The sequence below is a fragment of the Bacillus cereus group sp. N6 genome (genome assembly GCF_016483705.1).
Taxonomy (GTDB): domain Bacteria; phylum Bacillota; class Bacilli; order Bacillales; family Bacillaceae_G; genus Bacillus_A; species Bacillus_A wiedmannii.
In genome coordinates, this window is sequence record NZ_JAEHBI010000028.1 from 1 (window position 1) to 57,671 (window position 57,671).

A 57,671-nucleotide genomic window follows, 5' to 3' on the forward strand; every position below is an offset into this window, starting at 1 on the left:
GCTAGGAGGAGCGCAGTGTAGGAGTACTACTCGAGCACCGGACTAGCATACGTAACGATGAGATGCGACAGTTATCTAAACCGGACTTTTTAAACAACCTCTCAAAAAAAGTCTAGACGGCTATAGTATAACCATCTAGACTTTATTCTTACTTTTCTTCTTTTAAGCTTAATTTTAAGTTTAACTCTTCAAGCTGTGCTTCTGCTACTGGGCTTGGAGCTTCTGTTAATAAGCAGCTTGCGCTTGCTGTTTTCGGAAATGCAATTGTATCACGAAGGTTCGTACGGCCTGCAAGTAACATAACAAGACGGTCTAAACCTAATGCGATACCACCGTGTGGTGGAGTACCGTATTCGAATGCTTCTAATAAGAATCCGAATTGCTCTTGTGCTTCTTCTTGTGAGAATCCAAGTGCTTTGAACATTTTTTCTTGTACGTCACGCTCGTAAATACGAAGTGATCCACCGCCAAGCTCATAACCATTTAATACAAGGTCATATGCTTGTGCACGTGCTTTTTCTGGTGCCGTTTCTAATAACTCAACATCTTCACGGAATGGCATTGTGAATGGGTGGTGAGCTGCGAAGTAACGATCTGCATCTTCATCGTACTCAAGAAGTGGCCAATCCGTTACCCATAGGAAGTTAAATTTACTTTCGTCAATTAACTCAAGCTCTTTACCTAGACGTAAACGAAGTGCACCTAAGCTATCTGCAACAACGCTCTTCTTATCTGCTACGAATAGTAATAAGTCGCCAGCAGTAGCTTCTAATGTAGCCATTAACGCGTTTGCTTCTTCTTCACCGAAGAATTTCGCAATCGGTCCTTTTAAGCCGTCCTCTTCCACTTTAAGCCAAGCTAGACCTTTTGCACCGTATACTTTTACGAATTCAGTTAATGCATCGATATCTTTACGAGAGTATTTGCTCGCAGCACCTTTTGCATTAATTGCTTTTACTTGTCCGCCGCTTTCTACAGCACTTGTAAATACTTTAAAACCACAACCTACTGCAAATTCAGATAGGTCTGTTAGTTCCATTTCAAAGCGTGTATCTGGCTTATCAGAACCGTAACGAGCCATTGCATCAGCATATTTCATACGAGGGAATGGTGCACTCACTTCTACACCTTTTGCATCCTTCATAACTTTCGTCATCATGCGCTCCATCATATCTAAAATTTCATCTTGTGTTAAGAATGAAGCTTCGATATCGATTTGCGTGAATTCTGGTTGACGGTCTGCACGTAAATCTTCGTCACGGAAACAACGTGCTACTTGATAGTAACGCTCAAATCCGCCGACCATAAGAAGCTGTTTAAATAATTGTGGAGACTGTGGTAACGCATAGAATTCACCATCATGTACACGACTTGGTACTAAATAGTCACGAGCTCCTTCTGGTGTACTCTTCGTTAAAATTGGTGTTTCCACTTCTAAGAACTCTTCTGTGTCTAAGAAGTTACGAATTGTTTTCGTTACGTCGTGACGCATTTTGAATGTGTTAAACATTGCAGGACGACGTAAGTCTAAATAACGATATTTTAAACGCACATCTTCTGATGCATCTGTATCATCAGCAATAATGATTGGCGTTGTTTTTGCTGCATTTAATACGTTTACTTTCGTTGCTTGTACTTCAATACGACCCGTTGCCATATTGTCATTAATTGCGCCTTCACCACGCTCAACAACTGTACCTTCTACGTGCAATACGTATTCACTACGAATAGTTTCTGCTATTTCTAACGCTTCTTTTGATGTTTCTGGGTTAAATACAACTTGCACGATACCTGTACGGTCACGTAAGTCGATAAAGATTAATCCACCTAAATCACGGCGTTTTTGTACCCAACCTTTTAATTGAACTGTTTGTCCAACTGCTTCTACTGTTACTTTTCCACATGCATGTGTTCTTTCAGCCACTGTAAGTTCCCCCTATATTAATTTCTCTGCTACGTATGAAGCAAATACATCTAATGCTACTTCTTCTTGTTCCCCTGTTGCCATATCTTTTAAGTTAATGATGCCTTTATCTAGCTCATCTTCCCCTAATACAGCTACAAATTTCGCCTTTAGACGATCTGCTGATTTAAATTGTGCTTTCATTTTACGGTCTAAATAATCTTTTTCAACTGATAATCCAGCTTTACGAAGATCAAACGCAACTTTCGCAGCATGGTCTTTCGCTTTTTCACCAAGCGCTACAACGTAGCAATCAATACTATGTTCAATTGGTAATTCGATGTTTTCAGCTTTTAGCGCCATAATTAAACGTTCGATACTCATCGCAAAACCGATACCTGGCATTTCTGGTCCACCGATTTCTTGTACAAGCCCGTTATAACGTCCACCACCGCTTAATGTAGTGATAGCACCGAAACCTTCTGCCTCACTCATAATTTCAAAAACAGTGTGTTGGTAGTAGTCTAAACCACGTACTAAGTTCGGATCTTTTTCAAATGGAACATCCATCATCGTTAATAGTTCTTGAACTTTGTCGTAGTATACTGCTGAATCTTCGTTTAAGTATTCTGTAATAGATGGTGCTGTTCCCATTAATTCATGGTTACGGTCCTTCTTACAATCTAAAATACGAAGAGGATTCTTTTCTAAACGAGATTGGCAGTCAGAACAGAACTCACCGATACGTGGCTCGAAGTGTGCGATTAACGCATCACGGTGCGCTTGACGGCTCGCCGCATCACCTAAGCTGTTTAATACAACTTTAATATTTTTTAAGCCCATGCCGCGGTAAAACTCTACAGCAAGTGCAATTACTTCTGCATCAATCGCAGGATCGTTACTACCGATTGCTTCAATACCGAATTGTACGAATTGACGATAGCGACCTGCTTGTGGTCTTTCGTAACGGAACATTTGACCAATATAGTATAATTTCGTTGGTTGTGTTGCATCACCGAACATTTTGTTTTCAACGTAAGAACGTACAACAGGTGCAGTACCTTCTGGACGTAATGTTAAACTGCGCTCTCCACGATCTTGGAATGAGTACATTTCTTTTTGTACGATATCTGTCGTATCACCAACACCACGTAAAAATAGCTCAGTGTGTTCAAAAATTGGTGTACGAATTTCTTTATAGTTGTAACGACGGCAAATTTCGCGTGCTTGCCCTTCGATATACTGCCATAACTCAACGCTACCTGGAAGAATATCTTGCGTTCCGCGTGGGATTTGAATAGACATATTCAGTTCCTCCTCAAATTGTTTTAATCTTAATAAAAATAAAAAAACTCCCGCCTCTACTGTTTGAACAGTAGGGACGAGAGTATTATACCCGTGGTGCCACCCTAATTGAAGCACGTATGCTTCCACTTTTTTAATAACGCTTAAATGTGCGTTCATCCCTACTAAGCATATATGCCGTTCAAGTTGAAACCTCTAGAGTGTCATTCAATCAGTCATCATGCAGAAATGTTTTCAGCCTAAGACATTTCTTCTCTTTCCATGTGTGTCTCATTTACTCTTCTCTATCAACGGTTATATTCATATGTAAATATAAAATTACTATACGTTTGTTGAGTAGGATTGTCAAGTACTCTAAGAGCGTTCAATCTGCTTCTTTAGACGCTTTACATCTTGAAGAGAAATCCCAAACTCAGAAGCAAGTTCCATTGAAGTATTGTTTTGCTCTTTTGAAATAAAATCATGAAAATTTACGTTAAACAGTTGATTTGCACCATTTGTAACAGAATGCCCTTTTTCGTTCATACGCATACGTATATCCCTCACATTCAATATAGATGTTTTACTTTTTATTGTTCCATATTGATGAAAGAGTTATACATAACTGAAACAGCTATTAATTCCAAATAAAGTAAAACTTTAATGAATAAGGGTTTTGTCCATCGCCACTCATTATTAGCCCTCACTAATCAGGCTTCGACGGGCAGTGGATCTCCCACAAATAGCGAGATAAATGAACAAAACATACAACAATGTATAAAAAAGAAGGGATTATATAATCCCCTCTTTTTTAAGCAACACTATTTACTATCCACAATTAAGGTCACCGGACCATCATTGATTAAAGAAACATCCATCATTGCTCCGAACTTCCCTGTTTCTACATGCAATCCTTGCTTACGAACTTCCTCATTAAAGAAATCATATAAACGCTCTGCATAATCAGGTTTGGCAGCATCCATAAAGTTGGGACGTCTTCCCTTGCGACAATCTCCGTATAATGTGAATTGCGAAATTGATAGAACTTGTCCTTCTACATCAAGTACAGAATGGTTCATCTTTCCACTCTCATCTTCAAAAATACGTAAGTTCGCAATTTTTTCTGCAATGTAAGTTGCATCTTTTTCTGTATCTTCATGCGTAATGCCAACTAGTAATGTTAAACCGAACGGAATTTGTCCTACGATCTCACCGTCTACTGTGACAGACGCTTCTTTTGATCGTTGTAAAACAACTCTCATCTTTTCTACACTCCCTATTAATGCATCATGCGTCGTACTGCATAAATTTCTGGAACACGTTTAATGCGTTCTACTACTTTTTTCAAGTGCTGTAAGTTACGAATAGAGATTGACATATTAATTGTCGCCATCTTATTACGGTCACTTCTACCAGAAACTGCCGAAATATACGTTTTCGTCTCTGTAACAGCTTGTAATACTTCATTTAATAAGCCACGGCGATCGTAACCTGAAATTTCAATATCAACGTTATACTCAATTTCTTTTTCAGGACTACCTTCCCACTCTACTTCCAATAAACGTTCTATAGCTTCTTCTGTATGAACATTTACACAATCACGGCGGTGAATCGATACACCTCGGCCTTTCGTAATATACCCAACGATATCATCACCTGGTACTGGGTTACAGCATTTTGATAAACGAATTAATAAATTATCCGCACCACTTACTTTAACGCCAGAATCCCATTTTCGAATTTTCATCGGTTTACGAACTTCTTTAACTTCAACGATTTCTTCTTCTTCACGTTGCTTACGGAATTTGTCCGTTAGTCGCGTAACAATTTGCGACGCTGTAATCCCGCTATATCCAACTGCTGCAAACATATCTTCTTCATTTGCAAAATTGAACTTCTCGGCAACACGTTTTAAATTGTCAGGAGCTAACACTTCTTTCATCTCATACTCTAGGCTACGCACTTCTTTTTCAACAAGTTCACGGCCTTTTTCAATATTTTCATCTCTACGTTGCTTCTTAAAGAATTGACGTATTTTGTTTTTCGCATGAGATGTTTGAGCAAGTTTCACCCAGTCTTGACTTGGCCCATACGAATGTTTCGATGTTAAAATTTCAATGATGTCACCAGTTTTTAATTTATAATCAAGCGTCACCATTTTGCCGTTTACTTTTGCACCAATTGTTTTATTTCCAATCTCCGAATGGACACGATACGAAAAGTCAATCGGAACAGATCCAAGTGGCAATTCCATTACGTCGCCTTTCGGTGTAAAGACGAATACCATGTCAGAGAATAAATCAATTTTTAATGACTCCATAAACTCTTCTGCATTAGAAGCTTCATTTTGCCATTCTAATATTTGACGGAACCATGTAAGTTTCTTCTCTAATGTACCTGTTGTTTCTGCTGTTTTTCCTTCTTTATACGCCCAGTGCGCCGCGATCCCGAATTCTGCAATCTCATGCATTTCTTTCGTACGAATTTGCACTTCAAGCGGATCACCTTTCGGCCCAATTACAGTCGTATGAAGAGATTGATATAGATTTGCTTTCGGCATCGCAATATAATCTTTAAAACGACCTGGCATCGGCTTCCAGCACGTATGAATAATTCCAAGTACCGCATAACAATCTTTAATACTATTTACAACGACACGTACAGCTAATAAATCGTAAATTTCATTGAACTGTTTATTTTGCAGTGCCATTTTACGATAAATACTGTAAATATGCTTTGGTCTTCCAGAAATCTCAGGTTGAATTGCAACTTCTTTTAATTTCTCACGAATACCAGTCATTACTTCGTCTAAATATTCTTCACGCTCTGCACGTTTACGCTTCATTAAATTTACAATACGATAGTATTGCTGTGGATTTAAATAGCGAAGTGACGTATCCTCTAGCTCCCATTTAATAGTACTAATTCCGAGTCTATGTGCTAAAGGTGCAAAGATTTCTAACGTTTCATTTGCAATGCGACGCTGCTTCTCTTGAGGCAAATGTTTCAATGTACGCATGTTATGAAGACGATCAGCTAGTTTAATTAAAATAACTCGAATATCTTGAGCCATTGCAATAAACATTTTGCGATGGTTTTCTGCTTGTTGTTGCTCATGAGATTTATATTTAATCTTTCCGAGCTTTGTTACACCATCGACAAGCATAGCAATTTCTTTATTAAATTCCCGTTCAATATCTTCTAATGTAATTTCTGTATCTTCCACTACATCATGTAAGAAACCTGCTGATACTGTAGCTGGATCCATGTGTAAATCAACTAAAATACCTGCAACTTGAATTGGATGAATAATGTACGGTTCACCCGATTTTCTGTATTGTTCGCTATGCGCATCACGTGCATATTCATAGGCACGTGCCACTAGCTCAATATCTTCATCTGCTAAATATTGACTTGCTTTCTCGAGTACCTGTTCAGCTGTTAGTACCTGCTCATTTGCCATCGAATCACCTTTTATTGAAAATTGACTTTATCTTAATTAAGTAGAATAAATTATATTCTATCATTATAACCTAATGATTGTGAATTGTGAAAAGGAAAAGATTTTACTGACATTTTACCTTATTTTTTTGTGCAATTATACAAAAGTACCCGCTCCTCTCCAAGAGATTCACGGGTACTTTTTATCACCGTAGTTTTACCTATATAGTGATTAGTATTTTTCTAATACTAATACATCGTAACCATCTAACATTTTACGACCATCTAAGTAAGTAAGCTCTACTAAGAATGCAATTCCTGCTACAACTCCGCCAAGTTCTTCAACTAGCTTAATTGTCGCTTCAATTGTTCCACCTGTAGCTAATAGATCATCTGTAATTAATACGCGTTGACCTGGCTTAATTGCATCTTTATGGATTGTTAAAACATCTTTACCATATTCTTTACCGTAATCAACTGTAATTACTTCACGTGGTAATTTCCCTAATTTACGAACTGGTGCAAAACCTACTTCTAACGCATAAGAAACTGGGCAACCGATAATAAAGCCACGTGCTTCTGGCCCTACTACAACGTCAATGTCTCTTTTCTTTGCATACTCAACGATTGCATCTGTTGCTGCTTTGTATGCTTTACCATCGTTCATTAACGGTGTAATGTCTTTAAATACAATACCTTCTTTTGGATAATCCGGTACAATTGCGATATGTTGCTTGAAATCCATATTTCTGAATCCTCCTCAGATCTAAAAGGTTTGTAAATACAAATCCTTTACCCTAACTGTTCTACTTCTTTATGATTACGAATCGTTTCAAACCATGTATATAGTTGCTGATATGTGCTATAAACCAATTCTTTTTCTAATTGTAAGTGGTTCATTTTCTCACGATATGTGTTCGATTCAATTAAATCACGCTTTTGTTTTTTGTCTGCCATAAAAATGACGCCATCTTTTATTGTAACAAATTCTAACTCAAAAAACACCTGTGTCATGAAATTTACTGTATCTTTTGACCAACCTTTATGTCGACATAGTTGTTCTCCATATTGTCTTAAAGAAAATGGTGCTTTTTGGCTCAAGAAAGAATAGTACCATTTAAAATGTTCCCTCGTTGGAACAGTACTAAATAAATGATTATTCTCTTGATAAAATAGCGTATAAATTCGCGACGGGAACCCCACTTTAAATAAATCTCGTAATTCATCTGTTCCTTTTGGCAAATCAAGTAACACGATGTATTGATCGTCTAAATGAGTTACTTCTGATGCATGCATCATATGCTCTTTAAAGTCTTCTAAAGAAAATTTATTCAATACCTCTTCAGAAAAATACACCATCGTTATTTTTTCTTTCGGAAGTTCTGATACATTCGCTTCTACGTTACGCATACTACGCCAATCAAATAATTGCCACGCCTCTACAGCAATATCTTGTACCATTAATTGCGGCTTCTTAAAATTATTCCATTCATTGATAGATGCTTCTCCTATTACAGATACCTTTGCAACTGGAGAAATTTCTTTCGCATACGCACCAAATCCAAATCCGATTGTATCCAGTGTCGCTTGTCCATCGCGAAGAGCCATTTTCAAATGAGAGCCATCTGATCCGATTGCACGAATACTTTCTAACTCTGCATCCTTCACTGCAATACGCGGTTTTGGATTTCCAACACCAAATGGCGCTAACTTTTGCATGTCTTCAATTGCTGCCAGTGTTACATCCTCCACTTTACAAAAGACATCAACAGCTGTAATTGGAATAAAATCTTCTTCTGTTAAAATTACCTCTGCTTGTTCATTTAAGCGGCGGCGCAATTCATCTACATCATTCATATGTAGCGTCATTCCCGCTGCCATCGGATGCCCTCCGAAGTGTGGCAATAACTCTCTACAATCTGACAAGTTTGCAAACAAATCAAATCCTGCAATACTACGTGCTGAACCTTTTGCTGTTTCTTTTACAGGATCAATGCATAATACAATCGTTGGACGATAAAAACGTTCCACTAATTTAGATGCGACAATTCCAATTACACCTGGATTCCAGCCTTCTTTTGCCAGTACTAGTACTTTATTGTCTTCTGGGGGGAAATTATTTTCCACTTCAGCGATAGCTTCTTCTGTAATTTGCTTTACAATATCTTTTCGCAGTTTATTCAGCTCATCAATTTCTTCAGCTAGCTCTTTCGCTTCTTCTGGATCATCTGATAATAAAAGATGTACAGCCGGCGTAGCATCTTCTAAACGGCCAACTGCATTAATACGCGGTGCGAGTGAGAATCCAATGCTCTCTTCTGTAATTTCACTTTGCGAAACGTTAGCAACTTTAAATAGCGCCTTTAGTCCGATATTTTTCGTCATGCGCATATGTTTTAAACCGCGCTTCACTAGCAATCTATTCTCACCATGAAGTGACACTAAATCGGCTACTGTACCAATTACTGCAATTTCTAATAAATGTTCTGGTACACGACCTAGTAGTGCATGTGCAACTTTAAATGCAACACCTACACCAGCTAAATAGTGAAACGGATATACACCGCCATCTAATTTCGGATGAATAATCGCAAGTGCTTCTGGCAATTCTGGTGGTGGCTCATGGTGATCTGTAATAATAAGATCTATTCCAAGCTCCTTCGCTACCTTCGCTTCATGTACTGCTGCGATACCAGTATCGACAGTAATAATTAGTGAGAATCCTGCGCTATGCGCCCAACGAAATGCTTCTTCGTTTGGTCCATAACCTTCTGTGAAACGGTTTGGGATATAAAATTCTACATTTGCACCTAATTCTTGCAAAGCAAGATATAACACAGTCGTACTACTTACTCCGTCCGCATCGTAGTCACCAAATATTAATATTTGCTCTCCATTTTGAATCGCCTTATTGACACGTTCTACCGTTCTATCCATTCCTTCTAATAAAAATGGATCATGAAATTCTTGATTTTCTGTATTTAAAAAATCTAAAATCTTATCTTCTGTATCTAGTCCTCTACCGAGGAATAACGAAACGACAAGTGGTGATAATTTTAATTTACTTGCTAATTCACTCACTCGCTCGTCATTATATTCTTTTTCTTTCCAACGCGTCTTCGGTTGTAACACGAAATCACCCCTTAACCTGTTCATTATACAAGACAGATTAAGGGGTGACAATATAATGCAAACTACGCTGCAATATCTATATACTAAAATGTTAATAATGTTTAATTTGGAGAATACGGATTTATATGTACAAACACATTTTGTACGTTATCTTGTTCCATAAGCGTTTCTTTCACATGCTTTCCAATGCGGTGCCCTTCTTCTACAGTAATGTATGGATCTACAGAAACTTTAATATCGACAATAACGTAATGACCATGCTCCCTTGCATATAAAGAACCGATTTTTTTCACACCGTCTATTTGAAGTACTGCTTCTCTAAGCGGAACAACATCTTCCTCATGAAGAACATGATCAAGCGTTGCATGAATTGCTTCTGCCCCAATACTCCATGCCATTTTTGCAACAAGAAGTGAAACAAATAATCCTGCAATTGGATCGGCATATACAAGCCAATCTAACCCGAACTTACCACCAATAATCGCTGCACAAATACCGATTAAAGCTGCAATTGAAGAAAATACATCCGAACGATGTTCATATGCATTTGCAATAATTGCATCACTATTTACCCTCTTCCCTAATCGGAATTTATATTGAAACATTCCTTCTTTCACGATAATTGAAAGAACAACAGCAAAAATCGTAATTCCCTTCGGTGGTTCTAATTCCTGCGAAAAAGCTTTTATAGACGAAATCGCTATCTCGATTCCCACAATAAATAATAATACTGCAACAATAATTGCTGAAATCGATTCCGCTTTACCATGACCGTACGGATGATCTTCATCGGGCGGTTGCTTCGCTGCTCGCAATCCAAACAATACAGCTAGCGAACCAATTACATCTGATGCAGAATGCACGGCATCCGCTAATAGCGCTTTACTGTTCCCAATATAACCAATTACCGCCTTTACAATCGCTAATATAATATTACCAACGATCCCGACAATAGCACCAAACTCAGCCTGTTTAAAACGTTCATCTTTTTCCATAATTAAAATCCCTTCTTTTCTTAACCTATCTTTTTATTGTAACAAAAACAGTGATAACAACACCGGTTTTTTCCATATCCCTTCTATTAAAAAGTTGCTATCTTATTGTATCCACAAACGAAAAAAGAGATGCCTCATAAAGAGACATCATCTTTTTTATACTTGCGGTTCAGATTCTACTTTCTCAACCTTTTTCTTATTTTTTCCCTTTTTCAAACGACGGTTTTCAAGCATTAACCAAATTTGAGAAGCAACGAAAACAGAAGAGTACGTACCTACAACTAATCCAACAAGTAACGCAAACGAGAAGTTACGTAATGACTCACTACCGAAGATAAGTAACGCAATTACTGGGAATAACACTGTTAATACGGTGTTAATTGAACGACCAAGCGTTTGGCGAATACTTGCATTTACGATTTCTTCTAAGTCTTTTATATCGCGAACTCGTTTTTTCTGTTTGTATAATTCACGGTTTCTATCAAATGTAACAATCGAGTCATTAATAGAATAACCGATGATTGTTAATACCGCAGCGATAAACGTTAAGTCTACCTCTAATTGGAAAATACTAAATATAACAATCATAACGAACGCATCATGTAATAATGCAAGCACTGCAGATAATGCGTACGTAAATCGGAATCGAATACTTACGTATAAAATGATAACCGCAGAAGCAATTAATACTGCGATAAATGCATTTCGTGCAATCTCTTTACCGATTGTCGGTGAAACTGTACTTACGTTTGGATCTGTACCGTATTTATCATGGAAGAATGTTTTTGTTTTCGCAATTTCATCTTTTGATAGAACACCTAAAGTACGAACGGCGAAACCTTTATTGTCATCTCCAGTAGGTACAATATTTTCTTCCTTCACATCAATGTTCAATTCTTTAAAATCTTTATGAACATCTGATACAGTAACTGATTGTTTTGATTGCAAGTCGATACGTGTACCACTCGCAAAATCAATACCAAGATTCAATTTGAAAATTGGTAAAATAATTGCACCTGCAATTACAACTACAATCGAGAAAACAAGGAATTTATGACCGATATTTACGAAGTTAATACGATCAAATCTTGTCGGTGGATGTACTACACCTTTTGTTAATGGAATAATATCCTTTTGTTTCACACCAAAGTATGCTGGTTTTTTATCGAAGTAACGGCTCTTTACAAGTAATCCTAGTAAGAAACGAGTACCGAATACGTTCGTAACGAAACCAACTAAAATACTTACGATTAAACTTGTTGCGAATCCTTTTACAGAGCTATTACCATAAACAAATAACACACCAGCTGCTGCAAGTGTCGTAATGTTCGCATCTAGAATTGTTGCTAATGAACGATGGTTACCCGCACGAAATGCTGACATCATTGACTTACCAATTTTCAGCTCTTCTTTCAGTCTCTCGTACGTAATAATATTCGCATCAACTGCGATACCTACCCCGAGCACTAACGCCGCAATACCTGGCAACGTAAGAACTGCATGCATCCAGTTAAAGACAAGTAATGTAACGAAAATGTATAAACCTAACATAATAACCGCTACAATTCCTGGTAAACGGTAGAATACAAGCATAAATAAGAAAATAAGAGCGATACCAATCGCACTAGCGAAAATTGTTTGCTCTAACGCTTGTTGACCAAACTTCGCTCCAACAGATGTTGAATACATTTCTTTTAAATCAACAGGAAGTGCACCTGCATTTAATAAAGATGAAAGTTGTTTCGCACTTTCAACTGTGAAGTTTCCACCTACGATAGATACTTCAGCTTGGTTAAATACTTGGTCTACTGTTGCTGCTGATAAGAACTTTGGATTCGGTTTTGCAGATTCTGCTTTGTACGAATCTTTTCCTTCTTCAAAATCAAGCCAAATTACCATTAAATTCGTTGGTGGTGGCATTTTTGAAATTTTTTCAGTTACTTCACGGAATTTTTCAGCGCTCTTTAGTGTAAGACCTACGCTCGCACGGCCTTGGTCATCAAATGTTTGCTTCGCTCCGCCGCCTTTTAAATCCGTTCCGTCCATAAGAAGGTTGTCATCTACATCACGGAATGTTAATTTCGCTTGTGTTGATAACATTTCACGTGCTTTTTGCTGATCTTGTACACCAGCAAGCTGTACGCGAATTCGATCTTGCCCTTCGATTTGAATGTTCGGCTCACTTACACCGAGAACATTGACACGATTTTCAAGAGCGCCTACTGTACTTACAAGTACGTCTCGATCGATTTTATCACCTTTTTTGGCTGGTTTTACTTCATATAGAATTTCAAAACCACCGCGAAGGTCTAGTCCTAGACTAATTCCTTTTGCTATGTCTTTTCCTGCCGCACCAATTACTCCACCGATTAATAAAACGATGAGGAAAAAGGCGGCAATTCTCGTACCACGCTTTGCCATATGTACCCTCTTTCTGCTACTAACACTTTAAATAAATCTCTTACGATTTACTTTTACACGTGTGCATACGCCTAGTTAGTAGACTTCCTTTCTATAATTTTGCTAGTTCATCACTAGCTGTGTCGGTAAGTTTTTCACAATACCTACACTTTCATTATTTATTTTTTCTCTTCACTACCCCCTTTATATATAATCTTAGACATAATTATTTCCTCATTATCAATACCTATCATTATACTGCAAAAGGAAGAACAAACCAATTGCAGTCGGTTATTTATTTTCATATTCATCAAATGACCAAAGTGGCGCTTGATATGCTTCAACAGTTAAATAATTCATATATTCATTAGTACTTACTCTTAATACATCATTTACTAATTCATATAATCTAACATCACCGTTTATTTTTTTCCACTTCTTCACTTTAAGAAACTTCCAAATATCATCATCTGTTACTCGGTCATAACCGAACATGTGAAACTCTTCTACTTTGCTTTCTAAAACGACTTGTAACTGTCCGCGGTATGATTCTACCAAAGCCTCTTTTTCTAACATACATAAACATCTCCTTCTTATTTCAGCACGAAAAGTCGCTTTTAATCCCGCTCTAATGGACAGCAATAACTACTTTCAAGAGCACTCTCATACTTCACTCTCTTAAATGCTTGTCATTCTTGTCTCATACGTGCATATAAATTATTGTAAATCATTCCACTGATTTTGAGAAGGTAGGAGAAGACCATGACGAGACAAAGCTTTTTAAAAGGCGCATTTATTTTAATAATAGCCGGATTTATTACCAAAATCCTTGGATTTATTAACCGGATTGTAATGGCACGTATTTTAGGGGAAGAAGGTGTTGGCCTTTATATGATGGCCGTTCCTACATTCATTCTAGCAATTACATTAACACAAATCGGCCTTCCTGTCGCAATCGCAAAATTTGTAGCAGAAGCGGAAGCTGTGAACGATAAACAAAGAGTTAAAAAAATATTAACAGTATCATTAGCTGTTACATCCGTTATTAGTATCATTTTAACAATTGGAATTATGCTCCTCACACCTATTTTAGCAAAAACATTATTAACTGATGAACGAACGTACTATCCATTAATGGCCATTTTACCTGTCGTTCCTGTTATTGCTGTTTCTTCTGTTTTACGCGGTTATTTCCAAGGGAAACAAAATATGAAACCTAGCGCTTATGCTCAAGTTATAGAACAAGTTGTCCGCATTACAATTATCGCTATATGCATTCAGTTATTTTTACCTTACGGTGTAGAATATGCTGCAGCTGGCGCTATGTTATCAGCCGTTCTCGGTGAAGTTGCATCGTTATTATTTTTACTCACTTTATTCCAGCGCGAAAAACATTTATCTATACGCTCTGGATTTTTCACTACTGTAAAGGAGAGCAAGGGTACATTTTATTCTCTTATGGATATTGCCCTTCCAACTACAGGAAGTCGTTTAATCGGTTCCGTTTCATATTTTTTTGAACCTATCGTTGTTATGCAAAGCTTAGCGATTGCCGGAGTTGCTGCCTCTGTCGCAACCCAGCAATACGGTATATTAAACGGTTATGCATTCCCACTTCTATCACTGCCAGCCTTTATTACATACGCTCTTTCTACAGCACTCGTTCCATCTATTAGTGAAGCGATGGCTAAAAGACAGCATAAATTAGTGGAACACCGCCTCCAACAAGCTCTGCGGATCTCATTAATTACTGGTGGGTGGTCAGTCGTTATATTATACGTATTCGCTTCTCCTATTTTAACTCTTATGTATGGATCGGATAGTGCAACAGCGTTTATCCAGCTTCTTGCACCTTGCTTTTTATTTCATTACTTTCAAAGTCCACTTACCTCTGTTTTACAAGCTTTAAACTTAGCAAGAGCTGCAATGATGAATACATTTATTGGCGCCATCGTGAAATTAATCGTTATTTTTGTACTAGCTTCAAGGCCAGATTTTCAAATGATGGGGGTTGCCCTTGCAATTGCAGCAAATATAGTGACGGTAACATTCCTTCATTACGCTACTGTTTTAAAGAAAATTACATTTACCATTTACGCAAAAGACTACATTTTCGGCGGACTTGCTATCGGTATTGCAGGCGCTTTCGGTTTTTACCTTCATAAATATATAATTTTCTCTCATTCACTCGGCGTACAAACATTATGGGAAATCACTTTAACAACAATCGTTTATATTATCCTCCTCTTCACTTTCAAACTCATTCGAAAAGAAGAGTTAAGTCGACTTCCAATCATTCGAAAACTTTCATTTTTGAAGTAAACGGGCTTACTATTTCATATAGTAAGCCTCTAGTTTTCTTTCAAATCAACAAAAAATTGTCCGTTTTGAAAGCTGCAGTATAAAATTTGTGTGATATCGTTATAACCTAAGTTTTTTAATTTTCCAATGAGCCATTCGTCTGTATGTTCAATCATTTGTAAATGATTCAATTGAATTTCTCCATCAATAATAAGAGGAAGAGTAAACTGCAATGTATCCTGTTTACCTTTTTGTTTTTGAAAGACAGATAACTTCCCAGATGGTTCTAAAATAGCGTATTCTACATCTCGGATATCTCCAACTCCTTGCTCCCTTAATTGCATCAATAAATCATCTATATTATAACGCTGCTTTCTCATCTTCTTTTCATCAATTTTCCCCGCATTTACAAGAATAGCCGGCTCACCTTCTATTAAATGCCGAAATCGTTGAAACTTTAATGAAATGACTGACAAAATAATCTGTATACACATAAGAAAAGTCATCGGAACTAATTGGTGCCAAAGTGATTTATCGGTATTTTCAATTGCGACTACAGCCATTTCCCCAAGCATAATGAATACGACTAAATCTAATACACTTAACTCTCCAATTTCACGTTTACCCATAAGACGAAAAATAATTAATATGATGATATACAAAAGCATCGTCCGGCCAATGATTGATACCCATTCCATTTCTACATCTCCTTTTTTACGTATAGACTCCCCTATAAAAAATAAACTAGTCTAACTTGGGCAAAAAGAAAATATGCTTGTATTAAAAAGGGGGAATGTATAAATGGATGGAACGAAAAAATTATCAACCGCAATCGGCTTTGGTATCATTACCTTATTAATTTTTGCATCAATTATTAGCATGGTTATGGCTCTTTTATTAAAGTTTACAGATATGACTGAAGAGACATTAGCCGTTACTATTTTTATACTAGCTCTTTTATCTATGCTTATATCCGGATTTACTGCCGGCAAAAAAGCACAAGGGAAAGGTTGGCTAGTAGGTTTCACAACAGGTCTTACATTCGCTATACTTGTTTTTCTAGTTAACTATTTAGGCTTCTCTCAAACTTTATCGAACTCCCAGTTACTTTATCAATTAGCATTAATGGGCGCGAGTACACTCGGTGGTATTTTCGGGGTAAATATGTCAAAACAAAACAACTAAAAAAAGCCCTGCACATTTCATGCAGGGCCTTTCTCATTAGTTTTTCACAACTTCACGAATCGCATTACGATCGAAAGTTAAGTGTGAACCACCAGATTTAATAACGATTTTCGTCTCATCTACTGATTCGATTGTACCGTGTAAACCACCGATTGTTACGATAGCATCACCTTTTGCTAACTCATTTTGCATTTGAGCAACTGCTTTTTGACGCTTTTGTTGCGGGCGAATTAATAAGAAATAGAAAATCGCAAACATCGCAACGATCATAACAATCTGCATCATACCTGCATTCATCTTGTGTTCCTCCTTTTAAATTATGTATTAGAAGTTTTTAGCATTCGGTTTATTAAAGCCATACTGTTCAAAGAATTCTTCGCGGAAATCGCCAAGACGGTCTTCACGAATAGCTTGTCTCACCTGCTCCATTAAGTTTAACAGAAAATGAAGGTTGTGATAAGACGTTAAACGAATTCCAAACGTTTCATCACATTTCATTAAGTGACGAATGTACGCACGAGAGTAATTTTTACATGTATAGCAATCACAATTTGGATCAAGCGGACCGAAGTCTCTTGCAAATTTCGCATTTTTTACAACTAGACGGCCTTCACTTGTCATACATGTACCATTTCGAGCGATACGAGTTGGAAGTACGCAGTCAAACATATCAATACCACGAATTGCACCATCGATTAACGAGTCAGGAGAACCTACTCCCATTAAGTAACGTGGCTTATTATCTGGAAGAAGTGGTGTTGTAAACTCAAGTACACGGTTCATAATATCTTTCGGTTCACCTACAGATAAACCACCTACAGCGTAACCAGGGAAGTCCATTGAAACAAGGTCTTTTGCACTTTGACGACGAAGCTCTTCGAACTCTCCGCCTTGTACAATACCGAATAAACCTTGATCTTGTGGACGTTCATGCGCTTTTAAACAACGTTCTGCCCAGCGGCTTGTACGTTCTACAGATTTCTTCATATATTCAAAAGTAGCCGGGAAAGGTGGACACTCATCAAATGCCATCATAATATCCGATCCTAATGCATTTTGAATTTCCATCGCTTTTTCTGGTGATAAGAATAATTTATCTCCATTTAAGTGGTTACGGAAGTGAACGCCTTCCTCTTCAATACGACGGAAGTCACTTAAACTGAATACTTGGAAACCACCAGAGTCCGTTAAGATCGCACGATCCCAGTTCATAAATTTATGTAAACCACCTGCTTCACGAATAATTTCGTGACCTGGGCGTAGCCATAAATGATACGTATTACTTAAAATAATGCCAGAATCCATTGCTTTTAATTCTTCTGGTGACATTGTCTTAACTGTTGCAAGTGTACCAACTGGCATAAATGTTGGTGTATCAAATGAACCGTGCGGCGTATGTACACGTCCTAAACGGGCACCTGTTTGTTTACAAGTTTTAATAAATTCATAACGAATTGCTGTCATAATTTACTCCTTTTATTTGTTTCCCATTTTAGCGTGAGATGCAACGAACATTGCATCACCGAAGCTAAAGAAACGATATTTTTCTTTTACTGCTTCATTATAAGCATGAAGTACATTATCTCTATTTGCAAATGCACTTACAAGCATAATTAATGTTGATTTCGGTAAATGGAAGTTTGTAATTAAACCATCAATTGCTTTAAATTCATAACCTGGGTACATAAAAATGTCTGTCCATCCAGAAGCAGCACAAAGCTTACCGTTATGATCTGTCGCAATTGTTTCTAACGTACGAGTTGAAGTCGTACCTACCGTAATAATACGTCCACCATTCTCTTTCACACGATTTAATAACGCAGCTGTCTCTTCAGACATATGGTAATATTCTGCGTGCATATGGTGTTCTTCAATCGTATCTGCAGAAACTGGTCTAAATGTTCCAAGTCCTACGTGAAGTGTAATGAAAGCTAACCCGACGCCTTTTTGTTTTAACTTCTCCAGTAACTCTTCTGTAAAGTGAAGTCCCGCAGTCGGCGCTGCTGCTGAACCGATTTCTTTCGCATATACTGTTTGATAGCGATCGCGATCTTCTAGCGTCTCTTTAATATATGGAGGAAGTGGCATTTCCCCAAGTTCATCTAAAATTTCATAGAAGATGCCGTCATATGAAAATTCAAGATGACGTCCACCTTGATCTGCAGTTCCTATGCAAGTTGCTTTTAATTTCCCTTCGCCAAAAGAGATAACAGTTCCTTCTTTTACACGTTTCGCTGGCTTAACAAGCGTTTCCCACTTATCGCCTTCTTCTTGTTTTAGAAGAAGTACTTCAATGTGCGCGCCTGTATCTTCTTTCACACCGTGCAAACGAGCAGGCATAACTTTCGTTTCATTTAAAACTAAGCAATCCCCCTCATGTAAGTAAGAAAGAATGTCTGTAAAATGTTTATGCTCAATATCGCCTGTTTCACGATCTAACACCATTAATCTTGATGTTTCACGATCTTCTAATGGGATTTGTGCAATAAGTTCTTCTGGTAAATGAAAATCAAACAGATTAATATCCATAACTATATCCACCTATTTCTTATTTAAATCGATTTATTATATACATAATAAAAGATAATACAATACTTAACACAATACATGTAATGATAGGAAAATAAAAGGTAACGTTACCTTTTTTCACAAAAATATCGCCTGGAAGCCTTCCTATGAACTTCCAAGCTAATCCAACAACAATGAGCAAAATACCAGCTGTAATAAGCAGCTTTGGCATCTCCGTCATACTTTTGGCATCTCCATTCCGAAATGCTCATATGCAAGCGGCGTTACGATTCGGCCTCTTGGCGTTCGTTGTAAAAAGCCAATTTGTAATAAATATGGCTCATATACATCTTCAATCGTATGAGATTCTTCTCCAATCGTTGCCGAAACCGTTTCTAACCCGACTGGGCCACCACGGAATTTCTCAATAATACCAAGCAGTAATTTATGATCGATATGATCTAGACCTAATTTATCTACTTGCAGTAGTTCTAACGCCATTTGTGTAATTTCCATCGTAACCGTTCCGTTACCACGAACTTGTGCGAAATCTCGTACACGTCGTAATAAACGATTCGCAATACGAGGTGTACCACGAGCACGTCTTGCAATTTCTAGTGCGGCTAACGAATCAATTTCAACTTCGAATACTTCTGCTGTACGTTCAACAATCTCAGAAAGCTGATCTACTGTGTAATACTCTAATCTTGAAAGTACACCGAAACGGTCACGAAGCGGCGCTGATAATGCCCCCGCACGGGTCGTTGCTCCAACTAATGTAAATGGCGGTAAATCTAAACGTACAGACCGTGCTGATGGCCCTTTTCCAATTACGATATCAAGGCAAAAATCTTCCATCGCAGGATATAACACTTCTTCAATTGACCTATGCAAACGATGAATTTCATCAATAAATAATACATCACCCGGCTGAAGTGCTGTTAATACAGCTGCTAAATCTCCCGGCCTTTCAATTGCTGGACCTGAAGTTGTTCTAACATTTACGCACATTTCATTGGCAATAATATTGGCAAGCGTCGTTTTACCAAGTCCTGGTGGTCCATATAGAAGCACATGATCTAACGTTTCTTCACGCATTTTCGCTGCTTCAATAAACACTTCTAAATTATGTTTCGCTTTATCTTGGCCAATATACTGACGGAGCGTCTGTGGCCGTAATGAATATTCTAAATCCGAATCTTCATATGCAGATTCCCCTGAAAGGAGACGTTCGTCCATTATACTCACCTCTTACCATTTAGTAAAAGACTAAGTGCCTTTTTAATATACTGATCCGTCGTTAATGATTCTTTTAATAACTCTGGTACAACGCGAGAAACTTCTCGTTCTGCGTATCCAAGTGCGCGCAGAGCTTCCAGCGCCTCATCAAGCTCAACTGATGAACCTTTCTTCTCATCAAAACGTTCTGTGTCTGAGAATAAATCAACAAATGCATCTGGCACGACATCAGCTAGTTTTCCTTTTAAATCTAAAATCATTTGGCGTGCTGTTTTCTTTCCGACGCCCGGGAACTTCACTAAAAACTTCTCGTCTTCGTGTTCAATCGCTTGAACGACCTGTCCTGTTTGACCAGACGCTAAAATTGCAAGAGCGCCTTTTGGTCCAATACCAGACACACCTAACAACTTTGTAAATAATAAACGCTCTTCACGTGTTTTAAACCCGTAAAGTGCCATAATATCTTCTCTCACATAATGATATGTATAGACACGGATTTCTTGCTTATTTCTTTGAAATACATACGGATTTGGTGTGAAAATTTGATAACCAATTCCATTATGGTCAATTACGACATATTCCGGTCCTACATACTCCACGTAACCTGTAACATATTCAAACAAAATACGATCTCTCCCTCTTAAATCATGTATTCCATTTTAACATATTTAATGATAGAAAAGCGAGACTACCCCAACAAATGTTCCCTATTTGAAACTTCTGTTATTTTCCATTGACAGAAAGTATGAAGCACCTTAATATACAGAAGTCGATAATGATTATCAATATTAATTAAAGGGGTTACATCAGGATGAAACAGAAGCTATTTATTTTATTTACTATTATGCTAGTTGTTCTTTCTATCGTTGGCTGTTCTTCTCAAAAAGAAGAATCGAAAGCGAAAGAACAACTGAAAACAAAAGTTGTAAAACACACTAAAGGGGAGGCTACAATTCCAGTAAATCCAAAGAGAATTGTTGACCTGTCTGGATCAACAGAAGAATTATTACTTCTTGGACACAAACCTGTTGGTACAGCAAACACATATAAAGATAAAATCCAAAATCATTTAACAGAAAAATTAGACGGAGTAAAAGCAGTAGGGTGGTACTGGGCACCTAAAGTTGATCTAGAAGCTGTTACTGCATTAAAACCAGACTTAATTATTTTAAATAATCGTCAATTGAAGATCTATGATCAATTAGAAAAGGTTGCACCAACAGTTGTTTTAGAAACAAACTTAGAAGACTGGCGCGGTAAGTTTAAAGAAGTAGGTAAACTATTTGACGAAGAAAAGAAAGCAGACAAATGGATTGCAGACTACGATAAAAAAGCAGACTCTTTATCTAAAAAAATTAAAGAAAAAACAAAAGATGAGAACTTTATGTTCGTCGCAGTTACACCACAAAACTTCCGTGTATACGGTAGCTTCGGATACGGTGACATCATCTTTAATGACTTAAAACTTCCAGCAACAAAAGGTACAGATTTAAAACAAACGATGGCACAAGTATCGTTAGAAGGTCTTGTTGCATTCCAACCTGATCAAATGTTTATTGTAAACTTTGGCGGCGAAGCTGATAAAGTTTACGAAGACTACAAAAACAGTGCCGTTTGGAAAGACAATAAAGCAGTTAAAAACAATCACGTATATGAAGTATCAAATGAACTCTTCAATACGAAAGCTTTCAATCCAATCGGAAAAGATATGCTAATTGATGAAATCGCAAAACAAATTTTAGATAAAAACAAGTAAAAAAAGCAGCTCACCATGAGCTGCTTTTTTTCTTATTTTGCACTGCGTATTGCTTCATTTTTTCAATCGTCTTCACAAAACCTTCTTTTGATTTAATACGAATACCACGCTTCAACTTCGCACGCTCATAGCTCTCAAGCTTTTTCATATCAATTTGAAAGAAGGAATGAATCGCATTATCACTTTTCGGTACACCTTTGAAAATTTGTAATATCCCTTCCTCTGACACACCAAAATAACCGCTCGTCTTTAATAACGGAGAAATATCATCAACTTTCTTTTGTAATACAATTTGTACATCATCACGATCAACGAGCTGCCATTCTTTATACTGCTGTAAAAACTTTTCTAAGTCCGCTACTTTTTCTGTAAAGATTTCCTCACTTACTTCTCCATCAACATACATTCGCTCTAATAAAATTGTAACTTCAGGCTCTTTTTCTGTTACTTCTGGTACTGGCCCTTCCGCCTTCACATTCGTTTCATAAACGAAACAAAACATCATAACGAAAGCTTGCATCGTAATCAGTATCCATTTCATTTCCGTTCACCTCTTTTAGGCAAGATCAAACTTTCATTAGTAGTTTTTCCGGAAATGGAGGTTTTATCCATATAAATGACCATATTACATTTCTCTCGAAAATAAAAAAATGCAGATAAAGTTTTATCTTTATCTGCATTAGCATTTGTTTTTATATAAAATGAAAGACGCCTGCAAAGCAGGCGTCTTGATGCGTTTACGGCGAGAGACCAGGCGACCACATTCGCGTGTTTAGCACTTAAGCATATCTCTCGTCTTACGTAAATTAGCTCATCGCTTTGCTAATATAACATTAATAAAGTATAAGTGCAACATATTTATAAAAATATTTTATTTCCTCTTTTACTCAAACGAACTTCGTGTAAATTATAAATTGATAAATGCAATATATATGTTACAATTAATATAATAGCGAAATCATAATAAACAGGAGATGGATATTGTGAAAAAAATAAAGGATGAACGTCTCATTCTGAAAACATTAAAAAACATACGTATTGCCTTTCTTTTTCAATCGCTTGGTATAATTGGCATTTTAGGATATATCGGATTCACTGAAGGAATGGATCAAGCTACGAAATCTCCATTATGGTTATTATTTATCCTTACAAGTATCGTACTTAGTTATTTACAGTTAAGCGTTTCTATCGATGTAGAAGAAGGCGAAAAGGATATAAAGTTAACTCCTTATTACAAAATTATTTTACGCTCTCTTATTGCAGGAACTATTATAGCCATTATTTATATCATTTTCAGTCCAGAAAGACCTCTCTTTGAGGCTATTCTAACAGGTAGTATTTTCTTTATATGCTTTTTAATTTCTTATTCCATTAGTTATTTCATTAAAAAACGTCGTTTACACGACAACGATGAATAAAGAGGAAGGGCTACCCCTTCCTCTTTTGTTTTGCTATCGCATAGTACCAGTTAAACCGTAACGAATGTCTCGGAACATATTCCCTATATCACGATTAAAATCGTTTGTAACTGTACCATTACGTAGGCGTGTACTCATTGCATCGACACGAGTAAACATATCATTTCTTACAGAAACATATACGTTTCTGTTTCCAACTTCATTTGAAACCGCTTGACGAATTTCGTTCGCCATCGCCGTTTCATTTGTCACTGTATTACGTGGTTTTACTGCAATCGCTACATCGTTTCCATATACAACTGTAGACACGCGGTCTACGTTATTCATACGTTTCACACGATTCGTTATTCTTTCAGCTGTTTTACCATCATTGTTAATGTATGAATTGTTCATTGTAATATTACGAGTTGGATGCGGATTAGCAATTTGTCCGTTGTAATTTACATCGCGGTAATAATTGTTATATCCTGTATCGTTACGACCATTTCTATATGTTACATAATCTGTATAGCGATCATTACGCGCTACATTATCACGATACTGGTGTGTATCATTATAAGATGTATGCTTATAGTTGTAGTTACGTCCATCCATTGCATTGTTATCTTTTGGTGTACCACATGCAGCTAATGCACTGGTAACTAACAAAGAAGCAGCAATCACTTTTACTTTCGTATTCAATACAAAAACCCCCTCTGTTAGAATGAACTTCTCTTCTGAAAAGCTCCCTCTTATGATGAGTAACAGAGAAGGTTTTTACACTGTTAATATTTCACTGGGGATTTTCTAACATTTGATGTAAATCTTCCATTTTCAGAACGACTCTACATACAAAAAAGGCGGGAATAATCCCGCCTTTTTTAAACTTCCTCTTCGTCCTCTTCTTCTGAAACCGGCTCCCCAAATACATTTGGTGGATCTGGTTGATAATACATCGTTCCTGGCTGTGGCGCATATGCCGATTGAGTTGGTTGATAATATAAAGGATTCGCGTATTGTGGTCCTCCAGGTTGCGGACTATATAGCCTACTCTCTCCTCCGCATCCACAATCTTCCTCTCCTTGCACGAGCGGTGGCATATTATTATCCATTGGCATCATATTTAGATTTGGCATAGACGTATATTGCGGTCCAAACGGTGCCCCTTGCTGATATGGCATTTGATATGGATTTTGTTGTTGATAATACGGATTTGGCGGCATCATAGGCTGTTGGTATGGTATTTGATATGGCATCATATTCGGTGGTTGATTATTATCCATTATCGGCATCATATTCGGCATTTGATTGTTATCCATGATTGGCATCATATTTGGCATTTGATTGTTATCCATGATTGGCATCATGTTTGGCATTTGATTGTTATCCATGATTGGCATCATATTTGGCATTTGATTGTTATCCATGATTGGCATCATATTTGGCATTTGATTGTTATCCATTATCGGCATCATATTTGGCATTTGATTGTTATCCATTATCGGCATCATATTCGGCATTTGATTATTATCCATGATTGGCATCATATTTGGCATTTGATTATTATCCATATTCGGCATTTGGTTGTTATCCATGATTGGCATCATATTCGACATTTGATTATTATCCATTATCGGCATCATATTCGGCATTTGATTGTTATCCATGATCGGCATGATGTTTGGTATTGGGTTATTATCCATGATTGGCATTATATTTGGTGGTTGATTATTATCCAACATTGGCATGATGTTTGGCATTTGAATATTTGGCGGTATTACTTGTGGAATAACTACATTCTCTTTCGTTACATTTGGTGACACGATATTCCCTACATTTTCTTTCTTCACTTGCGGTGACACGATATTTCCTACATTTTCTTTCTTTACTTGCGGTGACACGATATTCCCTACATTTTCTTTCTTCACTTGCGGTGACACGATATTCCCTACATTTTCTTTCTTTACTTGTGGTGACACGATATTTCCTATGTTTTCTTTCTTTACTTGCGGTGACACGATATTTCCTATGTTTTCTTTCTTTACTTGTGGTGACACGATATTTCCTACATTTTCTTTCTTTACTTGCGGTGACACGATATTATCTTTTTTCGTTTGCGGAGAAATGATGTTATTAGGTTTCATTTTAGTAATTTGAGGAGCAATTAACTCACTTCCTTTTTTAATTACATCTGAAATTTTATATTCTTTTTTTGCTTTTATTGGTGGTTGCGGCGGCTGTGGTAATACATTTACCGAAAACTTTGTGTTTTCTTTTTCTGCTGGTTTTTGTTTTTCTATAACAGTTGGTTTTTGAATAACAGACGGTTTTTCAACTGGTTTTTCTATTTGAATTGGCTTTTCTTTTTGCACCTCTTTTTGTGGCTTTACCTGCACTTCTTTTTGCGGTTTCACTTGCATTTCCTTCTGTGGTTTTACCTGTACCTCTTTTTGTGGTTTCACTTGCATTTCCTTCTGTGGTTTTACTTGCACTTCTTTTTGTGTTTGTTGCATAGCAGGTTGCTGTGTAATCGGCGCTGATTGATACGTAACTTCTTCCTCATCCTCTATTCCAAGCGGAGTTGGCGTTGCTGCAAATTCTTTTTGTTGCACTTCTTTTACGTATTGTTTTGGAGGTGATGAACCTGCTCCAGCATGTTGTTTCACGTGAACGCTGTTTGATGGTACTTTAATTTTCATACCTGGCATGATTAAATCTGGATTACTAAGTTGTGTATTTGTATTTTTCAACGTATCAAAATCTACTCCGTACTTTTTCGCAATTTTCCAAAGGGTATCCCCTTTTTGCACGATATGAATTTTCAAATTTTCCCCCTCCTGTATAACTTATCTATAAGTAACAAATCTCATGAAGTAACCCTTTCTAAATAACGCTAACTTCTTTTCACTTGTATCACTTCTTCGATTTTCAATATGATTAGAAGTGGAATAAGCATAAGAAAATCACAATGATTTCTTCAAAACAATGTATGCCCATTTTGTTCTTGTTATGATTATATGCATGAAAAAAAGCAACAGAAATACCGTTGCTTTACACACGCTCTAACATACGATTTAATGCAAGAACCGCTTCTTCAGTCACTTGTTTATCTACGCTAATAACGTTAATTTCTTCTCCTCTTTCTACCGTTTCAAGCACCCATAATAAGTGCGGCAGATCAATTCGATTCATCGTTAAACACGGACACATAAATGGATTAAGTGAAACAATCTCTTTATCTGGATGTTGCTGAATAATTCGGTTCACTAAATTCATCTCTGTACCAATTGCCCATTTACTTCCAGGTGGCGCTGCTTCAATCATATCAATAATATATTTCGTTGATCCTGCGTAATCCGAAGCATCAACGACCTCATAGCAACATTCTGGATGTACAATAATATTCATATCCGGATGATTTTTCCGTACGTTCTCAATGTTTTTCACTGTAAAGTTTTGATGAACCGAACAATGCCCTTTCCATAAAATCACTTGAATTTCTTCTATATCTCCATCGTACTCTAATGAATCTGTATGTGGGTCCCATACTGCCATTTTATCTAATGGGATACCTAAATCGTAAGCTGTATTTCTTCCTAAATGTTGATCCGGTAAAAAGACAAGACGCTCTTTTTGTGTAAACGCCCAAGACACCATTTGTTTTGCATTAGAAGAAGTTACTGTTGCTCCGCCATTACGACCACAAAACGCTTTAATTGCAGCTGTAGAGTTAACATATGTTAACGGAATCATCGTATCTCCAAATAATTTTGCGAGCTCTTTCCATGCCCTTTCTGTTTGTTCAATATCTGCCATATCTGCCATCGAACAACCTGCACGCATATCTGGCAAAATAACGATTTGATCATCTGTCGTTAACATATCTGCTGTTTCTGCCATAAAGTGTACACCGCAAAATACAATATATTTCGCTTCTTTATTGCTCGCTGCAACTTGTGCAAGCTGAAGTGAATCTCCTGCTGCATCAGAAAATTGTACCACTTCATCTTTTTGGTAATGATGTCCTGGAATAAATAGTGTTTTCCCCATTTTCACTTTAATTTCACGAACACGCTTTTCCATTTCTTCTGTTGTCATCGTGTAATAACGCTCTGGTAACATCGTTTCAATCGGTTGCACTTTTTCTAAAATACTCATATTCCTTTCTCCCCCTCTAAGCCACTTTCCTTACGCCTCAATATTGAAACTAATATCAAGTGCTTTCACTGAATGTGTTAACGCTCCAAGTGAAATATAATCGACCCCTGTTTTTCCATATTTCGATAAATCTTCAATTGTAATGCCTCCTGATGCTTCCGTAACGATGGCACTTGGTACAATCTTTGAAAACTCCCGGATCTCATCTGGCGTACGGTTATCAAACATAATAATATCTGCACCAGCAGCTACAGCCTCTCTCACTTGCTCCTCCGTTTCTGTTTCCACTTCTACTTTCACCATATGTCCTAATTTTTCTTTCACCGATGTAACAGCTTTCGTAATAGAACCAGCAAAAGCAATATGATTGTCTTTAATCATGACACCGTCATATAAACCGAAACGGTGATTAAATCCGCCTCCGCACACGACTGCATACTTATCAAACATGCGTAGCCCTGGCATCGTTTTTCGCGTATCGCAAATACGTGTATGGCCGCTAGCTAAAGCAAGAACAGCTTTATGTGTCATCGTAGCTATCCCGCTCATACGCTGGATAACGTTTAATATAACGCGCTCTGCCGTCAATAACGAAGCAATTGGTCCTTGCGCAGTTGCTATTATTTCGCCCTTTTCTACAAGATCTCCATCTTTTTTATGAAGCTCCACTTCAATTCTTTCATCAATTAATTTAAATCCTTCTTCAATTACTAAACGCCCCGCAAAGACACCTGTATCCTTCGCAAGAAACGTTCCTTTTGAAAGTAAATTGTCTGGAAAAATAAGCTGAGATGTTACATCTCTTTCTCCTATATCTTCTAGAAAAAATCGATTTAATGCTTCTTTCACTTTTATCGTGTTCATAGAGCCCCTCTTCCCTTCATCACACAAGTTGTAGTTTTCTTTTCACTCGAACGATCTCTTTTTTTACGCTATTTCTATCTGGATAGTCACTTCGATAATGGCCACCAATACTTTCTTCTCTTTGCAAAGCTGACACGACTATAAGCTCACAGGCTGTTAACATATTAATAAGCGTTATCTCTTCATTTGTAAGAGCATCATGTTGTAATATCATATTTCGAACACCGTACTTACTAAGCCATCTCTTTGCATAAGATAAACTTTTCTCTGTTCGCACAATCCCAACATATTTCATCATGCATTCTTGTATTTCTTCTTTCGCCGGCAAATGATTCAGAACGATAAACTTCTTTTCCTTCCCAGCCACGTTGTTCCAGCTTTCTTTTGTCGCTTTCGTTAAAATATGTTTTCCTATTCTTTTTCCAAACACAAGACCTTCTAATAATGAATTACTTGCTAATCTATTTGCTCCATGAACACCATTACAAGCTACTTCACCGACCGCATATAAATTTGGAATGGACGTCTCCCCATCACAGTTCGTTTTCACGCCGCCCATATGAAAATGAGCACCGGGTACGACTGGAATGCGTTTTTCATTTATATCGACACCATTCTTTTCACACAATGATGATACAGTCGGAAAACGTCCTTCGAAATTTTGAATAGACTCGATATTTACATACACTTGTTCACCCGCCAAAAGCTGCTCATGAATCGCTCTTGCTACTACATCACGTGGTGCGAGATCGTGATCAGGGTGTATATTCATCATAAAACGCTGCCCTTTTCCATTCATAAGGACAGCTCCTTCACCACGGACAGCTTCAGAGACGAGGCCGCAGCATCGCCCGTTCGCGTATAACATTGTTGGATGAAACTGTACAAACTCTAAATCTACGAGCTCCCCGCCTGCGCGGTACACCATCGCAAGTCCATCACCCGTAATTGTCTTATCGTTAGAAGTAAAGGCGTATAAACCGCCAATCCCACCTGTTGCTAACACCGTATAATCTGCAACGTAACGCTTCAACTTCCCTTCACTAGTTCTTGTTAAAACTCCAACACATTTATCATTTTCTATAATAAAATCGAGCACCATTTCCTGTTCCACTACCGTAACGTGCGGAGCTACTTCTTGAATGAAATGCTCTAATAAATTCTTTCCTGTTGCATCGCCACCTGCATGTAAAATACGACGCTTTCGATGTGCGCCTTCTTTTCCAAGATGAGGACCCGTTTCATCTCCATCAAATTTCATTCCATTTTCAATGAGATTATTCATTTCTTTCGGTCCTTCCTCGACTAAATAACGGACCACATCTTCATTGTTATAATGACATCCTGCTACTAACGTATCTTCAAAATGATCATTTGGATTGTCATATGTAGCAACTGCTGCGGCAATTCCACCTTGCGCTAAATATGTATTATTATTACGATTTGTTTCCTTTGTGATAATAATCACATTCTTTTCGTGACAAATCTCTTTCGCAACACGAAGTGCCGCAACGCCACTTCCAATAATTAAGACATCTGCACTTGGCATAATTGTTGCCTCCTACTTTACACTTTTCAACTGTCTTGACACCTATATTTACATAGTTTTAAAATAATGACAAGAGTTTTTTTATAATTCTTATTTTCACTACCATTTAAAAAATACAAGAAATGTAACTCTTACTAGGGAGAGGAACTTACATGATGATATATCTTGACTATGCAGCTACTACACCTATGAGTGAAGAAGCATTACACACATATATGAAAGCAGCATCGCAATACTTCGGAAATGAACAAAGTTTACATGATATTGGAGGAACAGCCTCTTCTTTATTACAAGTTTGCCGAAAAACATTTGCTGAAATGATTGGCGGAAAGGAACAAGGGGCATTCTTCACAAGCGGTGGCTCGGAATCCAACTACCTTGCGATTCAATCCCTTCTCAATGCTCGAAATAAGAAGCACATTATTACGACACCTATGGAACACGCATCCATTCGAAGTTATTTTCAATCCTTACAATCAGAAGGGTATACCATTACTGAAATACCTGTTGATGAAGACGGGCTAATTCATTTAGAAGATTTAGAAACAGCTATTACAGAAAATACTGTTCTAGCAAGCATACAGCATGGAAACTCTGAAATCGGAACCGTTCAAAACATCACAGAGATCGGGGCACTTTTAAAAAAATATAACGTTTTATTTCATTCAGATTGTGTACAAACATTTGGTAAACTTCCTATCAATGTTTTTGAGATGGGAATTGATAGTCTCTCTGTTTCAGCACATAAAATATACGGACCAAAGGGTGTTGGCGCTTGCTATATAAATCCCCAAGTTCGCTGGGCACAAATATTTCCAGGAACTTCTCATGAAAAAGGATTTCGCCCAGGTACAGTAAACGTTCCTGGCATCGCATCTTTTTTAACAGCTGCTGAGAATATATTAAAAAATCAACAAGAAGAGAGCTTACGTTTTAAAGAGTTACGATCCTACTTTTTAAGACATTTACAAGCGCTTCCTCTAGAAATTCAAGTAGAAGGTCATTCTACTTCTTGTTTACCACATATTGTTGGGGTTACAATAAAAGGAATAGAAGGTCAATATACAATGCTAGAATGTAATCGCCATGGTATTGCCATCTCCACTGGAAGTGCTTGCCAAGTCGGTAAACAAGAACCTTCGAAAACAATGCTTGCAATTGGAAAAACGTATGAAGAGGCAAAACAATATGTTCGCTTCTCTTTCGGACAACAAACAACGAAAGATCAAATTGATACTACTATTCATGCACTACACACAATTGGAAATCAATTTTATAGAGGTGTTAAATCATAATGAAACAAAATGAACAAAAAAAGATTTTAGGTGAAGAAAGACGACAACTTATCCTTCAGTGGCTTCTCGCTGCAAACGAACCGTTATCTGGGAATGAACTATCGAAAAAGACAAATGTAAGTAGACAAGTTATCGTGCAAGATATTTCCTTGCTTAAAGCACGAAACGAACCAATTATTGCGACTGCTCAAGGGTATTTATATTTAAAACCACAAGAGAAACAACAAGCTTTCGAACGCGTAATTGTATGCCAACATAAACCAGCGGAAGTACGTCAAGAACTTACAATGCTTGTTGACCACGGCGTTACGATTAAAGATGTAAAAGTTGAGCATCCTGTATACGGTGACTTAACAGCGTCCATCATGGTAAGTAATCGCTTTGATGTAGAGCAATATTTACAAAAAATTGAAAACACGAATGCTTCCTATCTTTCGCAACTAACAGATGGTATTCACTTACATACAATTGAGGCAGATTCGAAAGAGAAATTAGACGCTGCTTGCGAGGCACTAGATAAAGCAGGATTTCTCGTTTATTAATTCATGTAAAGCACAGAGTTTTTATCATTCTCTGTGCTTTTTTAGTGATATAATATTGTAATCAATTGTAAAGGGGATCAAACATGGGAATTGAACTCGTTCACTTTAGCATTGGCAAACCAAAACAAATGAAATATAGCGAAGATAAAGAAATGATTACTAGTATATGTAAAGAACTTGCAGAAGAAGCTTTTCTCTCAAAAGATGGATTTCGTGGTGATGATGTAGCGGATTTAAAACACCACGGGGGACCTGACCGCGCAGTTTGTGTGTACCCACACGAACATTACGCACTATGGGAAGAAGAATTTCAAACTACGCTTCCAGCTTCCACATTTGGCGAAAACATTACCGTAACAAATATGTTAGAGCGTGATGTTTGCATCGGAGATACATATCAACTAGGTGAAGCAATCATTCAAGTGACACAAGCGAGAGTACCTTGTAGCACAATTTCAAAACGCCTTGGTATTCCTGGCATACTGCCGCGCATTGTAGCAACTGGATTTACTGGTTACCTATGCCGTGTTCTTCAAGAAGGTACTGTACGTAAAGATTCTAAAATTACATTACTAGAACGTCAACCGCGCAATGTTTCTGTCTTGTTCTCTAACGAAATTTATTTTCATAATAGAAAAGATAAAGATGGCATCGAAAAGATTCTTGCTGTTCCAGAACTAGCCGATATTTGGCGTGGTCAGTTAGAGGATCGTCTTGCGAAGTTAAAATAAATAGAATCCCACCATTTATAGGTGGGATTCTATTTATCTATCACAAAATGTATTATCCGATGAAATTATACCAGCAATTAGAAGGGAAATGTCGACAGTTCATCCCCCTCTCTTACAACCAATAAGAACAATAACTCCCCAGCACAGTAACAGAAAAACCGAGCGCTTCAAGTTCCATCGTTACGCCTGGCAATAATACATCATCGTATGCTTTATCGACATCAATTAAGAAAAAGTAATTTCCTAGTCCTGTTTTCATCGGACGAGATTCGATTTTTGATAGATTTAATTTTCTCCATGCGAAAGCTGATAACACTTGATATAGTGCCCCTGCATAATCAGCAGGTAACGTTATCATAAGCGTCGTTTTCTCTCCGCGGTTTTCTCCGTTATTTGGGAGTATGGCTTTCTTTTTCTTATGGAGCACTAGGAAGCGTGTATGATTGTTTTTGTGCGTATGAATATCACGCCTTACAATTGTTAAACCGTATTTTTCTGCGGCCGCTTCATTTGCAATGGCAGCTATTTTTTCTTCAGAATGTTCTTTCACATATTGCGCAGCTGCACTTGTTGATGTCATATCTCGGACGGTTACCCCTTTTAATTCTTCATTTAAAAACTTATGACATTGTGCAATAGCGTGTGGATGAGAGTGCACTGCATATACTTCTTCCCAAACTTCTGCATACTGCGGATGTACAAGTAAATGCTGCTGAATTGGTACTGTAATTTCTCCTACAATAGAAAGTGGTTGCTCATGTACGAGGTAATCAACCGTTATATTCACTGAACCTTCTATCGCATTTTCTAGTGGTACCACTGCATAATCTACATTTCCATTTGCAGCTGCATCAATACAATCTGGAATCGTTCGATACGGCACATGCTCTGCTTCCGGAAAAAAACGACTCACCGCCATATTTGTAAATGTTGCTTCTGGTCCTAAATATCCTACTCGAATCATCGTCTTTTCCCCTCTTTTTCATTTTCTTACTGTTATACCATACTTTTTTATATTCTTCCATGTAAATTTCGAATATTAAAAAAAGACTAGCATTTGCTAGTCTAAATGTTTCCTATATTCTCTTTGAGCGAAAAAGAAATAAATGATGCATGCAGCGATATAATACAGAATAAACAAGCCTACTTTTCGTAATGAACCATCCATAAAGATCGTATTATGAAACGTATATAATGCAACTGCACTATGCATACTCCCAACTAGAATTGGCGCAAAAAATAGCATACACAATTGCCAACGAGAAATTTTCCACACTTCTTCCTTCGTGATGCCAAGCTTAGAAAGCGCCCCGTACTGCTTTCGATCCGATGAAATATTATGAAACCATTTAAAGTATACAATGCTACATGATGTAAGGAAAAATAATATACTAATGAATGAACCTATAAATAGAGTAATATCACCGAACGATTTCATATTCACATATAACTCCATATTACTTCGAAATGCATTATCTTTATCTTTTTTCATATGTTTCCGTAAATCTTCATTTAATTCTTTCGTATTTTCGATATTTGGTAATGTATAGCCTCTATATATCATTTTTTCAGAATCAGGAACCTTATTTGCTATACTGTCAAAGTCTTCATCATTCATGACGAAGAACAGACCATTAATGTGCGAAGGATGATGGTTAAATTGAACCCCTTCTTTCTGACCGTTAAATACGAATTGATATGGTTGATTCATTACTTGCAATTGAATCTCTTTTTGATTATATACATTCGAATTATTGTATTTATTATAATAAACGAGTGTAACTGTTCCTTTTTTAGGATGATACGTTTTCTGTTTTTGTTTTCTTGCCTCTTGATTGTATTCACTTTCTTTAATGAGCGGCGCTACTTCTATTTCTCCCTTATTGGACTGAAAAGATGCATACACTCCAACAAAACTCATAGATTGAAAGTCATTATATCCATATTGGTGCAATAATTGTTCAACCGTGCCTTCCGCAAAGACTTCATGAGAAGAAGTACCCTTTTCTATGTAAGAAAATGAGTGTACGCCCCCGCTCCGCCACATATCTTGCATACCAGAAAAATATAAGAACACCGTACCTGTTGCCGTAACTACAAATGTCGTTGCCATCGACATTAGAAAGAAAAAACGACCATTTTCCTTCATGCGATGTGACAATTGATTCACTATAAATAAATACGGATATGTATACATAATCTTTTTATTTCGTTTTATTATTTCTAATATTTGAGCAGTGCCGTGTATAAAAGAAAAATACGTTCCGAAAAAGACAAGTATAGACACAGGAAAAAAATAGAATGCTATCGTTGGTATAGTCGCTTGTAACGCTAACGCATATCCTATACCTAAGCAAATAAATCCGAATATACAAAGCCGCATTGATGTTTTCTTCTCTTTTCTATCCTTGCGAAATTCTTTTAATAGCCGAATGATTTTTATATTCCATATACGTAAAGCACTTATAAAAGATAACAGAATAAAAACAACCATGTATGTAATAAACGTTACCCCAATCGCTCTCACGTCAAATATGACAGGGAGTTCTTTCGGAAGCCCCAGTAACATACTAAACACCATGAGGAAGAGCTTTAAAAAGATCATACCAAGCCCAATACCGAAAATATTAGCAAATACCCCGATCAATATTTGCTCGGTCATAATTACTCCTATTACGTTAGACTTCGTTGCTCCCATTAACATATATAACCCTAATTCTTTCTTACGCGCTTCTATGAAAATAGAAGTAGAGTACAAAATAAATATGACGAAAAAAGAAATGATTATAATATTACATATAATAAGTCCCCAGCGTACGTTTTGATACCACATCGTCTCCTGCATATACGGATGTACAATGACAGACATGTATGCAAAAGACGCGAATATTGCAAAGCAACTACTTAAGAAAAACACTTTATAATTACGCCAATTTCCTTTTATATTTTGCAGCGCTAGTTGCCGAATGTTCATCTATCGTCCCCCTATAACTTACTACATAGGCAAAAAGCTAGAGATTTCTCTAGCTTTGCACATGTTTCAAATATCCTCTTTGCGCGATTATAAAGTAAATCGCAGAAGCTACAACGTATGCCCCAATTACAATCGCTCCTGATTTCCACAAATCGATATAAAGCATTTTCCCTAACGTATGAAGAGCAAATCCACTATGAATTGCACCGATTAAAATTGGGATAAAGAAGATAACGCCCATTTGTCGAATTGCAATTTTGCGAATTTCTTTATCTGTCATACCGATTCTCTTTAACGATTTAAATTGAATACGATCTTGTTCTTTATCGTTAAACCATTTAAAGTATGTCATACTACAAGCGAAGAAAAAGAACAGCACAGCTACGAAGAAACCGATAAACATCGTAATTGCTCCTGATTCCCTTATATCTTTATAAGCAAGCACTGAGTTGTTTAGTTCCATTTGCTTATCTGGTGCAATTTCATTTTTCAAATCTAACACAAGGTCTTCCGTACTTTTCCAGTCTTCTATATAATAACCGTAATATTTCGTCTTTTCTTCATTTGGTACAAGCTTTGCGTATTTCTCAAAATCTTGATCATTCACAATGAGATATTCACTATCATTAAAAACAGAAAATGGAGTTGGCTCATTTAATTGAACAGACTGCGTTTGGCCGTTCATTTTAAATTCATACGGTTTTGAACGATCTATCTTCATCATGTCGTTCGCTATATCCATTATGACCATCGTTGCACTACCTGGTGCATTATGAACTTCTCTAACTTGCTCTCTCTTTTGTTTACGTACTTCAGCGTTATATTCTTTTTCTGAAACAATCGCCATTGGCACTTCATGTTCACCGTTAAACATCGTGATTTTTTGACTTCCAGGAAGTTTTACGTACGTTACTTCTCGCGCATCTTCAAATCCGTGTTTTTTTATTAATTCTTTTGCTTTTCCTTCTTTTATGACATTATGCGTATTTATTCCCTTTTCCTCATACGAAATAGCATGCGGGGTACTAGTTGCTGCCTTATAACTCATATCCTCAAAAAATACGTACAGTGTACCAACTGCTGAAGATACAACCGCCGTAATAATAGAAATTACAAATAGAAAACGAGCGTTATCTTTCATTTTATAAATAAGATTGCTAAGTACGAACATATTTGGGTATGTATAAAAAGATTTTTTTCTTTTTTGCAATGCTTTTAATACGACTGTACTACCTTGTGTAAACAGTAAATAAGTTCCGCCTATCGTCAGCCCTACAATCGGTAAAAACAGAATGATAAAATTCATAAATGTCACTTGGAAGCTAAGTACATATGCAACAATAATACATCCTATACCAACTACACATAACGATGTAAATGCAAAAGGTTCTACTTTTTGTTTTCTTGCTTCTCTTAATAAATCAATAATTTGCAAGCGTCCTACTGTCCAAACACTAAACAATGATAGGATTAAAAATAGAATAAAGTATACACCTGCTGTAATAAGAATTGCTTTACTATTCCATACGAGTGGAAGTGTTTTATCTATTTTCAATATTACGCTTAATGCTTGGAAAAATAATTTCGAACAAAGCATACCAAGCCCAATACCTACTACAATTGCAATACTACCTAACATAAGCTGTTCTAATATAATCATTCGGCCAAGTTGAGATTTTGTTCCACCTATTAATGTTAATAGACCAAACTCTTTTTTTCTTGCTCGTAAAAATGTTGAATTTGCATATAAAATAAAGAGTGCTGAGAAGATGACTACAATATAATTCATCGATTCTAGCCCTTTTGAAATCATCTCTCTCATACTAATATTACCACTTACGACATCTGGATGATAAATAAAGGAAGCATACATGAAAAATACGACAATCGATAAACAGCTACTAATAAGGAAAGCTTTATAATTACGCCAATTTCCTTTTACGTTATTAAGCGCGAGCTGGCGAAAGTTCATGATATTCTCCTCCTAGCATCGCAAGTACGTCCAGAATTTCTTGGAAAAAGGCTTGTTTCGTTCTTCCTTTATGTATTTCTGAGAAAATTTCTCCGTCGCGAATGAAAAGAATACGTTCGCAATAACTCGCTGCTACTGGATCATGCGTTACCATTGCAATTGTCACTTTCTTTTGTTCATGTAAATCTTGCAATGCACTCATTAATGATTTTGCTGACTTCGAATCTAAGTTTCCAGTTGGCTCATCCGCTAAAATTAGCGTAGGTTCATGAATGATCGCTCTCGCTGCTGCTGCACGTTGTTGTTGTCCGCCTGACACTTCATATACTTTTTTATTTAAAATTTCTTCGATGTTTAAAAACTTTGCAATCTCAAGCACTTTCGCATCGATTTCATTTACAGATTTCTTCGCCATTACAAGTGGTAAAATGATATTTTCTTTAATCGATAACGTATCAAGTAAGTTAAAATCCTGGAAGATGAATCCTAAATGTGTACGACGAAACTCCGCTAATTTTGCAGCACGCATTTGATTAATTTCTTCACCATTTACAAGCACATGACCTGAAGTTTGCTTATCAATTGTTGCTAATAAGTTTAAAAGCGTTGTTTTCCCGCTCCCTGAAGGCCCCATAATTCCTACAAATTCGCCTTCTTCTATTTTAAAATTTATATCGTTTAAAGCAGTCGTCGCTACTGAACCTTTTGATTGGTACACTTTTGTTAATCCTTTTACTTCAAGAACACTCATTTCTAGTCCCCCTATGTGTTTTCTTCTTACACTTACTATAAGAAAAATAAGAAAAAGAAACGAGTGATTTCCCTTACAAAACGTTTTGTTATCTTACAGTTTTGTCATTTTTCTCATTAATGTATGATATTCTTCATCTTTTGCAAATTGGAACGTGAATGTTGTCCCTTCCCCTTCAGCCGATTGCACATACATTCCATGATGTAAATTATCGCAAATTTCCTTCGTAATATATAAACCCATTCCAGTCGCTTCTCTCGTTTTACGGCCATTTATTCCCGTAAAGAATGGATCAAATATACGTTTTACATCTTGCTCTGGAATACCAATTCCATTGTCCTTAATATGTAGTAACACCTTTTGATCTTTCTCTTCAATTTGAAATTGAATTTCCTTTTTCTCTGCTTCTGAAATTTTCGTATACTTAATTGCATTTACAACAATTTGCCCTATAGCAATACTTAGCCATTTTCTATCAGATGCAACCATACAAGTATCTTCATCAAACATTACTTTCGGAAATACCGACGATTGAATGAAAGATTTTCGATTTTCATTAATAATACCCCTGATGATATCTATCACATTTACTACTTCTACTTTATAATCTTTCGCAAATTGCTCTAACCTTGCCATATGTAACGCTAAATCTAAACCATTTAGTATACGATTATTTTCTTCACGAATACTTTCAACTGTTGCTCTTGCTTCACGATGCTCTTTACCAAACTTTTGCAATAGCAATTCTATAACCGATACTGGTGTTTTCATTTGATGAATCCATTGGTTCATAAATATCATTTGCTGTTGTTCTTTCGCATGTTGTTTATGAACTTCATTCATATATTGCTGTCTTAATAGCGTAAACGATTCAACAACCATCTCTTGCTCTGACGTATAAGAAGTATCAATAAGTAAAGAGTCGTGTAATGTATTTCCGCTAGCAACATATTTTTCGATTCTTTTTAAAAATACACTTCGTTTTCGATAATCGTAAATGAGGTATACAGTAAATACAACTGTCCCTAATAAAAGCCCATATAACCACGTACTCCAATCAATGGATCTTTTTTCTAAAAGACTTTGCAACTGCAAAACGAGCCCAAATAAACAAAGGCTAATAATATAAGAAAGAAGTAAAGAAAAACGGTCCATGAGGTAATTTTTAACCTTCATGCCCTTCGCCCCACTCTGTAAGAAGCGCATAACCATATCCGCGTTTCGTTACAATCGCATTTTGAATGCCTAGCTCCTCTAGTTTCTTCCTTACGCGTTTTACATTTACGGTTAATGTATTATCATCAACAAAAGCTACCTCGTCCCACAGGGCTTCTAACAGTTCTTCACGCGTTACATATTGATTTGCTTGTTTCATTAAACATTCTAATAAGTAAAATTCATTTTTTGTCAGCTCCGTTTGTTGCCCCTGCCACTCAACAATGTGCTGGGACGGAAATAACAACAGTCCATTTACACCTAAACAATCACTCTCAGCAACAGAGGCATACTCACCATAGCCACGGCGAAGTGCACTTTTCACCTTAGCCATTACAATATCTAAATGGAATGGCTTCGTAATGTAATCATCTCCGCCATTCTCGATCGCCATTACTTGATCCATTTCCCCTGTTCTTGCAGAAACAAAAATAATCGGCGCATTCGATACAGTACGAATTTGACGACACCAATAAAAACCATCAAAATATGGTAAATTAATATCCAGTAATACGAGATGAGGATTTATTTTCACGAACTCATCTTTTATATGACGTAAATCACTTGCTCTAAATGATTGATAGCCATACCTTTCTAAATGCTCCTCTAATATTCCCGCTATTTTTTCATCGTCTTCTACAATTAATATTTTATACATGTTCGTTTTCTCCCCATAAAAAATTCTTCCAAAGCCACTCCTTGTTCTATTATAAATTGAAAATTTAATTAGTGGGTATTTTTTCCTATATGAATCAGACATTTACAATAAAAAAAAACTGCCATATTTCGGCAGTCTTAATCGATAAATTCAAATTGATATTCAAGAATTTTTACAATATCTCCGTCTACTGCACCACGTGCACGAAGGGCTTCATCAATACCCATTCCACGCATTTGACGAGCAAATCGGCGTACAGATTCATCACGTGAGAAGTCTGTCATTTTGAATGTTTTCTCAATATCATAACCAGAAATAACAAATGTGCCATCACTTTCGCGTGTAATTTCAAAATTAGATTCAGATTCAAATTTGTACATTACACTTGCTTCAGATTCTTCTACATCATCGTACATTGGGAATTCTGGTGTTGTTTCTAATAAGTTCGCTACTTCAAATAGTAAGTCACGTACACCTTGTTTCGTTACAGCTGAGATTGGGAAAATTTTCACTTCGTCTCCCAATTTTTCTTTAAATGCTTGTAAGTTTTCTTCTGCACCTGGCATATCCATTTTGTTTGCAACAACAACTTGTGGACGCTCAGTTAAACGCATATTGTATTCTTTTAGTTCACTATTGATTGTTACATAATCTTCATATGGCTCACGGCCTTCTAAACCAGACATATCGATAACGTGCACGATTACACGTGTACGCTCAATATGACGTAAGAATTGGTGTCCAAGTCCGACGCCGGCATGTGCACCTTCAATTAGTCCAGGAAGGTCAGCCATAACGAAGCTGCGGTTATCACCAGTTTCAACAACACCAAGATTCGGAACGATTGTTGTAAAGTGATACTCTGCAATTTTCGGACGCGCTGATGATACAACAGATAATAATGTAGATTTACCTACACTTGGGAATCCAATAAGTCCAACATCTGCTAGCACTTTAAGTTCTAGCGTGACATCACGTTCTTGACCTGGTTCACCGTTCTCAGCGATTTCTGGCGCTGGGTTCGTCGGTGTTGCGAAACGTGAGTTACCACGACCACCGCGGCCACCCTTTGCGATTACAGCTGTTTGTCCATGCGTTACTAAATCGGCAAGAATTTCACCTGTTTTTTCATCTTTTACTATTGTTCCCGGTGGAACCTTTACGATTAAATCTTCAGATTTACGACCATGCTGACCTTTACTCATTCCATGCTGACCACGATCAGCTTTGAAATGACGTTGGTAGCGGAAGTCCATTAATGTACGTAAGCCTTCCTCAACAACAAAAACAACATCTGCACCTTTACCACCGTCGCCACCTGCTGGGCCACCTTTAGGTACATACTTCTCACGACGATACGCAACCATTCCGTTACCACCGTCGCCGCCTTTTACATATATCTTGACCTGATCTACAAACATTATTTCACCACACTTTTTTCGATTGGTTGTAATATAACTGAGACTTCTTCGTCTCGTACTGTATAAGAAATGGAATACCATTTATTGTTTTGGTTCGCAAGCCAATTCTGTAGTTCTTCTACACTCGTTAGCTTACCACGAAAATCAAAAAAGAAACGAGCATTCTCCGCGTCACATTCAATTGTGATACAAACATAATTTTCAACATATACGTCTAAACTATGCTGAAGTATTGAGAAAAATTGATTCGTCCATATACATACAGTCTCATCTAAGTGAGATAAGTTATGTAATTTCCCTAATACTTCGTACTCCAATAAGCACGGCTGCTGTTTCCAATTATATGTTAAAATCCACTCTGAAAATAAAGGCATTGATAGCCCTATCAGATTGGATTCTTGTCTCGCTTCTTGGACAAAACGATCGATGAGACTATGAATCTCTTCCACTTTTCCAAGGGAAAGGTTTCCTTTCACCATCTGCATACGATTGAGCCAATCATGTCTTGAATGACGCAATGCATCTATAATTGTCCATTTTTCATTCATTTAGATACCCCTTAATATAGAAAAACTCTAACCTGCACTCAGGTTAGAGTTTTCCGTGAGTTCTTATGCTTCTTGAGCAACAGGATATACGCTCACTTGTTTGCGGTCACGGCCAAGACGCTCAAAGCGTACTACGCCGTCAACTTTCGCGTATAAAGTGTCATCGCCACCACGACCAACGTTAACACCTGGATAAATTTTTGTACCGCGTTGACGGTAAAGAATTGAACCACCTGAAACCGTTTGACCATCTGCGCGTTTAGCACCAAGACGTTTTGACTGAGAGTCACGACCGTTCTTTGTACTACCTACACCTTTCTTAGATGCGAAAAACTGAAGATCTAATCTTAACATACGTTACACCTCCTGCACTTTTTCTATTAAACGGATATACTTTCCGTAATCAAGTTCGATCGTCTTAAGCGAAACAACCAATCCTTCTAAAAGCGTTTGTGCTTTTTCTGCTGCATGAACGTCTAAATCATTAGGCAATTCATACGTTAAGAATCCGCCATCACTTCCGAGTTCAATAGTTGCCTGCACATTACAAAGTTCTTCCACTGCATTTATAGAACCAAACACAACCGCTGTAGTTCCAGCACAGACAAGATCTTGTCCATGTGGCGCATAATCGGCATGTCCAGTCATTTTAAATGATTGGATACTTCCTAATTTCGTGCGACTTATCGTAATTTTAATCATGTTAACCTGGATTAAGCGTTGATAGCTTCAACAACTAGCTTAGTGTAAGGTTGACGATGACCTTGTTTCTTACGATTGTTCTTTTTCGCTTTGTATTTGAAAACGATGATTTTCTTAGCGCGACCTTGTTTTTCAACTTTCGCAGTAACTGTTGCACCTTCTACAACTGGGCTACCAACTTTAACGTTTTCGCCACCAACGAAAAGAACTTTGTCAAAAGTAACAGTTTCACCAGCTTCAACATCTAATTTTTCAATGTAGATTGCTTGACCAGCTTCAACTTTAATTTGTTTTCCACCTGTTTCGATAATTGCGTACATACTTGCACCTCCTCTTAATTACTAAGACTCGCCAAAAACGAGGTAGACATAAATGTCTTTAGGGAACCTGTCTTGTGCGGTTGTAGCATATAGCCGTTTAGGTGCTATAAACTATAACATAAAGATGTTATCATGAATCATAGACGGTTGTCAATAAATGTTCTGCTAACTATTTTTTCCGTTCTACAATTTCTGTTTTACTTCCAAAACGAATAATTGCGTACTTTTCGATCATATCATCTTTGAAATAAATTTCAAATGGAATATTTTTTTGTAATTCTTTTTGCAAAAATTGTTTTTGTAAATTTTTAGGCGCAGCGATTAATACTGCCTCATCCTCTATATTTCCATATGTGATTAGCTCTCTCTCTAACTCATACGCAATTGTTTCATATGACATTACATACCCCGTCGCTTTGCAAGGTACACACTCTTCTAGTAATACGTCGCGTAAAGAATGTTTCTTACGTTTACGTGTCATCTCCAAAATCCCTAACTCTGTAAAACCGAGCACTCTTGTATATGTGCGATCATTTTGCATAGCAGCCATCAGACATTCTCTTACCTTTTCTTTATCTTCTCTTCTTTTCATATTAATAAAATCAATTAATATCATACCACCGATATCACGCAGTCTTAATTGACGTGCAATCTCTTCAGCTGCCACTTCATTTGTACGAAGGACTGTATCTTGTAAATTCTGTTTTCCAGTAAACTTGCCCGTATTCACATCAATTACAGTCATCGTCTCCATTTGTTCCACAATTAAATAAGCACCATTCGGGAGCCACACAATTTTTTGAAGTGCTTTCTCGATCTCACGCTCTATTCCAAAATGGTTAAACATTGAAGATTTTTCATTATAAAAAGATACTTTTTCTTTTCCGACCTTTTCTTCTAATTCTTTTACTATACTTCTTGTATCTACAACTACTTTTTCAATCGTTTCAATCGGATTCTCTTGGAATACACGATCTAAAAAGGTCGCCGGTCGATGAAGTAGTAACGGTGCCTTTCCTTGCCCCTCTTTTCTTTTTAGCTCTTCATATAACTGCTGTAACCTTTGCATTTCAGCTTGTATTTCTTCAATTTCTCCTTTTTCAGAAGCAGAGCGGAAAATATAACCTCCTGTCCCTTCTACCTCAATTTGGAGTAGCTGTTGCCTTCTTTTATTATTTTTTATTTTTCGAGAAATCGCACGCATTTCATCATATGGCATATAAACGACATATTTCCCGGTAAATTCTATGTTTGCCGTCAATTTCGGCCCTTTCGTATCAATTGCCTCTTTCACAACTTGCACGAGTACCGCTTGCCCTTCATGTATACGATAAGAAGATGGTACATCATCGTATGAAAGGTACGCATGTTTTTCTAAACCGATGTTTACAAAAGCTGCGTTCATTCCAGCAATCGTTCTTACGATACGTCCAACATAAATATGCCCAACAATCTCTTGTTCTTCATTTCGTTTCCATAAAAACTCAACAATTTTTTTCTTCTCTTCAATTGCAACGCGTTTTTCCGATCCTGCATAGTTCATATATAACGTTTTCAAAATTCTTTCCTCACTTTATAATCTTCTTTGCTTTTACAATAATAAAAGGTTAGTGCTATCGTCAACACTAACCGATTAATTCTTCAACAGATGAAGTTGTTCGTTTTTCAGTAAAATACGCATAGAGTAATTCATTTTCATCCAATGTGTAATGTTCTTTATATTTTCCATGGACGATAATAGAGTGCTTATACCCTCTACGAAATTTTGTGAATATCTTATATAAATGATCTTCTGATTGCACTTCAATAGGTGCAATCTTTTCAATTCCTCTTTTGTTCCCATAATAACGTTCCAATAAAAAACGCATAAAGGCATACTGTCTTTGTTTCCACTCTTGATATAACGACACCGCTAAAAATATGAGTAGTACCCACATCATAATATTGTTACTATTCCAAAGTAACTGCCACACTAGTATTACACTAAAAAAAACACATGATAATTTCATCATCTTTTCATGTGCTTGTAAATAAGGAAAACGATATGATAATACGTTAAACAATACTTTTCCACCGTCAAGCGGCCAAATAGGTAGTAAATTAAATGCTAAAATAATTATATTATTCCATATAAAGAAATAATATAAATCCGCACCCAGCCAACCAGCTTCAAACACTATATAACCTACCATCATCATCCAAATATGTTGTATAGGCCCTGCAATTACAACAACAAGTTCCTCTTTCAATGACTTATTCCCGTGTTCCTCAAGCTCAGCCACACCACCAAACGGTAAAAGTTGAATCTTTTTAATACGCCAATTGTAGTGTGCCGCCGCAAAGGCATGCCCAAGTTCATGGATAAGAACGATACAAAATAACAGTAGTAACTCTTTAAAACGTGCCGTAAAAATACCAATGACAATAATAACCCAAAACAACGGATGCACTGAAATCTTCGTTAAAACTTCTCTATATTTAATCAAATGAAATCACCTGAATCGGGTCAATAAATTTTTCATTCTTTTTTATCGCGAAATAAAACTTACCATTTTTATTATTTGCATCATTATTCACCGTTCCAATTTTTTGTTTCTTTGAAACGTAATCATACAATTTCACTGTCATGTCATTTAAATTCGCATACCACGATTCTGTTCCATCTGCATGCTGAATTTGAACCGTATTACCAAGTTCCTCTTTCTTACCTGCAAAAACAACTAGCCCTTCATTCACTGACTCAACAGTTGCATTTGTAGCTGTTTGAACAAATACACCTTGGCCATTTTTTTGAAACCCTTGCATTACCTTTCCAGAAGCAGGGATGGCATAATCTTTTTGCTGAATAGTTCCTTCTTTTTTCTCAGTAGGTGAATAAAATACGAGTGGTTTTCCAAACTGCTTTTCGTACCATTTCGCTACAGTAGCAAACTGAAATTCTTCTTTCATCACTTTTTCTGTAACAGCTTTCGCACCGTCAAAAGAAGAGGGTGCATTCTTATATAAAATAGCGACAGAAAGAACTAATATTGCTGATAACAAAACTTTGAAGAAAAATACTTCTTTTCGAAATAAAGGATGAATTTCCTTTTCTCCATCTTCAATAAATACTGTTTCACTATCAAAATTCCCTCCAGCAAAATACTGCTCTTCCTCCATCCTTTCTTGCTCTGCCTTCCTTTTCGCAATCCGTTTTTTAATTTCTTCTACACGTCTATTCTTCATACTGTCTCCTTTCTTTCGTTAAGCTAATTTACATAGAAACAGTTGTATACAGTTTGTACATATGTATGAGCTAGGAAAGGAAGATATTCGTGTGAAGAAAAAAGAAAGCACTTCGCATATGCGCGAAGTGCCTTTAACGGATTCCAAAGAAGTTTTTCATCTTTGTAAATACCGATACCTTTTCTTGTCCAAATGCTTGCAATGGTACATTCTCACCCAACAAGCGTCTTGCAATATTACGATAAGCTAACGCTGCTTTTCCGCTCGGTTGCAACGCTACAGGTTCACCTGTATTTGTAGCACGAATAACTTCATCATCATCTTCGACAACACCAAGAAGCTCGATTGACAATGTACGTACGATTTCATCAACATCTAACATATCCTGCTCATGAAGCATATGACTACGCACACGATTAATAACAAGTTTTGGTGGTTCAATATCCTCTTTTTCTAAAAGCCCGATAATACGATCCGCATCGCGCATTGAGGATACTTCTGGCGTCGTAACAACGATTGCTTTATCCGCACCAGCTACCGCATTTTTAAATCCCTGCTCAATCCCCGCAGGACAATCAATTAATATGTAATCATAATCTTGACGTAATACTTGTATTAATTCATCCATTTGTTCAGGTGTTACCGCTGATTTATCACTCGTTTGTGCTGCAGGTAATAAATAAAGATCATCAAAACGCTTATCTTTAATAAGCGCCTGAGGTAAACGGCAACGCCCTTCAACGACATCAACAAGATCAAATACAATACGATTTTCCAGCCCCATTACTACGTCTAAGTTTCGAAGACCGATATCTGTGTCAATTAAGCACACTTTCTTTCCAGATAACGCCAGGGCTGTACCAATGTTCGCAGACGTTGTAGTTTTACCTACTCCGCCTTTTCCAGATGTAATTACTATTGCCTCTCCCACAGCTATACAATTCCCCTTTCTAACTTTGTTAAATTAGGTCTAAGATGAGTGAGAAGTTGCAGTCGATCGACAACAATGTGATTGTTCTCATTAATATACGCACATTCTGCCGCCTCCGCTCCGTCTTCTTTCTCTTCCGGAGCCCGCATTGCCACATCACTAATTCGAAGTTGCATCGGGTTCATATCAGATGCAGCGATTACAGCATCCGAATCCCCATAATACCCAGCATGCGCAATTCCTCTTAATGATCCTACGACAAAAATATTCCCCCCAGCGATAACCGTTCCGCCTGGATTAACATCTCCAATTAACAATAAATTTCCTTTTACATGTAAAACTTGTCCAGAGCGAACAATTTTGGAAATAGGGACAATTTCTGTTTCTTCTTTCCAAGCTATTGCTTCTGCTTTCGTTATAACATCACTTTCAATTGAATCCACAACAAGATTCTTTTTATTACGAATTAACGTACGAATCTCTTCTTGTTGGACTTCTGTTAAATAACGATTTCCCACTTTCACATGCACTTCAATTAAAGAGCGCCCATCACCATCATAGTAATGTGTAGAAAGCTTTTCATCCAGTTCCTCCAGTAATTCAGAGAATGAACAACAATCATCTAAATGAAGCGTTATTCCGTCTTTTGTCCCTTTTATTGTTACATTTTGTTGCTTTTTTTCTTCCACTAAAGTTCACCCCACCGATTCAATTCGACATAAAATTAGAAAATCCTTTTTTCTTTTTCTTCCATCGCTTTTGAAAGACGCACTAAATATCGTCTCAGTGGGAAACAAACTATCAATAAGAAAATTGCATTTAGCAATAAAGTAGACAGGAGACGATCTGTGAAAAAGACATACGCTGACATATGAGTACGTCCTAACAAAGTTAAAAATCCATACACATAATACTCTAGTGCTACAATACTAGCTAGTACAATAGAAGCAACAATAAATAAATTCAATTGTAGTATCTTCATCACACTATAAACTAAATAAGCTAAAATCGGATACGCAAATATATATATACCGACAAGTTCTGTGTATACGGTATCAAATAAGAAACCAAATAAGAGTCCGTAATAAATCCCTTGGACCGGACTATAGTACACAGTAATAAAACATAACACAATTATAAAGAAATGAGGTGCTGCTATACTGTCTTTCCAAAAAACCTCTGTTGGAACAATAGTAGCAAACATATTTTCAAATAGAAAAACAAAAAGGAGCAAAAGAGGAAGAGCTGCTCTTTTTAGAATCTTCATCATTTCTTCTCCCCCTCCTATTCTAATGGCGCTGAAGGCGTTGCACGTTTAGCAACCATAATATGCTCTACGTCATTCAAGTCAGCGGCCGGTTTTACATAAGCTGTTTTTGTTAAGCCGTATGGATCTGGCTGAACATCAACGATTGTTCCAATTACAAGACCTTTCGGGAAAATATCACCAAGTCCAGATGTTACTACTAGTTGATCTTTTTTCACGTCTGCATCAGAGCCGATCTTTGTGAAAAGAAGTAAGTGCTTTTCTTTGTCGTAACCTTCAATCAATCCGAAGATTTTCTCATCACCTTGTACGATAGCAGAAACACGATTTGTTCGGCTCATAGAACTTAGCAACTCTACTGATGATGTAAACTGAGATACACTTTTCACTCGTCCAACTAAACCTTGTGAAGTTACTACAGCCATATCTTTTTTAATTCCTTGCTGTGCTCCTTTATCAATTCCGATTAAATCGTACCATTTATCTGGATTACGAGAAACAACAGTAGATGGAATTTCAGTATATTGGCTATTCAACTCTTTTTTACCCGTTAACTCTTGTAACTTCTTGTTATCATCTTCTAATTGTTTTACTTTCCCTGATAGACCTGCATAATTATCTAATTTTGCTTTTAATTCTTTATTCTCTTCATACGTGCGCTTTACATCCTCTACATTTTCGAAGAATCCAGCTACGTATTTCGCTGGCTTTTGGAATACACGTTCTACAACACCGACAGTGTCTTTAACAAACTGCTCTGGCCATGTTAAACTGTTCCGTTCTTTCAATGAGATTCCAATCAATGCCACGAGAAGAATAATACTAACTAACAAAACAATTAATCTTTTGTTTAAGAAAAACTGTGGCACGTTCACACCCTCTTAATTTCATTGATTTTTATTTTGCAATATTATCGAGCAGCAGTTTTGAAAAGGTCGATATTGTCTAATGCTTTACCCGTTCCAATCGCTACGCAATCTAGTGGGTCTTCTGCAACAAGAACTGGCATATTTGTTTCTTCACTAATCACTTTATCTAAGTTACGTAGTAATGCTCCGCCGCCTGTTAATACGATACCACGGTCCATAATATCTGCCGCTAATTCAGGTGGAGTTTTCTCTAACGTATTTTTAACAGATTCTACAATTGCATCTACTGTATCTTTTAATGCATCTGCAATTTCTTCTGGTTGAATTAGTACTGTTTTTGGTAAACCACTTACTAAATCACGACCGCGAATTTCCATAGGCTCGATACCTTCTGGCTCGCCTGCAGAACCAATTTCTAATTTTAATGCTTCAGCTGTTCTTTCACCAATCATTAAGTTGTAGCTTTTCTTAATGTACTGAATGATTGAATCGTCCATATCATCACCAGCAACACGAACTGATTGACTTGTTACAATACCACCTAAAGAAATGATCGCAACTTCTGTTGTACCGCCACCGATATCAACAACCATACTACCAGTTGGTTCCCAAACAGGTAAGTTTGCACCAATTGCTGCTGCAAATGGTTCTTCGATTGGATAAGCATCACGTGCGCCCGCTTGACGAGTCGCATCGATTACTGCACGTCTTTCTACAGCTGTAATACCAGAAGGTACACATACCATTACGTAAGGCTTACGTGAGAAGAATCCATTTGATTTTTGAGCTTGTTGAATGTAATATTTCATCATTGTTGCTGTCGTTTCGTAATCAGCAATTACACCGTCTTTCATCGGGCGAAGTGCCACAACGTTTCCTGGTGTACGACCAATCATTTGTTTTGCATCGCTACCTACAGCAACGATTTGTTTCGTATCAGTTTGTAACGCTACTACTGAAGGTTCACGTAAAACTACACCTTTTCCTTTTACATATACAAGCGTGTTCGCAGTTCCTAAGTCTATTCCAAGATCGCGAGTAAAGCCACCAAATCCAAACATATTATTTATCTTCCTTTCTTGTTTTCACGGACTCATTTTTTCTTAATTTATATTATAAAAACAGTACGTTTTTTATATCTTTATCCTTTTTGTAGATAAATTTCTACAAAAAACTCATAAATCACATTATAAAACAAAATAAGTAAAAAGCATAGTCTTAAATATGACCTTTTTCCTTTAAACTCACGAATTTATGGTCGCCTATTATAATATGGTCAAGCACTTCAATTCCGATAATTCGGCCGCATTCTACTAAGCGTTTTGTTACTTCAATATCTTCTCGGCTCGGCGTGGGGTCTCCTGAGGGATGGTTATGAAGACATATGATAGAGGCTGCTGCACGGCGGAACGCTTCTTTAAAAACTTCCCTTGGATGTACAATTGATGTGTTTAAGCTTCCAATGAAAATGGTTTGCCTATGTATAACTTGATTTTTTGTGTTTAAATATAAACATATAAAGTTCACGTATATACAAAAAACAACAAAACAAAAGAGCACAGCGTGTATATAAAGTGCGACCAACACTATATATACCGTAAACCTGATTACGCCAGGTAAACACTTGCTATACTCTCATGAGTTATTGTACATCATGCAGGGTCTATTAAGCAACGTTTACCAAATTATTGGTGACGTTGCTTTTTTGTTTCCGAGAAGGAGACATATAATATGGAAAAGAAATGCATAGATGTTATAGCAAGCGAAGAAGCATTCCGTAACTTATCATCATTTATAGAATTAGAAGAATTGAACAAAACTATACGCGCATATAAAGATACTATTCGTATGTCCATTAAGCGCACTGACCTACAAGCTAAACTCATTACATTACTTGAAATTTTAAAGCGCCACAGTTGCAAATATGTAGGCGTTAGTTTCCTATGTAAAAATAGAATAGCTGAAAAAATGGAAGTTTCCTATAAAACTGTACAACGTTTAATGAATAAACTTGTGGATCTAGAGATGATTAAACAAGTAGCAATGAAACGTACAAAGGATATGTTACAAACTTCTAACGCTATTATTATTCAACCGATTGTGGAAGAAGTGTCCAACAAGGTAGATACAAAAAGTCCTACAAAGTGTCCTACCATTAAAACAATCACTGTTTCCTTAAAACAAAATATAAAAGATATAAACAAACGTAATAGTAATGAGAATAGCAATACACCAGAAGAGACTATTGAACAGGCTGATTTTGTTGCTCACTGGGTACCACAACGTTTTATTTCTTTAGTTCGCTCTTTTTACAGTGATTCAAAGACAATTCAAGAGTTTTGGAAAGTCGTAAGACAATGTAATAAAATTATTAACCATACAACAGGTGATAAGGCATTTACTAAAGACCAGGAACTTACTATTGGATTAACAGCTATTAAAGAATTTGTTATGAAAATTAAAACTGGGATAAAAATGAAAAAGGGTAAATTTGCTTATTTCAATGGGCTTGTGAACAATCTAATGGACAAGTTCTATTTTGAAGATACATTTATTATTTGAGTATTTGTTCTCAACAAGATCACCATATGTTTAAACATCATCCGAAAACAAATTAACCGGCACCTTGTACATTAAAGAACCGGTTAATAATGTTGCAAATCTTTTACTGAACATAATTTATTTATATTAGCATACCTGGTAAAAGCTTCGCTATTAATACAGTAATTGTCGCTAAAAAGAACACTTTAATAATGAATAGAACCATAATTGGGATGGATACTTTCACTTTGCTTAATCCAGAAGTAATATGTAATCCGAGCCAAGTTAAGGCTAAATTCCATATATAGAATATTTCAATTGTATTACCAATTCCATATGCAAGTGATCCTTGTTTAAATAGTGGACCTAAACTTGTATACTGAGTTGCTCCACCATCTAAAATTACAGCTACTACACCATTTATAAGTCCACCAATAATAAGAACCATATTAGCATATACAACAATCATTAATAATTTTTTATAAGATGTATCATTTCCAAAGAACATCATAAATACTTTATAAATAGCTGCGACAAATAGTGCACCAATCATGCCCCCAACAAAACTAGATCCAATTCCAGAAATAACTTCTGATGTTATTGAACCCTTACCAGCAAGTTCGCCTAATTCTTTCTGCATTTTAATTATTTCAGGTGACGTGTTCACAACATAAGTTGTCAAACCACCTACAAGCCCTTGTAACAATGCCACTAAGAAGAACATACCCCAAACTTTCTCGGTCGTCTTCATTCGCTCAAACTGTAAACCCGGAGAAGTAATCATTCCAAATAATGATGGCTTTTCTCCGCCAACTTTTTGCGTATTCAAATTAGCTTCCATTATAACACCTCCTTCTATTTATATAACCCGTTCTAACGGGCGGTTCACTTCCTCGCAAGAGGCTACGAACCGCCCACTAGAACGGTAATGTGTAGTTCTACTACACTATTAATTATTCATAACGCAATGCTTCAATTGGATCTAATTTTGCAGCTTTATTCGCTGGAATTAATCCGAAAATAATACCGAGTGTCATTGAAAACAATACGCCTCCAACAACAACCTCCCATGAAACAATCGGTGGCCATTTCGCAAATGTCGAAACAATATATGCCCCACCATAGCCAAGACCAATTCCGATTAAACCACCTAGAAGCGTTAACATAACAGCTTCAATTAAAAACTGTAATAAAATTTTACTACGCGTCGCTCCAAGTGCTTTACGTACCCCAATTTCACGTGTACGCTCCGTTACAGATACGAGCATAATGTTCATCACACCAATACCACCAACGACTAGTGAAATACCAGCGATACCACCGATAATCATTGTCATAATACCGGTCATCTTTGAAATACCTTCTTGAATCTCTTTTAAATTCTTTACTTCATATTTACCAGTTGCATCACTTGGTTTGCGACTATTTAAAACATCTGCAGCTTTTTTACCTGCTTTTTCTAGATTATCTACATTTGTTGCTTGAACAGAAATATCTTGAATTTCATCTTTTCCATACAGTGTCGGCCATAATGATATTGGAACGAGTGCTTCTGATGGTCCCATTCCCATAAACTCTTTATCTGATTGATACACACCGATAATTTGCATCGGTTGACCCTTCATTTCAATAATTTTACCGACTGGATTGGCATCCTTAAATACCTTTACTTCCATTTGTTTACTAATCATAACAACGTTATTACCTTGATCCACATCTGATTCTTGTAAAGAACGTCCCTTTAACACCTTTACTTTATTTACTGAAAAATACTCACTGTCTAATCCAGTAATATTCACCATTTCTATTTTATCTTCAATATCAAGTGGTTGCATACTTGAATTTGTTGTTACAACTTGTGAGATTTCTGGAATTTTTTTAATTTCAAAAATATCTTCTTCAGTTATCTTCGGTGCTTCTACTATCCCCATACCAAAAGGATCATTCATATCAGCACTATAATAAATCGGAACCGTTTGATTACCTGACCCAACAAATTGAGATTTCAGTGCAGCTTCCCCGCCTTGCCCAATCGCAACGACGGTAATAATAGAGCCTACACCGATAATAATCCCAATCATCGTCAAAACCGAGCGTAGTTTATGAGCTAAAATAGACGATAAGGCAATTTTCATACTATCTAGTAAATTCATACTGCACACCTTCTATCTTCTGTAACTTTCCCGTCTCGCAGTACAATGCGGCGAGACGAATAAGCCGCTACTTCCTCTTCATGCGTAACCATAACAATTGTCGTACCTTCTGCATTAAGCTTCGTAAAAATATCCATAACTTGCTCACCAGACTTCGTATCTAGCGCACCAGTCGGCTCATCGGCCATAATGAACGTTGGGTTATTCGCAATTGCCCTTGAAATCGCTACACGTTGCTTCTGTCCACCTGATAATTCATTCGGTAAATGATGTACGCGGTCCGCTAATCCAACTTTACCTAACGCCTCTAAGGCACGCTTACGACGTTCTGCTTTCTTCACGCCACCGTATACGAGCGGAAGTTCAACATTTTCCACCGCAGAGAGACGCGGCAGTAAATTAAAATGCTGGAATACAAAGCCGATATATTCATTACGAATTAAAGCGAGCTTTGACTCGTCTGCTGTTAAGATATTCACATCATTCAGCATATATTCGCCTTCTGTTGGACGATCTAAACAACCAATAATGTTCATAAGCGTTGACTTACCGGAACCAGAAGGTCCCATAATCGAAACAAACTCACCACTCTGAATCGTTAAACGAATACCATGCAAAATCGGTACCGCAAGCTTTCCTTGATAATACGTCTTAGCAATATTATTTAGCGTAATCATTTCTCTTTCACTTCCATTCCGTCATACACGTTGTCGGAAGGATTTTTAACCACCTTTTGCCCCACTGTTACGCCTTCAGTAATCTCTGTCCAATCTCCATCAGTAGCACCTTTTTTCACATTTTGTTTACGAAGCTTTCCTTTTTCTTCGATATAAACAAATGCATCTTCTTCTTTTTCTACAATGCTCTTACTTGGAACAGCGATCATCGTCTTATTCTCTAAGTTTACTTGTAATGAAACATGGTACCCTGCAGATAAACCATCTTGGCTATCAAGGCTTGCTTTATATGTATATTGAGACATATTTTGAGTCCCCTCACCAGCAGCTTGAGCCATCTCTGCACTCGTTGGGAATTCACTTACTTCCGTAATCTTACCTGTCCACTTTTTCTTATTATTTGCTTTCGCAGTTACAGTGAACGTTTGATCTTTTTGAATTTGTGACTTTTGAAGCTCTGTTAAAGTCCCTTGAACTTGGAACGGGTCTTTAGAAGCTACTTGTAAGAATGATTTTCCTTGACCACCTAACGCTTGAGATGAACTTTGTGCCGCATCTTTATCTAACTTCTGTACAACACCAGTGAAATTACTATAAATCGTAAGTTCTTTCTGCTTTTTACTTAACTCTTCTTTTTGTAACTTTCCTTTTTCTTTTTCAAGGTCAGTTGTTTTTTGTGCCATTTCTAACTCACTTACTTGCTCTTCCATTGGGTCTGTTACTTCTTTCCCAGCTCCACTATCTTTCACTTTCTTAATTTCTTTCTTCAACGAATCAATCTTCTTTTTCCCTTGATCATAACGTATATCTGCCATCTTCTGATCAAGCTCAGCTTGCTTCATTTGCAAGTTAATTTCTTCATTATCATAAGAGAATAGTTTCGTTCCCTTTTCTACCTCTTGCCCTTCTTTTACCGCAATATCTTTCACTTTTCCTTTGGCCGGATCCGCATAGAAACTTTCAATATTCCCAGGCTTCACCTGACCAGAAATTAATTTCGTATTATTCAACTTACGCTCTGTCACTTTCTCAAAACTTACAGCATCAGCCGTTGTTGCTGCACCTTTCTTCTTCCCTTGCATAACAAAAATATTAACTGCTACAATAATAGAAAATAATGTGAAAACACTAACCATAATCCATCTCGTTTTTTTATTTGAAGTCCGAACATTGTTTAATAACATAAATAATCTCCTTAATATGATTATATGAGTAAATTATAGATAACTAGAATGGCTTAATACTAAACAAATATTAGTTATTGCATAACCTCATTGAGTTAGTAAAGAGATATCTTTCCTTAAAACCCCTTTACTGACTTTCCCTTTTATATAATAGTACTATCAGTATTTCCAAGACCTGCAGATTCATTACATAAGCTTTGAAGTTTTTACACTAGAACCTAGACAATAAGAAATAAATAAAAAAACAATTATCATTAATCTATTTTTTCATTGCGATAGTATTCAAATGAATTAACTATAAATACAAATACAAATACAAATAAATTCTGTTACGGAAGTAAAAAAGGGCTGTTTACTAATAATTTGGTAAACAGTCCTTTTTTACTCCACATCCCCATAAGCTTCATTAATAAAACCCTAATTTACGACATAAGTATATATACAAGTATCACAATTCCAAAAATCATAGTAAAAAGCGCACCAAAAAATCCGCTTTCTTTTAATGCCTGAAAAAGTTCATTTTTTTTACCTTTCATCATCTAATTCCCCTCTCTATAAATATATTTCAATGGATTGAGCTGGTAACTCGTGTGTAATAAACCAAGGTGATTTTCTAAAATCTTGAACAATGCAAACTCCATATATTTGTTAAAGTGAAAAGAAAATTTGTATACCGCATCCACAATTGATTCTTCATATTAAATAAATTAATATGAAGCCAGGGATGCATGTAAATAGCACAAAGACAAACCCTACCTTTGACCATTCTAATAAATTATTTGGTATAATGGTTTTTATAGATAAAAAATAACAAAGTAGTAGAGGTTTAATAAGATAATTTACAGGTGAGAATAGACCTAGATTCTTAAAAGTATTTATATCACTATTTTTTGGCAAAAATACGGTTGTAATTATCATATTTATTATTAATACTACTAGCGTTGACAACATAACAGGCCTTCCGCACTCTTTTATTCGACACTTCTTCTTATAAAAAAAAGATATTATTAAATATATTAATAGTGTTTCTAACAAGATAGTTCCAAGCATTATGAATAATTGGAATATAAACGCGATTATCAAAATCAGCAATTCAAAATTATCCATATAATTGCTGAATTTTGTAATCATCTCATTGTACCCTGGGATAAGGCTACTAGCATAACTAAGTTGTATATAACATGATAAAAATAAAGATATAATTAAAGCTACTAGTAGAAAAACTGCACGTAATTTTTCTATTTTCATTTTACATCACCTCAAATTAATTTAGGAGTAACAAAAGCTTCTGTGATTGCAGCGGCGATTGTTAGAACTAAAATTAAAATTAAAATTTTGAACATTTGTTTTAAAATTAGAATAAATCCTTCTTTCTTTTTAAACATACTTATTATTCGCCAAGGTAGATAACTACCTAATGCTACCGTTAAAATCATAGCAGGGATTTCAAAAATACCATGCACAATAAATAGACTCAAAACATCGACAATAGATTTTTCGGTCATTAATGAACTAGTTATTGATCCCATAGAAAAAAAATTTAAAAATAGATACATCATTGAATAAACACCCAGCGTAATAAT

The 57,671-nt window shown here is 36.6% G+C and carries 54 protein-coding genes, 2 pseudogenes and 2 other annotated features (1 of these 58 running past the window's edge); of the genes and pseudogenes, 8 read left to right on the forward strand and 48 right to left on the reverse strand.

Annotated features, from left to right (window positions below; translation table 11 throughout):
• Positions 1-148 precede the first annotated feature (148 nt).
• The 10 genes from aspS to JDS99_RS18895 all read right to left on the reverse strand — a co-directional run bounded on the left by aspS (position 149) and on the right by JDS99_RS18895 (position 13,731).
• Positions 149-1,924, reverse strand: coding sequence for an aspartate--tRNA ligase (gene aspS, locus JDS99_RS18850; RefSeq protein ID WP_046958824.1), 1,776 nt, complete (start codon positions 1,922-1,924; stop codon positions 149-151).
• 12 nt (positions 1,925-1,936) lie between these two features.
• Positions 1,937-3,208, reverse strand: coding sequence for a histidine--tRNA ligase (gene hisS / locus JDS99_RS18855; protein WP_000027073.1), 1,272 nt, complete (start codon positions 3,206-3,208; stop codon positions 1,937-1,939).
• A 69-nt stretch (positions 3,209-3,277) separates the two neighbouring features.
• Positions 3,278-3,508: a binding site (T-box leader), on the reverse strand.
• Between the two features lie 54 nt (positions 3,509-3,562).
• On the reverse strand, positions 3,563-3,739 hold the full coding sequence (locus tag JDS99_RS18860) for a hypothetical protein (protein WP_001242605.1): 177 nt from the start codon (positions 3,737-3,739) through the stop codon (positions 3,563-3,565).
• Between the two features lie 269 nt (positions 3,740-4,008).
• Entirely contained in the window at positions 4,009-4,449 is a 441-nt protein-coding gene (locus tag JDS99_RS18865) for a D-tyrosyl-tRNA(Tyr) deacylase (protein WP_001266955.1), read from the reverse strand.
• Between the two features lie 17 nt (positions 4,450-4,466).
• Positions 4,467-6,650, reverse strand: coding sequence for a GTP diphosphokinase (relA, locus tag JDS99_RS18870; RefSeq protein WP_001262796.1), 2,184 nt, complete (start codon positions 6,648-6,650; stop codon positions 4,467-4,469).
• Between the two features lie 210 nt (positions 6,651-6,860).
• A complete protein-coding gene (locus JDS99_RS18875) occupies positions 6,861-7,373 on the reverse strand; it encodes an adenine phosphoribosyltransferase (protein ID WP_000346221.1) in 513 nt (170 codons plus the stop codon).
• 47 nt (positions 7,374-7,420) lie between these two features.
• Positions 7,421-9,760 carry a single-stranded-DNA-specific exonuclease RecJ gene (gene recJ / locus JDS99_RS18880; protein ID WP_088064461.1) on the reverse strand — a complete coding sequence of 780 codons (2,340 nt, stop codon included), beginning with the start codon at positions 9,758-9,760 and terminating at the stop codon, positions 7,421-7,423.
• A gap of 101 nt (positions 9,761-9,861) precedes the next feature.
• Positions 9,862-10,755, reverse strand: a complete 894-nt coding sequence (locus JDS99_RS18885; RefSeq protein ID WP_000409733.1) for a cation diffusion facilitator family transporter — start codon at positions 10,753-10,755, stop codon at positions 9,862-9,864.
• Between the two features lie 156 nt (positions 10,756-10,911).
• Positions 10,912-13,176, reverse strand: a complete 2,265-nt coding sequence (gene secDF / locus JDS99_RS18890; protein ID WP_088064462.1) for a protein translocase subunit SecDF — start codon at positions 13,174-13,176, stop codon at positions 10,912-10,914.
• Positions 13,177-13,446: 270 nt separating this feature from the next.
• Entirely contained in the window at positions 13,447-13,731 is a 285-nt protein-coding gene (locus tag JDS99_RS18895; protein WP_000890214.1) for a post-transcriptional regulator, read from the reverse strand.
• A 186-nt stretch (positions 13,732-13,917) separates the two neighbouring features.
• Here JDS99_RS18895 and spoVB point away from each other — a divergent pair, with 186 nt between their 5' ends.
• Positions 13,918-15,477, forward strand: coding sequence for a stage V sporulation protein B (gene spoVB / locus JDS99_RS18900; RefSeq protein WP_199695498.1), 1,560 nt, complete (start codon positions 13,918-13,920; stop codon positions 15,475-15,477).
• Between the two features lie 29 nt (positions 15,478-15,506).
• Here spoVB and JDS99_RS18905 read toward each other — a convergent pair whose 3' ends face one another.
• Positions 15,507-16,154, reverse strand: a complete 648-nt coding sequence (locus JDS99_RS18905; RefSeq protein WP_000455380.1) for a DUF421 domain-containing protein — start codon at positions 16,152-16,154, stop codon at positions 15,507-15,509.
• A 103-nt stretch (positions 16,155-16,257) separates the two neighbouring features.
• On the opposite strand from JDS99_RS18905, the gene JDS99_RS18910 reads away from it, so the two are divergent.
• Positions 16,258-16,641 carry a TIGR04086 family membrane protein gene (locus JDS99_RS18910; RefSeq protein WP_000349129.1) on the forward strand — a complete coding sequence of 128 codons (384 nt, stop codon included), beginning with the start codon at positions 16,258-16,260 and terminating at the stop codon, positions 16,639-16,641.
• Positions 16,642-16,677: 36 nt separating this feature from the next.
• On the opposite strand, the gene yajC is transcribed toward JDS99_RS18910, so the two are convergent.
• From yajC to ruvA, 6 genes are read right to left on the reverse strand one after another with little or no spacing between them, the layout of a single operon-like run.
• A complete protein-coding gene (gene yajC / locus JDS99_RS18915) occupies positions 16,678-16,938 on the reverse strand; it encodes a preprotein translocase subunit YajC (protein ID WP_199695499.1) in 261 nt (86 codons plus the stop codon).
• A 27-nt stretch (positions 16,939-16,965) separates the two neighbouring features.
• Positions 16,966-18,105 (reverse strand): tRNA guanosine(34) transglycosylase Tgt, encoded by a 1,140-nt coding sequence (gene tgt, locus JDS99_RS18920; RefSeq protein WP_000125362.1) that lies wholly within the window; start codon positions 18,103-18,105, stop codon positions 16,966-16,968.
• Positions 18,106-18,117: 12 nt separating this feature from the next.
• Positions 18,118-19,170, reverse strand: coding sequence for a tRNA preQ1(34) S-adenosylmethionine ribosyltransferase-isomerase QueA (gene queA / locus JDS99_RS18925; RefSeq protein WP_048541404.1), 1,053 nt, complete (start codon positions 19,168-19,170; stop codon positions 18,118-18,120).
• 19 nt (positions 19,171-19,189) lie between these two features.
• Complete coding sequence (locus tag JDS99_RS18930) at positions 19,190-19,390, reverse strand: DUF2905 domain-containing protein (RefSeq protein WP_000138162.1); 201 nt, start codon at positions 19,388-19,390, stop codon at positions 19,190-19,192.
• Positions 19,387-20,388 (reverse strand): Holliday junction branch migration DNA helicase RuvB, encoded by a 1,002-nt coding sequence (ruvB, locus tag JDS99_RS18935; protein ID WP_088064463.1) that lies wholly within the window; start codon positions 20,386-20,388, stop codon positions 19,387-19,389. Before ruvB ends, JDS99_RS18930 begins: the two co-directional genes overlap by 4 nt.
• 5 nt (positions 20,389-20,393) lie before the next feature.
• Entirely contained in the window at positions 20,394-21,011 is a 618-nt protein-coding gene (gene ruvA, locus JDS99_RS18940) for a Holliday junction DNA helicase RuvA (RefSeq protein ID WP_088064464.1), read from the reverse strand.
• Between the two features lie 188 nt (positions 21,012-21,199).
• Between ruvA and JDS99_RS18945 the strand changes: the two genes are divergently transcribed.
• A complete protein-coding gene (locus JDS99_RS18945; RefSeq protein ID WP_088064465.1) occupies positions 21,200-22,144 on the forward strand; it encodes an iron-hydroxamate ABC transporter substrate-binding protein in 945 nt (314 codons plus the stop codon).
• Between the two features lie 10 nt (positions 22,145-22,154).
• On the opposite strand, the gene JDS99_RS18950 is transcribed toward JDS99_RS18945, so the two are convergent.
• Positions 22,155-22,685, reverse strand: coding sequence for a BofC C-terminal domain-containing protein (locus JDS99_RS18950; RefSeq protein WP_087985316.1), 531 nt, complete (start codon positions 22,683-22,685; stop codon positions 22,155-22,157).
• A gap of 433 nt (positions 22,686-23,118) precedes the next feature.
• On the opposite strand from JDS99_RS18950, the gene JDS99_RS18955 reads away from it, so the two are divergent.
• On the forward strand, positions 23,119-23,562 hold the full coding sequence (locus JDS99_RS18955; RefSeq protein WP_097889246.1) for a branched-chain amino acid ABC transporter substrate-binding protein: 444 nt from the start codon (positions 23,119-23,121) through the stop codon (positions 23,560-23,562).
• A gap of 33 nt (positions 23,563-23,595) precedes the next feature.
• On the opposite strand, the gene JDS99_RS18960 is transcribed toward JDS99_RS18955, so the two are convergent.
• From JDS99_RS18960 to nadB, 5 genes and pseudogenes are all read right to left on the reverse strand, one after another.
• A complete protein-coding gene (locus tag JDS99_RS18960; protein WP_001093539.1) occupies positions 23,596-24,243 on the reverse strand; it encodes a YhcN/YlaJ family sporulation lipoprotein in 648 nt (215 codons plus the stop codon).
• Positions 24,244-26,209: 1,966 nt separating this feature from the next.
• A pseudogene (safA, locus tag JDS99_RS32795) lies at positions 26,210-26,366 on the reverse strand (SafA/ExsA family spore coat assembly protein); the annotation flags it as partial.
• A 226-nt stretch (positions 26,367-26,592) separates the two neighbouring features.
• Positions 26,593-27,699 carry a quinolinate synthase NadA gene (nadA, locus tag JDS99_RS18970; protein WP_088609677.1) on the reverse strand — a complete coding sequence of 369 codons (1,107 nt, stop codon included), beginning with the start codon at positions 27,697-27,699 and terminating at the stop codon, positions 26,593-26,595.
• 30 nt (positions 27,700-27,729) lie between these two features.
• Positions 27,730-28,563: a carboxylating nicotinate-nucleotide diphosphorylase gene (gene nadC / locus JDS99_RS18975; RefSeq protein ID WP_087985320.1), complete on the reverse strand. Its 834-nt coding sequence runs from the start codon at positions 28,561-28,563 to the stop codon at positions 27,730-27,732.
• A gap of 19 nt (positions 28,564-28,582) precedes the next feature.
• Entirely contained in the window at positions 28,583-30,112 is a 1,530-nt protein-coding gene (gene nadB / locus JDS99_RS18980) for an L-aspartate oxidase (protein WP_088609678.1), read from the reverse strand.
• A gap of 152 nt (positions 30,113-30,264) precedes the next feature.
• On the opposite strand from nadB, the gene JDS99_RS18985 reads away from it, so the two are divergent.
• The 3 genes from JDS99_RS18985 (at position 30,265) to JDS99_RS18995 (ending at position 32,680) form a co-directional block, all read left to right on the forward strand.
• Positions 30,265-31,407 carry an IscS subfamily cysteine desulfurase gene (locus JDS99_RS18985; RefSeq protein ID WP_000973754.1) on the forward strand — a complete coding sequence of 381 codons (1,143 nt, stop codon included), beginning with the start codon at positions 30,265-30,267 and terminating at the stop codon, positions 31,405-31,407.
• Positions 31,407-31,949: a transcription repressor NadR gene (locus JDS99_RS18990; RefSeq protein ID WP_000812272.1), complete on the forward strand. Its 543-nt coding sequence runs from the start codon at positions 31,407-31,409 to the stop codon at positions 31,947-31,949. The genes JDS99_RS18985 and JDS99_RS18990 overlap by 1 nt, the downstream gene beginning before the upstream one ends.
• Positions 31,950-32,032: 83 nt before the next feature.
• Positions 32,033-32,680, forward strand: coding sequence for an MOSC domain-containing protein (locus tag JDS99_RS18995; protein ID WP_199695501.1), 648 nt, complete (start codon positions 32,033-32,035; stop codon positions 32,678-32,680).
• Between the two features lie 112 nt (positions 32,681-32,792).
• Here the strand turns inward: JDS99_RS18995 and pheA are convergent, their stop codons facing one another.
• From pheA to radC, 20 genes and pseudogenes are all read right to left on the reverse strand, one after another.
• Entirely contained in the window at positions 32,793-33,644 is an 852-nt protein-coding gene (gene pheA, locus JDS99_RS19000) for a prephenate dehydratase (protein ID WP_199695502.1), read from the reverse strand.
• Between the two features lie 96 nt (positions 33,645-33,740).
• Positions 33,741-35,654, reverse strand: coding sequence for an ABC transporter permease (locus tag JDS99_RS19005; protein ID WP_199695503.1), 1,914 nt, complete (start codon positions 35,652-35,654; stop codon positions 33,741-33,743).
• Between the two features lie 49 nt (positions 35,655-35,703).
• A complete protein-coding gene (locus JDS99_RS19010) occupies positions 35,704-37,626 on the reverse strand; it encodes an ABC transporter permease (RefSeq protein ID WP_199695504.1) in 1,923 nt (640 codons plus the stop codon).
• Positions 37,601-38,377, reverse strand: coding sequence for an ABC transporter ATP-binding protein (locus JDS99_RS19015; RefSeq protein WP_000114530.1), 777 nt, complete (start codon positions 38,375-38,377; stop codon positions 37,601-37,603). The genes JDS99_RS19010 and JDS99_RS19015 overlap by 26 nt, the downstream gene beginning before the upstream one ends.
• A gap of 93 nt (positions 38,378-38,470) precedes the next feature.
• Positions 38,471-39,553: a HAMP domain-containing histidine kinase gene (locus tag JDS99_RS19020; protein WP_046956287.1), complete on the reverse strand. Its 1,083-nt coding sequence runs from the start codon at positions 39,551-39,553 to the stop codon at positions 38,471-38,473.
• Positions 39,543-40,250, reverse strand: coding sequence for a response regulator transcription factor (locus JDS99_RS19025; RefSeq protein ID WP_000276710.1), 708 nt, complete (start codon positions 40,248-40,250; stop codon positions 39,543-39,545). Before JDS99_RS19025 ends, JDS99_RS19020 begins: the two co-directional genes overlap by 11 nt.
• A 137-nt stretch (positions 40,251-40,387) precedes the next feature.
• Positions 40,388-41,671, reverse strand: coding sequence for a GTPase ObgE (gene obgE / locus JDS99_RS19030; protein ID WP_199695505.1), 1,284 nt, complete (start codon positions 41,669-41,671; stop codon positions 40,388-40,390).
• Complete coding sequence (locus tag JDS99_RS19035; protein WP_001003578.1) at positions 41,671-42,219, reverse strand: sporulation initiation phosphotransferase B; 549 nt, start codon at positions 42,217-42,219, stop codon at positions 41,671-41,673. Before JDS99_RS19035 ends, obgE begins: the two co-directional genes overlap by 1 nt.
• 63 nt (positions 42,220-42,282) lie before the next feature.
• Positions 42,283-42,573, reverse strand: coding sequence for a 50S ribosomal protein L27 (gene rpmA / locus JDS99_RS19040; protein ID WP_000944957.1), 291 nt, complete (start codon positions 42,571-42,573; stop codon positions 42,283-42,285).
• Positions 42,574-42,576: 3 nt separating this feature from the next.
• Positions 42,577-42,921 (reverse strand): ribosomal-processing cysteine protease Prp, encoded by a 345-nt coding sequence (locus JDS99_RS19045; protein WP_001973720.1) that lies wholly within the window; start codon positions 42,919-42,921, stop codon positions 42,577-42,579.
• Positions 42,922-42,932: 11 nt separating this feature from the next.
• Positions 42,933-43,241 (reverse strand): 50S ribosomal protein L21, encoded by a 309-nt coding sequence (rplU, locus tag JDS99_RS19050; protein WP_000270907.1) that lies wholly within the window; start codon positions 43,239-43,241, stop codon positions 42,933-42,935.
• A gap of 14 nt (positions 43,242-43,255) precedes the next feature.
• Positions 43,256-43,333 (reverse strand) — a sequence feature (ribosomal protein L21 leader region).
• Between the two features lie 77 nt (positions 43,334-43,410).
• Positions 43,411-44,799: an Rne/Rng family ribonuclease gene (locus JDS99_RS19055; protein WP_088064476.1), complete on the reverse strand. Its 1,389-nt coding sequence runs from the start codon at positions 44,797-44,799 to the stop codon at positions 43,411-43,413.
• A 67-nt stretch (positions 44,800-44,866) separates the two neighbouring features.
• Positions 44,867-45,727, reverse strand: coding sequence for a stage IV sporulation intramembrane metalloprotease SpoIVFB (spoIVFB, locus tag JDS99_RS19060; protein ID WP_199695506.1), 861 nt, complete (start codon positions 45,725-45,727; stop codon positions 44,867-44,869).
• Positions 45,720-46,466, reverse strand: a complete 747-nt coding sequence (gene spoIVFA, locus JDS99_RS19065; protein WP_097889237.1) for a stage IV sporulation protein SpoIVFA — start codon at positions 46,464-46,466, stop codon at positions 45,720-45,722. Before spoIVFA ends, spoIVFB begins: the two co-directional genes overlap by 8 nt.
• 133 nt (positions 46,467-46,599) lie before the next feature.
• Positions 46,600-47,397 (reverse strand): septum site-determining protein MinD, encoded by a 798-nt coding sequence (gene minD / locus JDS99_RS19070; RefSeq protein ID WP_000503312.1) that lies wholly within the window; start codon positions 47,395-47,397, stop codon positions 46,600-46,602.
• Positions 47,398-47,399: 2 nt separating this feature from the next.
• Complete coding sequence (gene minC / locus JDS99_RS19075) at positions 47,400-48,086, reverse strand: septum site-determining protein MinC (RefSeq protein WP_000391511.1); 687 nt, start codon at positions 48,084-48,086, stop codon at positions 47,400-47,402.
• A gap of 35 nt (positions 48,087-48,121) precedes the next feature.
• Positions 48,122-48,667, reverse strand: coding sequence for a rod shape-determining protein MreD (gene mreD, locus JDS99_RS19080; protein WP_000975757.1), 546 nt, complete (start codon positions 48,665-48,667; stop codon positions 48,122-48,124).
• Between the two features lie 14 nt (positions 48,668-48,681).
• A complete protein-coding gene (gene mreC / locus JDS99_RS19085; protein ID WP_088064479.1) occupies positions 48,682-49,533 on the reverse strand; it encodes a rod shape-determining protein MreC in 852 nt (283 codons plus the stop codon).
• A gap of 41 nt (positions 49,534-49,574) precedes the next feature.
• Positions 49,575-50,594, reverse strand: coding sequence for a cell shape-determining protein MreB (gene mreB, locus JDS99_RS19090; protein ID WP_000466737.1), 1,020 nt, complete (start codon positions 50,592-50,594; stop codon positions 49,575-49,577).
• A gap of 157 nt (positions 50,595-50,751) precedes the next feature.
• Positions 50,752-51,054, reverse strand: a pseudogene (gene radC, locus JDS99_RS19095) (DNA repair protein RadC); the annotation flags it as partial.
• A gap of 210 nt (positions 51,055-51,264) precedes the next feature.
• Between radC and JDS99_RS19100 the strand changes: the two are divergent.
• Complete coding sequence (locus JDS99_RS19100; protein ID WP_199695508.1) at positions 51,265-52,095, forward strand: helix-turn-helix domain-containing protein; 831 nt, start codon at positions 51,265-51,267, stop codon at positions 52,093-52,095.
• A gap of 121 nt (positions 52,096-52,216) precedes the next feature.
• Here the strand turns inward: JDS99_RS19100 and yknW are convergent, their stop codons facing one another.
• The 5 genes from yknW to JDS99_RS19125 all read right to left on the reverse strand — a co-directional run.
• Positions 52,217-52,915 carry a YknW family membrane protein gene (gene yknW, locus JDS99_RS19105; protein WP_199695509.1) on the reverse strand — a complete coding sequence of 233 codons (699 nt, stop codon included), beginning with the start codon at positions 52,913-52,915 and terminating at the stop codon, positions 52,217-52,219.
• Positions 52,916-53,027: 112 nt separating this feature from the next.
• Positions 53,028-54,227, reverse strand: a complete 1,200-nt coding sequence (locus JDS99_RS19110) for an ABC transporter permease (RefSeq protein WP_199695510.1) — start codon at positions 54,225-54,227, stop codon at positions 53,028-53,030.
• The gene (locus JDS99_RS19115; protein ID WP_199695511.1) at positions 54,224-54,904 is read right to left on the reverse strand and encodes an ABC transporter ATP-binding protein; all 681 of its coding nucleotides are present in this window, start codon (positions 54,902-54,904) and stop codon (positions 54,224-54,226) included. Before JDS99_RS19115 ends, JDS99_RS19110 begins: the two co-directional genes overlap by 4 nt.
• A complete protein-coding gene (locus tag JDS99_RS19120) occupies positions 54,901-56,088 on the reverse strand; it encodes an efflux RND transporter periplasmic adaptor subunit (protein ID WP_199695512.1) in 1,188 nt (395 codons plus the stop codon). The genes JDS99_RS19115 and JDS99_RS19120 overlap by 4 nt, the downstream gene beginning before the upstream one ends.
• Before the next feature lie 1,259 nt (positions 56,089-57,347).
• Positions 57,348-57,671, reverse strand: partial view of a stage II sporulation protein M gene (locus tag JDS99_RS19125; protein ID WP_199695513.1) — the 3' portion only. Its footprint extends 171 nt past the window's final position; only the last 324 of its 495 coding nucleotides appear in the window; the start codon falls outside the window, past its right edge — the gene reads right to left on this strand; its stop codon occupies positions 57,348-57,350.

Bases quoted from the DNA above. Each gene is read 5' to 3' on its own strand.
- hisS (WP_000027073.1), bottom strand. From the start codon at position 3,208: ATGTCTATTCAAATCCCACGCGGAACGCAAGATATTCTTCCAGGTAGC.
- JDS99_RS18860 (WP_001242605.1), bottom strand. From the start codon at position 3,739: ATGCGTATGAACGAAAAAGGGCATTCTGTTACAAATGGTGCAAATCAA.
- JDS99_RS18865 (WP_001266955.1), bottom strand. From the start codon at position 4,449: ATGAGAGTTGTTTTACAACGATCAAAAGAAGCGTCTGTCACAGTAGAC.
- relA (WP_001262796.1), bottom strand. From the start codon at position 6,650: ATGGCAAATGAGCAGGTACTAACAGCTGAACAGGTACTCGAGAAAGCA.
- JDS99_RS18875 (WP_000346221.1), bottom strand. From the start codon at position 7,373: ATGGATTTCAAGCAACATATCGCAATTGTACCGGATTATCCAAAAGAA.
- JDS99_RS18885 (WP_000409733.1), bottom strand. From the start codon at position 10,755: ATGGAAAAAGATGAACGTTTTAAACAGGCTGAGTTTGGTGCTATTGTC.
- secDF (WP_088064462.1), bottom strand. From the start codon at position 13,176: ATGGCAAAGCGTGGTACGAGAATTGCCGCCTTTTTCCTCATCGTTTTA.
- JDS99_RS18895 (WP_000890214.1), bottom strand. From the start codon at position 13,731: ATGTTAGAAAAAGAGGCTTTGGTAGAATCATACCGCGGACAGTTACAA.
- spoVB (WP_199695498.1), top strand. From the start codon at position 13,918: ATGACGAGACAAAGCTTTTTAAAAGGCGCATTTATTTTAATAATAGCC.
- JDS99_RS18905 (WP_000455380.1), bottom strand. From the start codon at position 16,154: ATGGAATGGGTATCAATCATTGGCCGGACGATGCTTTTGTATATCATC.
- JDS99_RS18910 (WP_000349129.1), top strand. From the start codon at position 16,258: ATGGATGGAACGAAAAAATTATCAACCGCAATCGGCTTTGGTATCATT.
- yajC (WP_199695499.1), bottom strand. From the start codon at position 16,938: ATGAATGCAGGTATGATGCAGATTGTTATGATCGTTGCGATGTTTGCG.
- tgt (WP_000125362.1), bottom strand. From the start codon at position 18,105: ATGACAGCAATTCGTTATGAATTTATTAAAACTTGTAAACAAACAGGT.
- queA (WP_048541404.1), bottom strand. From the start codon at position 19,170: ATGGATATTAATCTGTTTGATTTTCATTTACCAGAAGAACTTATTGCA.
- JDS99_RS18930 (WP_000138162.1), bottom strand. From the start codon at position 19,390: ATGACGGAGATGCCAAAGCTGCTTATTACAGCTGGTATTTTGCTCATT.
- ruvB (WP_088064463.1), bottom strand. From the start codon at position 20,388: ATGGACGAACGTCTCCTTTCAGGGGAATCTGCATATGAAGATTCGGAT.
- JDS99_RS18945 (WP_088064465.1), top strand. From the start codon at position 21,200: ATGAAACAGAAGCTATTTATTTTATTTACTATTATGCTAGTTGTTCTT.
- JDS99_RS18950 (WP_087985316.1), bottom strand. From the start codon at position 22,685: ATGAAATGGATACTGATTACGATGCAAGCTTTCGTTATGATGTTTTGT.
- JDS99_RS18955 (WP_097889246.1), top strand. From the start codon at position 23,119: ATGGATATTGTGAAAAAAATAAAGGATGAACGTCTCATTCTGAAAACA.
- nadA (WP_088609677.1), bottom strand. From the start codon at position 27,699: ATGAGTATTTTAGAAAAAGTGCAACCGATTGAAACGATGTTACCAGAG.
- nadC (WP_087985320.1), bottom strand. From the start codon at position 28,563: ATGAACACGATAAAAGTGAAAGAAGCATTAAATCGATTTTTTCTAGAA.
- nadB (WP_088609678.1), bottom strand. From the start codon at position 30,112: ATGCCAAGTGCAGATGTCTTAATTATTGGAAGTGGCGTTGCGGCACTT.
- JDS99_RS18985 (WP_000973754.1), top strand. From the start codon at position 30,265: ATGATGATATATCTTGACTATGCAGCTACTACACCTATGAGTGAAGAA.
- JDS99_RS18990 (WP_000812272.1), top strand. From the start codon at position 31,407: ATGAAACAAAATGAACAAAAAAAGATTTTAGGTGAAGAAAGACGACAA.
- JDS99_RS18995 (WP_199695501.1), top strand. From the start codon at position 32,033: ATGGGAATTGAACTCGTTCACTTTAGCATTGGCAAACCAAAACAAATG.
- pheA (WP_199695502.1), bottom strand. From the start codon at position 33,644: ATGATTCGAGTAGGATATTTAGGACCAGAAGCAACATTTACAAATATG.
- JDS99_RS19005 (WP_199695503.1), bottom strand. From the start codon at position 35,654: ATGAACATTCGGCAACTAGCGCTGCAAAATATAAAAGGAAATTGGCGT.
- JDS99_RS19010 (WP_199695504.1), bottom strand. From the start codon at position 37,626: ATGAACTTTCGCCAGCTCGCGCTTAATAACGTAAAAGGAAATTGGCGT.
- JDS99_RS19015 (WP_000114530.1), bottom strand. From the start codon at position 38,377: ATGAGTGTTCTTGAAGTAAAAGGATTAACAAAAGTGTACCAATCAAAA.
- JDS99_RS19020 (WP_046956287.1), bottom strand. From the start codon at position 39,553: ATGAAGGTTAAAAATTACCTCATGGACCGTTTTTCTTTACTTCTTTCT.
- JDS99_RS19025 (WP_000276710.1), bottom strand. From the start codon at position 40,250: ATGTATAAAATATTAATTGTAGAAGACGATGAAAAAATAGCGGGAATA.
- obgE (WP_199695505.1), bottom strand. From the start codon at position 41,671: ATGTTTGTAGATCAGGTCAAGATATATGTAAAAGGCGGCGACGGTGGT.
- JDS99_RS19035 (WP_001003578.1), bottom strand. From the start codon at position 42,219: ATGAATGAAAAATGGACAATTATAGATGCATTGCGTCATTCAAGACAT.
- rpmA (WP_000944957.1), bottom strand. From the start codon at position 42,573: ATGTTAAGATTAGATCTTCAGTTTTTCGCATCTAAGAAAGGTGTAGGT.
- JDS99_RS19045 (WP_001973720.1), bottom strand. From the start codon at position 42,921: ATGATTAAAATTACGATAAGTCGCACGAAATTAGGAAGTATCCAATCA.
- rplU (WP_000270907.1), bottom strand. From the start codon at position 43,241: ATGTACGCAATTATCGAAACAGGTGGAAAACAAATTAAAGTTGAAGCT.
- spoIVFA (WP_097889237.1), bottom strand. From the start codon at position 46,466: ATGAAGAATAGACGTGTAGAAGAAATTAAAAAACGGATTGCGAAAAGG.
- mreD (WP_000975757.1), bottom strand. From the start codon at position 48,667: ATGATGAAGATTCTAAAAAGAGCAGCTCTTCCTCTTTTGCTCCTTTTT.
- mreB (WP_000466737.1), bottom strand. From the start codon at position 50,594: ATGTTTGGATTTGGTGGCTTTACTCGCGATCTTGGAATAGACTTAGGA.
- JDS99_RS19100 (WP_199695508.1), top strand. From the start codon at position 51,265: ATGGAAAAGAAATGCATAGATGTTATAGCAAGCGAAGAAGCATTCCGT.
- yknW (WP_199695509.1), bottom strand. From the start codon at position 52,915: ATGGAAGCTAATTTGAATACGCAAAAAGTTGGCGGAGAAAAGCCATCA.
- JDS99_RS19110 (WP_199695510.1), bottom strand. From the start codon at position 54,227: ATGAATTTACTAGATAGTATGAAAATTGCCTTATCGTCTATTTTAGCT.
- JDS99_RS19115 (WP_199695511.1), bottom strand. From the start codon at position 54,904: ATGATTACGCTAAATAATATTGCTAAGACGTATTATCAAGGAAAGCTT.
- JDS99_RS19120 (WP_199695512.1), bottom strand. From the start codon at position 56,088: ATGTTATTAAACAATGTTCGGACTTCAAATAAAAAAACGAGATGGATT.